This window comes from Aeromonas media (genome assembly GCF_020423125.1).
In the GTDB taxonomy this organism is placed as follows: domain Bacteria; phylum Pseudomonadota; class Gammaproteobacteria; order Enterobacterales; family Aeromonadaceae; genus Aeromonas; species Aeromonas media.
The window spans coordinates 1-57,671 of sequence record NZ_CP075564.1 but is presented as its reverse complement, the minus strand read 5'-3'; the positions used below and the strand labels follow the sequence as shown (position 1 = coordinate 57,671).

The 57,671-nt window shown below is 61.3% G+C and carries 49 protein-coding genes, 4 tRNA genes and 1 pseudogene (1 of these 54 running past the window's edge); 31 read left to right on the top strand and 23 right to left on the bottom strand.

All coding sequences use genetic code 11. From position 1 onward, the window contains the following. Positions 1-1,144, top strand: the 3' portion of a protein-coding gene (locus KI797_RS00270; RefSeq protein ID WP_226170934.1) for an MFS transporter. 77 nt of this gene lie to the left of the window's left edge; 1,144 of the gene's 1,221 nt are visible here — the last part of the coding sequence; its start codon lies off the left edge, out of view; its stop codon occupies positions 1,142-1,144. Positions 1,145-1,226: 82 nt separating this feature from the next. Here KI797_RS00270 and KI797_RS00265 read toward each other — a convergent pair whose 3' ends face one another. Together KI797_RS00265 and ftnA are read right to left on the bottom strand one after the other, a co-directional pair. After that, a complete protein-coding gene (locus KI797_RS00265) occupies positions 1,227-2,411 on the bottom strand; it encodes a BaiN/RdsA family NAD(P)/FAD-dependent oxidoreductase (protein WP_041206615.1) in 1,185 nt (394 codons plus the stop codon). Positions 2,412-2,565: 154 nt separating this feature from the next. Then, a complete protein-coding gene (ftnA, locus tag KI797_RS00260; RefSeq protein WP_005326403.1) occupies positions 2,566-3,090 on the bottom strand; it encodes a non-heme ferritin in 525 nt (174 codons plus the stop codon). A 209-nt stretch (positions 3,091-3,299) separates the two neighbouring features. Here ftnA and KI797_RS00255 point away from each other — a divergent pair, with 209 nt between their 5' ends. Beyond that, entirely contained in the window at positions 3,300-5,075 is a 1,776-nt protein-coding gene (locus KI797_RS00255) for a diguanylate cyclase domain-containing protein (RefSeq protein ID WP_319003266.1), read from the top strand. A gap of 143 nt (positions 5,076-5,218) precedes the next feature. Here the strand turns inward: KI797_RS00255 and fabV are convergent, their stop codons facing one another. Beyond that, positions 5,219-6,406 (bottom strand): enoyl-ACP reductase FabV, encoded by a 1,188-nt coding sequence (fabV, locus tag KI797_RS00250; RefSeq protein ID WP_226170932.1) that lies wholly within the window; start codon positions 6,404-6,406, stop codon positions 5,219-5,221. A 440-nt stretch (positions 6,407-6,846) separates the two neighbouring features. Here fabV and KI797_RS00245 point away from each other — a divergent pair, with 440 nt between their 5' ends. Both KI797_RS00245 and trpS read left to right on the top strand, forming a co-directional pair. Further along, on the top strand, positions 6,847-7,281 hold the full coding sequence (locus KI797_RS00245; protein ID WP_005326399.1) for a universal stress protein: 435 nt from the start codon (positions 6,847-6,849) through the stop codon (positions 7,279-7,281). A 193-nt stretch (positions 7,282-7,474) separates the two neighbouring features. Next, complete coding sequence (gene trpS, locus KI797_RS00240; protein ID WP_226170931.1) at positions 7,475-8,488, top strand: tryptophan--tRNA ligase; 1,014 nt, start codon at positions 7,475-7,477, stop codon at positions 8,486-8,488. Here the strand turns inward: trpS and KI797_RS00235 are convergent. Beyond that, positions 8,467-9,426, bottom strand: a complete 960-nt coding sequence (locus tag KI797_RS00235; RefSeq protein WP_171272919.1) for a LysR family transcriptional regulator — start codon at positions 9,424-9,426, stop codon at positions 8,467-8,469. The genes trpS and KI797_RS00235 overlap by 22 nt on opposite strands. 90 nt (positions 9,427-9,516) lie before the next feature. On the opposite strand from KI797_RS00235, the gene KI797_RS00230 reads away from it, so the two are divergent. After that, positions 9,517-10,416 (top strand): DMT family transporter, encoded by a 900-nt coding sequence (locus tag KI797_RS00230; protein ID WP_005326382.1) that lies wholly within the window; start codon positions 9,517-9,519, stop codon positions 10,414-10,416. Next, positions 10,401-10,562, top strand: coding sequence for a hypothetical protein (locus KI797_RS00225; RefSeq protein WP_005326376.1), 162 nt, complete (start codon positions 10,401-10,403; stop codon positions 10,560-10,562). The genes KI797_RS00230 and KI797_RS00225 overlap by 16 nt, the downstream gene beginning before the upstream one ends. A 112-nt stretch (positions 10,563-10,674) precedes the next feature. On the opposite strand, the gene KI797_RS00220 is transcribed toward KI797_RS00225, so the two are convergent. Continuing rightward, positions 10,675-11,151 carry a DUF6314 family protein gene (locus tag KI797_RS00220; RefSeq protein ID WP_226173206.1) on the bottom strand — a complete coding sequence of 159 codons (477 nt, stop codon included), beginning with the start codon at positions 11,149-11,151 and terminating at the stop codon, positions 10,675-10,677. A gap of 42 nt (positions 11,152-11,193) precedes the next feature. Here KI797_RS00220 and KI797_RS00215 point away from each other — a divergent pair, with 42 nt between their 5' ends. Beyond that, on the top strand, positions 11,194-12,051 hold the full coding sequence (locus KI797_RS00215; RefSeq protein ID WP_226170928.1) for a carboxylate/amino acid/amine transporter: 858 nt from the start codon (positions 11,194-11,196) through the stop codon (positions 12,049-12,051). Between the two features lie 75 nt (positions 12,052-12,126). Here the strand turns inward: KI797_RS00215 and KI797_RS00210 are convergent, their stop codons facing one another. Together KI797_RS00210 and KI797_RS00205 are read right to left on the bottom strand one after the other, a co-directional pair. Further along, on the bottom strand, positions 12,127-12,990 hold the full coding sequence (locus KI797_RS00210; protein WP_226170926.1) for a GGDEF domain-containing protein: 864 nt from the start codon (positions 12,988-12,990) through the stop codon (positions 12,127-12,129). A 131-nt stretch (positions 12,991-13,121) separates the two neighbouring features. Next, complete coding sequence (locus KI797_RS00205; RefSeq protein ID WP_226173204.1) at positions 13,122-13,826, bottom strand: 3-deoxy-D-manno-octulosonic acid kinase; 705 nt, start codon at positions 13,824-13,826, stop codon at positions 13,122-13,124. Positions 13,827-13,954: 128 nt separating this feature from the next. Here KI797_RS00205 and KI797_RS00200 point away from each other — a divergent pair, with 128 nt between their 5' ends. From KI797_RS00200 to KI797_RS00170, 7 genes are all read left to right on the top strand, one after another. Further along, positions 13,955-15,022 carry a glycosyltransferase family 9 protein gene (locus KI797_RS00200; protein WP_226173201.1) on the top strand — a complete coding sequence of 356 codons (1,068 nt, stop codon included), beginning with the start codon at positions 13,955-13,957 and terminating at the stop codon, positions 15,020-15,022. Between the two features lie 300 nt (positions 15,023-15,322). Next, complete coding sequence (gene gmk / locus KI797_RS00195) at positions 15,323-15,949, top strand: guanylate kinase (protein ID WP_005326356.1); 627 nt, start codon at positions 15,323-15,325, stop codon at positions 15,947-15,949. Positions 15,950-16,028: 79 nt separating this feature from the next. After that, positions 16,029-16,304, top strand: a complete 276-nt coding sequence (rpoZ, locus tag KI797_RS00190; protein ID WP_005307060.1) for a DNA-directed RNA polymerase subunit omega — start codon at positions 16,029-16,031, stop codon at positions 16,302-16,304. Between the two features lie 135 nt (positions 16,305-16,439). Then, positions 16,440-18,557, top strand: coding sequence for a bifunctional GTP diphosphokinase/guanosine-3',5'-bis pyrophosphate 3'-pyrophosphohydrolase (gene spoT / locus KI797_RS00185; protein WP_005326354.1), 2,118 nt, complete (start codon positions 16,440-16,442; stop codon positions 18,555-18,557). A 107-nt stretch (positions 18,558-18,664) separates the two neighbouring features. After that, entirely contained in the window at positions 18,665-19,411 is a 747-nt protein-coding gene (trmH, locus tag KI797_RS00180) for a tRNA (guanosine(18)-2'-O)-methyltransferase TrmH (protein WP_226170924.1), read from the top strand. After that, on the top strand, positions 19,401-20,441 hold the full coding sequence (locus KI797_RS00175; protein ID WP_226170922.1) for an alpha/beta fold hydrolase: 1,041 nt from the start codon (positions 19,401-19,403) through the stop codon (positions 20,439-20,441). The genes trmH and KI797_RS00175 overlap by 11 nt, the downstream gene beginning before the upstream one ends. A gap of 195 nt (positions 20,442-20,636) precedes the next feature. After that, complete coding sequence (locus KI797_RS00170) at positions 20,637-21,440, top strand: Cof-type HAD-IIB family hydrolase (protein WP_182787096.1); 804 nt, start codon at positions 20,637-20,639, stop codon at positions 21,438-21,440. 62 nt (positions 21,441-21,502) lie between these two features. Here the strand turns inward: KI797_RS00170 and KI797_RS00165 are convergent, their stop codons facing one another. The 5 genes from KI797_RS00165 to KI797_RS00145 all read right to left on the bottom strand — a co-directional run bounded on the left by KI797_RS00165 (position 21,503) and on the right by KI797_RS00145 (position 22,622). Beyond that, positions 21,503-22,015 carry an RICIN domain-containing protein gene (locus KI797_RS00165; protein WP_226170919.1) on the bottom strand — a complete coding sequence of 171 codons (513 nt, stop codon included), beginning with the start codon at positions 22,013-22,015 and terminating at the stop codon, positions 21,503-21,505. Positions 22,016-22,179: 164 nt separating this feature from the next. Then, a tRNA-Pro gene (locus KI797_RS00160) sits at positions 22,180-22,256 on the bottom strand. A gap of 58 nt (positions 22,257-22,314) precedes the next feature. Continuing rightward, a tRNA-Leu gene (locus tag KI797_RS00155) sits at positions 22,315-22,400 on the bottom strand. 20 nt (positions 22,401-22,420) lie between these two features. Next, positions 22,421-22,496, bottom strand: a tRNA-His gene (locus KI797_RS00150). 49 nt (positions 22,497-22,545) lie between these two features. Then, positions 22,546-22,622 (bottom strand) — tRNA-Arg (locus KI797_RS00145). Between the two features lie 258 nt (positions 22,623-22,880). Here KI797_RS00145 and KI797_RS00140 point away from each other — a divergent pair. The 5 genes from KI797_RS00140 (at position 22,881) to gorA (ending at position 31,176) form a co-directional block, all read left to right on the top strand. Next, positions 22,881-23,471, top strand: coding sequence for a TetR/AcrR family transcriptional regulator (locus KI797_RS00140; RefSeq protein ID WP_043132702.1), 591 nt, complete (start codon positions 22,881-22,883; stop codon positions 23,469-23,471). Beyond that, a complete protein-coding gene (locus KI797_RS00135; RefSeq protein ID WP_005326342.1) occupies positions 23,468-24,574 on the top strand; it encodes an efflux RND transporter periplasmic adaptor subunit in 1,107 nt (368 codons plus the stop codon). The genes KI797_RS00140 and KI797_RS00135 overlap by 4 nt, the downstream gene beginning before the upstream one ends. Before the next feature lie 15 nt (positions 24,575-24,589). Continuing rightward, positions 24,590-27,670 (top strand): multidrug efflux RND transporter permease subunit, encoded by a 3,081-nt coding sequence (locus KI797_RS00130; protein ID WP_005326341.1) that lies wholly within the window; start codon positions 24,590-24,592, stop codon positions 27,668-27,670. A 121-nt stretch (positions 27,671-27,791) separates the two neighbouring features. Continuing rightward, positions 27,792-29,750 carry an ATP-binding protein gene (locus KI797_RS00125; RefSeq protein ID WP_005326340.1) on the top strand — a complete coding sequence of 653 codons (1,959 nt, stop codon included), beginning with the start codon at positions 27,792-27,794 and terminating at the stop codon, positions 29,748-29,750. 76 nt (positions 29,751-29,826) lie between these two features. Beyond that, positions 29,827-31,176: a glutathione-disulfide reductase gene (gorA, locus tag KI797_RS00120; protein WP_226170917.1), complete on the top strand. Its 1,350-nt coding sequence runs from the start codon at positions 29,827-29,829 to the stop codon at positions 31,174-31,176. A gap of 379 nt (positions 31,177-31,555) precedes the next feature. On the opposite strand, the gene KI797_RS00115 is transcribed toward gorA, so the two are convergent. The 3 genes from KI797_RS00115 to KI797_RS00105 are packed head-to-tail and all read right to left on the bottom strand — an operon-like array spanning position 31,556 to position 34,362. Next, positions 31,556-32,344 (bottom strand): SDR family NAD(P)-dependent oxidoreductase, encoded by a 789-nt coding sequence (locus KI797_RS00115; RefSeq protein WP_182787092.1) that lies wholly within the window; start codon positions 32,342-32,344, stop codon positions 31,556-31,558. 51 nt (positions 32,345-32,395) lie between these two features. Next, a complete protein-coding gene (locus tag KI797_RS00110; protein WP_226170914.1) occupies positions 32,396-33,400 on the bottom strand; it encodes an NADP-dependent oxidoreductase in 1,005 nt (334 codons plus the stop codon). A gap of 11 nt (positions 33,401-33,411) precedes the next feature. After that, positions 33,412-34,362, bottom strand: coding sequence for an alpha/beta fold hydrolase (locus KI797_RS00105; RefSeq protein WP_226170911.1), 951 nt, complete (start codon positions 34,360-34,362; stop codon positions 33,412-33,414). 109 nt (positions 34,363-34,471) lie between these two features. Between KI797_RS00105 and KI797_RS00100 the strand changes: the two genes are divergently transcribed. The 6 genes from KI797_RS00100 to KI797_RS00075 all read left to right on the top strand — a co-directional run bounded on the left by KI797_RS00100 (position 34,472) and on the right by KI797_RS00075 (position 43,295). Beyond that, entirely contained in the window at positions 34,472-34,909 is a 438-nt protein-coding gene (locus KI797_RS00100; protein ID WP_226170909.1) for a winged helix-turn-helix transcriptional regulator, read from the top strand. 329 nt (positions 34,910-35,238) lie between these two features. Beyond that, positions 35,239-36,918: a potassium-transporting ATPase subunit KdpA gene (kdpA, locus tag KI797_RS00095; protein ID WP_226170907.1), complete on the top strand. Its 1,680-nt coding sequence runs from the start codon at positions 35,239-35,241 to the stop codon at positions 36,916-36,918. A 67-nt stretch (positions 36,919-36,985) separates the two neighbouring features. Further along, positions 36,986-39,049 carry a potassium-transporting ATPase subunit KdpB gene (gene kdpB / locus KI797_RS00090; RefSeq protein WP_161506693.1) on the top strand — a complete coding sequence of 688 codons (2,064 nt, stop codon included), beginning with the start codon at positions 36,986-36,988 and terminating at the stop codon, positions 39,047-39,049. Between the two features lie 255 nt (positions 39,050-39,304). Continuing rightward, positions 39,305-39,820: a potassium-transporting ATPase subunit C gene (locus KI797_RS00085; protein WP_005326326.1), complete on the top strand. Its 516-nt coding sequence runs from the start codon at positions 39,305-39,307 to the stop codon at positions 39,818-39,820. A 136-nt stretch (positions 39,821-39,956) separates the two neighbouring features. After that, positions 39,957-42,545 (top strand): sensor histidine kinase, encoded by a 2,589-nt coding sequence (locus KI797_RS00080; protein ID WP_161506692.1) that lies wholly within the window; start codon positions 39,957-39,959, stop codon positions 42,543-42,545. 66 nt (positions 42,546-42,611) lie between these two features. Further along, a complete protein-coding gene (locus tag KI797_RS00075; RefSeq protein WP_226170905.1) occupies positions 42,612-43,295 on the top strand; it encodes a response regulator in 684 nt (227 codons plus the stop codon). A 4-nt stretch (positions 43,296-43,299) separates the two neighbouring features. On the opposite strand, the gene KI797_RS00070 is transcribed toward KI797_RS00075, so the two are convergent. Next, positions 43,300-44,427 (bottom strand): multidrug effflux MFS transporter, encoded by a 1,128-nt coding sequence (locus KI797_RS00070; RefSeq protein ID WP_043132721.1) that lies wholly within the window; start codon positions 44,425-44,427, stop codon positions 43,300-43,302. A 92-nt stretch (positions 44,428-44,519) separates the two neighbouring features. Between KI797_RS00070 and KI797_RS00065 the strand changes: the two genes are divergently transcribed. Continuing rightward, positions 44,520-45,308 carry an AraC family transcriptional regulator gene (locus KI797_RS00065; protein ID WP_139751709.1) on the top strand — a complete coding sequence of 263 codons (789 nt, stop codon included), beginning with the start codon at positions 44,520-44,522 and terminating at the stop codon, positions 45,306-45,308. On the opposite strand, the gene KI797_RS00060 is transcribed toward KI797_RS00065, so the two are convergent. Further along, positions 45,274-45,507 (bottom strand): hypothetical protein, encoded by a 234-nt coding sequence (locus KI797_RS00060; RefSeq protein WP_005326321.1) that lies wholly within the window; start codon positions 45,505-45,507, stop codon positions 45,274-45,276. The genes KI797_RS00065 and KI797_RS00060 overlap by 35 nt on opposite strands. Positions 45,508-45,789: 282 nt before the next feature. On the opposite strand from KI797_RS00060, the gene KI797_RS00055 reads away from it, so the two are divergent. Then, positions 45,790-47,043, top strand: a complete 1,254-nt coding sequence (locus tag KI797_RS00055; RefSeq protein WP_043132726.1) for a valine--pyruvate transaminase — start codon at positions 45,790-45,792, stop codon at positions 47,041-47,043. Between the two features lie 83 nt (positions 47,044-47,126). Here KI797_RS00055 and KI797_RS00050 read toward each other — a convergent pair whose 3' ends face one another. Beyond that, positions 47,127-47,567 (bottom strand): Hsp20 family protein, encoded by a 441-nt coding sequence (locus KI797_RS00050; protein WP_043132728.1) that lies wholly within the window; start codon positions 47,565-47,567, stop codon positions 47,127-47,129. A gap of 92 nt (positions 47,568-47,659) precedes the next feature. Continuing rightward, positions 47,660-48,073 carry an Hsp20 family protein gene (locus KI797_RS00045; RefSeq protein ID WP_025325189.1) on the bottom strand — a complete coding sequence of 138 codons (414 nt, stop codon included), beginning with the start codon at positions 48,071-48,073 and terminating at the stop codon, positions 47,660-47,662. 268 nt (positions 48,074-48,341) lie between these two features. Between KI797_RS00045 and KI797_RS00040 the strand changes: the two genes are divergently transcribed. The 4 genes and pseudogenes from KI797_RS00040 to KI797_RS00025 all read left to right on the top strand — a co-directional run bounded on the left by KI797_RS00040 (position 48,342) and on the right by KI797_RS00025 (position 51,381). Then, positions 48,342-49,112: an MBL fold metallo-hydrolase gene (locus KI797_RS00040; protein ID WP_226170904.1), complete on the top strand. Its 771-nt coding sequence runs from the start codon at positions 48,342-48,344 to the stop codon at positions 49,110-49,112. 93 nt (positions 49,113-49,205) lie between these two features. Beyond that, positions 49,206-50,165 carry a helix-turn-helix domain-containing protein gene (locus tag KI797_RS00035; protein WP_226173198.1) on the top strand — a complete coding sequence of 320 codons (960 nt, stop codon included), beginning with the start codon at positions 49,206-49,208 and terminating at the stop codon, positions 50,163-50,165. Positions 50,166-50,230: 65 nt separating this feature from the next. After that, positions 50,231-50,934 (top strand): annotated as a pseudogene (locus KI797_RS00030) (helix-turn-helix transcriptional regulator). A gap of 69 nt (positions 50,935-51,003) precedes the next feature. Next, a complete protein-coding gene (locus tag KI797_RS00025) occupies positions 51,004-51,381 on the top strand; it encodes a VOC family protein (RefSeq protein ID WP_226173195.1) in 378 nt (125 codons plus the stop codon). Between the two features lie 118 nt (positions 51,382-51,499). On the opposite strand, the gene gyrB is transcribed toward KI797_RS00025, so the two are convergent. From gyrB to dnaA, 4 genes are all read right to left on the bottom strand, one after another. After that, entirely contained in the window at positions 51,500-53,911 is a 2,412-nt protein-coding gene (gyrB, locus tag KI797_RS00020; RefSeq protein ID WP_005326310.1) for a DNA topoisomerase (ATP-hydrolyzing) subunit B, read from the bottom strand. After that, complete coding sequence (gene recF / locus KI797_RS00015) at positions 53,908-55,011, bottom strand: DNA replication/repair protein RecF (protein WP_005326309.1); 1,104 nt, start codon at positions 55,009-55,011, stop codon at positions 53,908-53,910. The genes gyrB and recF overlap by 4 nt, the downstream gene beginning before the upstream one ends. Positions 55,012-55,013: 2 nt before the next feature. Continuing rightward, positions 55,014-56,117, bottom strand: a complete 1,104-nt coding sequence (gene dnaN, locus KI797_RS00010) for a DNA polymerase III subunit beta (protein WP_005326306.1) — start codon at positions 56,115-56,117, stop codon at positions 55,014-55,016. 83 nt (positions 56,118-56,200) lie between these two features. Beyond that, a complete protein-coding gene (gene dnaA / locus KI797_RS00005; protein ID WP_041206622.1) occupies positions 56,201-57,571 on the bottom strand; it encodes a chromosomal replication initiator protein DnaA in 1,371 nt (456 codons plus the stop codon). Positions 57,572-57,671: the final 100 nt, after the last annotated feature.

Genomic DNA, 57,671 nt, shown 5'->3' with positions numbered 1-57,671 from the left:
GGTGATTGCCGCCATCAGCTTCTCGCACCTGTTGAACGACATGATGCAGTCGGTGCTGCTGGCCATCTATCCGTTGTTGAAGCTGGGGCTCGATCTGTCGTTCACCCAGATAGGGCTCATCACCCTTACCTACCAGTTCACGGGCTCGTTGTTGCAGCCGCTGATCGGCCTCTACACCGACCGCAGACCCATGCCGTATTCGCTGCCCCTCGGCATGGGCTTCACCCTGATCGGCTTGCTCTCCCTGTCACAGGCGGGCAGCTTTGGCGCCGTGCTGCTGTCGGCCATGCTGATCGGCATGGGTTCGTCCGTCTTCCACCCGGAATCCTCCCGGGTCGCCCGCATGGCGGCTGGCAACCAGCCGGGTCTGGCCCAATCCCTGTTCCAGATCGGCGGCAACCTCGGCTCGGCCATAGGCCCGCTGCTCGCCGCGCTCATCATAGTGCCGCAGGGACAAGGCAGCGCCGCCTGGTTCTCGCTGTTCGCCTTGGTGGGTGTCATGGTGCTCTGCCTGGTCGGGCGCTGGTCCAGCCATCACGGGGCCAACTTCCACAAGCGGATGAAGGTCCATGCTGGCAGTGGCCTGAGCCGCCGCCAGGTCGGCTGGTCGCTGGCCATCCTCGGTCTGTTGATGTTCTCCAAGTTCTTCTACATGACCAGCCTGAGCAGCTATTACACCTTCTATCTGATGGACAAGTTCAGCCTGTCGCTGGATAGCGCCCAGTTCCATCTGTTTACGTTCCTGTTTGCCGTCGCGGCTGGCACCGTGCTCGGCGGGCCGGTCGGTGACCGCATCGGCCGCAAACGGGTGATCTGGATCTCCATCCTGGGCGTCGCCCCCTTCACCCTGCTGCTGCCCCACGTCGACCTGTTCTGGACTTCGGTGCTCTCGGTGATCATCGGCCTCGTCCTGGCGTCGGCCTTCTCAGCCATCCTGGTCTACGCCCAGGAGCTGGTGCCCGGCAAGGTCGGCACCATCTCCGGCCTCTTCTTCGGCTTCGCCTTCGGCATGGGGGGCATAGGCGCCGCCCTGCTGGGTCAGCTGGCCGATGCGACCAACATAGAGACCGTGTACCAGCTCTGCGCCTACCTGCCGCTCATCGGCCTGCTGACCGCGTTCTTGCCAACCCTTAGAAAGGGATAGTGGGCCGCCCCGCGAGGGATACCGCCTATAAAAAACGCGGCCTGAGCAGGCCGCGTCTGAAGTTGATGAAGGCAAGGGTAGGTCAGCAGTACTGGCCAGCTACCCAGCCGGAAGACCAGGCCCATTGGAAGTTGTAGCCACCAAGCCAGCCGGTCACGTCCACCACCTCGCCGACGAAGTAGAGACCGGGCACCTTGCGCGCCTCCATGGTCTTGGAGGAGAGCTCGTTGGTATCTACCCCCCCCAGGGTCACCTCGGCGGTGCGATAGCCTTCGGTGCCGTTCGGCAGTATCTGCCAATCCCCCAGCAGGGTGGCCACCGCGTCCAGCTCCCGCTCGTTGTACTGGCGCATCGGCTTGCTGACCAGCTGGCCCAGCTCCACCAGCTTGTCGACGAAGCGCTTGGGCAGCTCGCGCCCCAGCACCGTCTTCAGCTCCTGAGCAGGGTGCGCCTGGGCCCAGGCCTTGAGGGCCGCCGGTATATCCAGCTCGGGCAGCAGGTTGATGTGGATCTTCTCCCCCGCCAGCCAGAAGGAGGAGATCTGCAGGATGGCGGGGCCCGAGAGGCCGCGGTGGGTGAACAGCATGGCCTCCTTGAAGCGGGTGCCATCCTCGGCGGTCACCGCCACCGGCAGGCTGACCCCGGCGAGATCGGCGAAGGCTTCTTTCTGTTCCTGATGCAGGGTGAAGGGCACCAGACCGGCGCGGGTGGGCAGCACTGTGAGGCCGAACTGCTCCGCCAGCTTGAAACCGTAGGGAGTGGCGCCGAGCTTGGGCATGGAGAGGCCGCCGGTGGCTACCACCAGGGAGTGGCAACGGATCTCGCCCTTGCTGGTGTCGAGCAGGAAGCCGTCATCCGTCTTGTTGACGGAGAGGATCTCGGTCTGGCACTGCAGGGTCACCCCGGCCCAGTCACACTCGGTGAGCAGCACCTCGACTATCTCCTTGGCGTTCTCGTCACAGAACAGCTGGCCCAGGGTCTTCTCGTGATAATTCACCCCATGCCTGTCCACCAGATCGATGAAGTCCTGCTGGGTGTAGCGCGCCAGCGCCGACTTGCAGAAGTGCGGATTGCCCGAGAGGAAGGCGTGGGGACCAGCCTGATGGTTGGTGAAGTTGCAACGACCGCCGCCGCTGATGAGGATCTTGCGCCCCGGTTTCTTGGCGTTGTCCAGCAGCAGCACGGATCGCCCCCGATAACCGGCCTGGGCCGCACACATCAAGCCGGCCGCCCCGGCTCCGATCACCACCACATCCACCTGCTTCATCGTCACTCACCCATTAAAAGAAAAACGGCCCCTGCCAAGGGACCGTCATCGCATCCGGCAGAAACCACAGCGGCGGTTTCATGGCTGCATCAATCGAAAACGGCCCACGAGGGGGGCCGTATTGTACTGGCTGAACACTAAGTGTCCACGACTATCAGGCGTTGCCGTCCATGATGCTGGCAGGGGCGCCCTTGGCCAGCTCGGCCAGCTCCTTGTCGATGAAGTAGAGACCCTTGCCATCCTCGCCCACCAGCGACAGACGATCGACGATGCTCTTGAACAGCTTCTCCTCTTCGTGCTGCTCGGCCACGTACCACTGCAGGAAGTTGAAGGTGGAGTAGTCCTGGGTGGTGAATGCCACATGGGCCAGGCCGTTGATGCACTTGGTGATGTGGAACTCGTGCTCCAGGGTGGTGCGGAAGATGTCCCCCAGCGAGTTGAACTCGTGGGGAGGCGCATCGATGGCACCCAGCAGCGGCATGCCACCGGTTTCGCTCACGTAGGTGAACAGGCGCTCCATGTGCTGGCGCTCCTCGGCGGCGTGCTTGCGCAGGAAGGTAGCGGCCCCTTCGAAGCCCTTGTCCTCGCACCAGGCGCTCATCTGCAGGTAGAGATTGGAGGAATAGAATTCAAGATTAATCTGCTCGTTCAACTTCTCGATCATGGCTTTGGCCAACATGATGATTCTCCACTGTGATTTGGTCACGATTGTCGCCACTGTTGCAGTCTGACGCAACCAGATACGACGGCCAGCACTCGCAGTTGTGACCCGGACGCATCTCATCCTGTCACCCATACGGTTATAGAGAAGCAAAGAAACATGGTGTAGGTAGCGTCAGCCATTATGATGGCGCCAGTGGTCGGGGAAAGGATTCAATGAAATTCATTATGGCACTGGCGCTGCTCTGGATAACCCAGTTGCATGCCACTCCCTCCTTGCTGGAAGAGGCAGAATTGCAGGCGGCGCGCGATCCCGTCGGCTACCTGCAACGCCTCGACGCCAGCCCGCAGCAAAACATGGAGCTGTTCTACGCCAGAGCCCTGGCCCAGGCCGCGCTGGGCCGTTACCAGCAGGCCCTGCTGGACAACGCCCGCGCCCGCGGGCTGGCCAGTGCCCAGCAGGAGCTCCGGCGCCTGCTCGACTTCAGATTGCAGCAGATTGCCCTGACCCTGGATACCGAGGCCCCCGAGCAGGCCCTCCACCTGCTGACCCAGCTCAGGCCGGCCGTCCTGGGCCATGCCCAGCAGGAGTCCGAATGGCGTGCCCTCAATGGCCTCGCACTCTACCGTACCCAGCAGCTGAAGGAGGCGATCGCCGAGCTCAAGACCGCCTTCCAGCTCAAGCAGAAAGGGCCAAGAAGCGCCCTCGCCACCCTGCAGCGTGCCCGCCTGCTGATGACCCTTGGCAACCTCTATGCCGATCTCAGCCTCCACCGGGAGGCCGAGAGCTACTATCAGGATGCCCTCGGGCAGATGGTGCGACTGAACGAGCCCAACAGCCAGGTCATCATCCGTGCCAACATGGCGCGGCTCTACATCGACATGGCACGCCCCGATCGGGCGCGCGAGCTGCTCGATGCCCTGCTGGCCACCCCGGGGCTGTCACCGCACTATCGTGCCATCGTGCTCGGCTATCAGGCCATGGTGTTCAATGCACAGCGAGACTGGCACTCGGCCTGGCAGAGTCTGGAAGAGGCGCAGGCCATTTATGAGGGGCTGGGTTACCCTCAGGCGGCCTCCCGGCTGACCGAGATCCGTGCCAGAACGCTGCAGGGACGGGGGGAGACCCAGCTGGCCTTGCAACTGCTGACGACCCAGCCAGGCCCGGTCAGCATAGAGGGCAAGGCGATGCAGGCCAGACTGCTGGCCGATCTGGGGCGCTACTCCGAGGCCTACGGGGTCATGACCCGCTACATGCAGCACTACAAACAGCACTTCAACCAGACCCTGAGCCAGCATGCCGCCGCCTTCCAGGTCGAGATGGACCTGGCCCGCAGCGAGGCCAGCAACCTCGCCTTGCAGCAGGAGAACGAGAACAAGCGCCAGCAACTGTTGTATCAACAGAGCGCCCGTTACTACCAGATGATGCTGGTCATCCTGCTGATCGGTGCCCTGATCCTGCTCGGACTCACCACCCACAGGCTGCACCGCAGCTCGCGCCACCTCTACAAGCTCGCCACCTTCGATCAGCTGACCGGGCTGCCGAATCGGCGCGCCCTGCTGGAGCGGCTGGAACAGCAGTGGCAGCTGGATGCGCCGCTGACCCTGCTCATCATCGACATCGACCATTTCAAGCAGATCAACGACCGCCACGGCCACCAGACCGGCGACCAGGCCATCCGGCAACTGGCCCGGGAACTGAAGAACTGGGCACCGGATCTGCAACAGGTCGGGCGCTGGGGAGGAGAGGAGTTTCTGGTGGCCATGGCGCAGGATGGCATCACCTGCTGGCGGCTGGCCGAGCAGTTGAGAAACCGGATCGCCTACCTGGCCGCCCCTCACATGACCATCAGCATTGGGGTGGCAGAGCGATCACCGGACGACGACAGCCTCAGCCAGCTGATCCACAGGGCCGACATGGCCATGTACCAGGCCAAGCGTCAGGGACGCAACCAGACCATACTGGCACCGACCCCCAACCAGCCCGTCAGCAACGTCGCCTGAGGCCGGGGCGGGAAGCCATCGTGACTGCTTGATGATCGTGCATCAGACAACAGATGCCAGGGGCGCAACCAGACCATGCTGGCGCCAGGCCCCAACCAACCCGCCGAACTCACCTGCCATGTTGCCTGAGGCAGGTAACTGACTCAGGGCAGCAGCTCGGTCATGGAGGCGACATCCACCGGTGCCCCATAGTCGACGCCCGGCAGCTCGAAGCCGTTGAGCTGCATGAAGTCCTGGCGCAGCCCGGCGAAGTCCCCCAGGGCATGGAAGTTGTCCGGCGTCACCTTGGGCCAGAGCGCCGAGACGGCGGCCTGAATGGCCGGGTCGAGCTCATGGTCATCCATCCGGATCAGCCGGTTGCCGTCGGCCACCACCCCTTGCGGACCGTACATCTTGGTGGCAAACAGCCGCTGCATCTGCTCGATGCAACCCTCGTGCACGCCCCGCTCCTTCATCACCCCCATCAGCAGGCCGAGGTAGACTGGCAACACAGGAATATAGGCGCTCGCCTTGGTCACCAACGCCTTGCAGACCGACACCCAGGCGTGGCCGCCGAGCTCGGCCAGCTGCAGGTTGATGGTCTCTGCGGTGGCGTGCAGATGCTCCTTGGCGTAGCCAATGGTGCCATCCCGATAGAGGGGATAGGTGGATTCCGGGCCTATGTAGGAGTAGGCGACTGTCTGCACCCCTGGGGCCAGACAATCGGCCTGCTGCAACGCCTGCAGCCAGAGCTGCCAGTCTTCGCCCCCCATCACTGTGACGGTGTCGCGGATCTCCTCCGGAGTGGCAGGCGCCAGGGATTGCTGCACCAGGGTGTCCTGCTCCAGATCCAGCCCCCAGCCGCTGAAAGGCTGTCCGGTAGTCTTGAGCACGGAGCGTACCTGCCGGCCATCCGGCAGCACCCGGATGCCGCTGGCCAGGGAGTAGATCACCATATCCACCTGCCCCAGCTGCTGACGGATGGCGTCGATGGCCTGCTGACGCATGGCGTCCGAGAAGGCATCGCCGATCAGGTTGATGGCAATGCGCCCCTCCTGCTCCGCCGCCTGTCGAAACCAGATGTTGTTGTACCAGCCCGCGCTGCCGAGCCCCTTGTCGGAGGGTCCGCGTTCGAACGAGATGCCCAGAGTATCTGCGCCGGCGCCGAAGGTCAGCGCGATGCGCGACGCCAGCCCGAAGCCGGAGGAGGCACCCAGCACCAGCACCCGCCTGGGCCCGTTGAAGAGACCCGCCCCCTTGACGCTGGCGATCTGCTGCTGCACGGCGGCACGGCAACCGATGGGGTGGCAGTTGCGGGCGACGCAGCCCTGGATCTGGGGATGAATGATCATGAATGAATCTCCAAGGAATCGATGGAATACGAGGAGCGGCGGCCGCTAGCACATCGATCATCGCCAGCGTCTCCACGGGAATTGGCTAGAGCATAACCAAGAAGCCGGTGATTACCTTGATGTCGGGCGGCATATGGGCAAGAAAGGGGGCATAAAAACAAGAGGGAGCACAAGGCTCCCCAAAGCGTTATTCAGATGCTTTTTGTTGTGTTGTGTTCATTGCGAAGCACGGGCACATCCTATTCTTCTCCCTGGATCGGGGCAATAGACCGGTTGTGATCGGCTTCAAACTCCTGTTCAAAATATGTGCGACTCTGCCCCTGGGATGGCAACCGGGGCGTACGGGTTTTCCATGCAAATCCTGAAACTGTGGTGACATCGCCGTTTTAGTTTCAGCGGACATTGGTATAGTGAACCCAGGATCAGTGAGGAGAATTCCCATGAGTGGAACCTATTACAAGCACATACTGGCGGCGATCGACCTGTCGGAAGACAACCGCAAGGTGATCGACAAGGCGGTCGACCGGGCCCGTTCCAATGGCGCCAAGCTGTCGGTGATCCATGTGGACGTGGACCTCAAGGATCTCTACACCGAGATGATCGATATCGACATCGACAACGTGCAGGATCAGGTGATCGCCGAAGCGAAAGAGAAGCTCGAGACCTTCCTGGCCTCGGTGGACTACCCCATCGAGAAGAAGCTGGTGATCTGCGGCGATCTGAGCGAGCGAGTCAACCAGGCGGTCAAGGATTACCAGATAGACCTGCTGGTGTGCGGCCATCGCCAGAGTTTCTGGAGCCTGCTCACCTCCAGCGCCCGCCAGCTGATGAATACCGTGCCCTGCGATCTGCTGGTGGTGCCCTTGCAGAAGTGATTAAACAGGCGTAGCTTGTTTATCCATGAACATCACAGCTTTCAATCACAACAACTGGTGGTGCTGCTTATAAACAGGGCGGCACCGCTTTTCTATGTGAAATTCCCAGAAGAAAACACCGTGACCGCCGAGAGGCGGTCATTGTTTTCATCCCTTTGTCGCCTCCCGGCCCACCCCACCCGGAGAGAGTGACATGCAAGACCCCGTTATCCTGACCGGCGATCGCCCCACCGGTAAACTGCACATAGGCCACTACGTCGGATCCCTGCGCCAGCGCGTCGAGGCCCAGCACCATTACCGCCAGTTCGTGATGATCGCCGATCTGCAGGCGCTGACCGACAACGGCCACAACCCGGCCAAGGTGACCGACCACGTGCTGGAGGTGATGGCCGACTACCTGGCCGCCGGCCTGGATCCGGCCAAGACCACCTTCTGCCTGCAGAGCGCCCTGCCCGCCCTCGCCGAGCTCACCACCTATTACCTCAACCTGGTCAGCGTCGCCCGGCTGGAGCGCAACCCTACGGTGAAGGCCGAGATCCAGCAGAAAGGGTTCGAGCGCAGCCTGCCGGCCGGTTTTCTGGTCTATCCCGTCAGCCAGGCCGCCGACATCACCGCCTTTCGCGCCACCCATGTGCCGGTCGGCGAGGATCAGCTGCCCATGCTGGAGCAGACCAACGAGATAGTGCGCCGCTTCAACGCCCTGGTGGGCAAGGAAGTGCTGACCGAATGTCAGCCCATCCTGAGCGACACCGGCCGCCTGCCCGGCATCGACGGCAAGGCCAAGATGTCCAAGTCCCTCGGCAACACCATAGAGCTAGGCATGTCGAGCGATGAGGTGAAACAGGCGGTGTTTGCCATGTATACCGACCCCAACCACCTCAAGGTGAGCGATCCGGGCCTGGTCGAAGGGAATACTGTGTTCGCCTATCTGGATGCCTTCCACCCGGACAAGGCGCTGGTGGCCGAGATGAAGGCCCACTACCAGCGCGGCGGGCTCGGCGACATGCGCTGCAAGCAGGTGCTGAACGACTGCCTGCAGACCCTGCTCGCCCCCATGCGGGAGCGGCGTCAGGCGGCCATCGCCGACAAGGAGCAGCTGCTGCGCCTGTTGCAGCAGGGCACCTTGCAGGCACGCGCCCTCACCGACGAGGTGCTGGCAGAAGTCAAAAGCGCCATGGGGCTGGACTACTTCGCCGGGTTGCGCTGAGTCGGCGCCCCCAGCGCGTCTGCACCGTAGCGCTCGAAAGCGAGCCGGTGCAGCAGCCCCTTGAACCAGCCGATCGCCTCATCGTGGGCGCTGAGCGGGTGGCCCGCCATCAGATAGACGATGGGAATGGCGGGCTCCAGCTGATGCAGCCGCAACGGGTAGTAGCGGCAGAAGTGGCGCCCGATCATCTCGGGCACCACCACCAGATAGCGGCCGGTCGCCATCAGCTGCGGCACCGCCATAAAGCTCGGCAACCTGACCCCCAGCTCCCGCGCCACCCCGAAGCGGGCCAGCCAGAGATCCACCATGGCCTGGCTGTGCCCCCAGCTGGAGGTGTGGATGTGGGGGCGACTCACCAGCTCGTCCGGCCCCAGCTCATCGGGCAGCTCGCTGCCGAGCGGTGACAGGCAGACCAGGGGGTTGCTGAACCACTCCTCGCGCCACAAGCGAGGGGAGAGATGGTTGGCGCCCGCAAAACCGATCACCAGATCCAGCTCCCCCTTCTCCAGCTCCCGCTCGTAGTCGCTGTCCGCCAGCTCGCACACCTCCAGCCTGCAATGGGGCGCCTGCTGCACCATGCGCTCCACCAGGGTCGGCACCAGGCCGTGCTCCACCGAGCCCGGGGTGGCGATGCGAAACACCCGCTGGGCGCTGGCGGGATCGAATCCCTTGGCCTGGCGCAAGCCCTGCTCCAGCATGGCCAGCGCCTGGCGCACCGGCCCGGCCAGCGCCTTGGCTCGCTCGGTCGGCATCATCTCGCGCCGGCTCATGACAAACAGGGGGTCATCCAGCGCCGTACGCAACCGCCCCAGTGCATGGCTGACGGTGGACTGGGAGAGGTGCAGCCGCTCGGCGGCACGGGTGACATTGCGCTCCTGCATCAGCATGTCGAACACATTGAGCAGGTTGAGGTCGAGGCGGGAAAGGGGAAGTTCCATCGATATTGGCCATAGCTGAATGACGACAATTCATTTTTGGCATAGTAGCAGATTGCATAGAATGCGCGGGCGAATTACACGGAGATTAAAATGCGTAGCTATCTGTTGTTGCTGGCAATTGGCCTGTTGTGGGGCTCCCAGTTCATTTTCATGCATCAAGCCGTCACCGAACTGCCCCCCATCATGGTGGCGGCCGGTCGTGCCCTGTGCGGCAGCCTGACCCTGGGTCTGCTTTGCCTGTTCATGCGCCTCAAGAGCGAGCACACCCCCTGGCGCACCTATATGTTGATCGCCCTGCTCGATGCCACCATCCCCTTCATCATGGTGGCCTGGGGTCAGCAGTATGTGGACAGCGCCATCGCCGCCGTGGTCATGGGTTGTATCCCCTTTGTGACCATTCTGGCTGCGCCCCTGTTTATTTCTGGTGAAAGAATCACCAAGGGCGGTCTTCTCTCAGTGGCCATCGGCTTCGTCGGCGTGCTGGTGCTGTTCTGGCCGAAACTGGCCAACGGCATGAACGCCGGTCTGCTCGGTGCCATGGCCATACTGTTCGGCGCCAGCTGCTTCGCCATCGGCCTGCTGATGATCAAGCGCTTCGCCAAGGACCACCCCGTGGTGGTGGCCCGCAACATCCTGATCTCGTCAGCCATCCAGCTGCTGCTGGCCGCGCCCTTCGTCACCGATCTGAGCGCGCTCACCCTGCCAAGCCAGCAGGCCATCGGCGCCGTGACCGTGCTCGGGGTGTTCTGTACCGGTCTGGTCTACTTCCTCTACATGGCGCTGATCCAGAAGGCGGGCCCGACGTTCGCTTCCTTCAGCAACTACCTGGTGCCGCTGTTCGGCGTCATGCTGGGTGCCCTCTTCCTCGGCGAGCAGATCCAGTCCACCACGGGCGTGGCACTGGCGCTGATCCTGGGTTCGGTCGCCCTGAACCAGTGGGCCCAGCAGCGCCGCCAACAGCGGGAGGCTGCCCTATGTCAGGCATCCTGACCACACTCTGCGGCGGTCTGGTGCTGATAGCCGGCTGGCAATATCGCCACCGGCTGGCCGGACTGCTCGGCCTGCTGATGCTGACCCTGCCCTGGTTCTTCGACAGCAAGCTGCAGGCCATGCTGAGCTATGCCCTGAATGCCTGAATGCCTGAATGCCATCTCTAATGTGTGACGAGAGTATGTCTCTCCTGTTTTTGGGACCGTTTTAAAAAAACCTCCGATTTGTCCCCGCTACCGGCGCTCTGCGCCGGTTTTTTTATGCCGGTTTTCCGCCCTCCGACCAGTAGCGGTAGCTGAGCCGCTCGTTCTTGCGCGGCCCCGTGATCTGCCAGGCGAGCAGGAAGCCCTCGCCGGTTTCGGTCAGCCCGGCGCTGTAGTGATCCTGGCCGCACAGGTGCGCCTCGGCGGTGAGCCAGCGCCCGTCCCCCTGGGGCAGCAGCTCAAACAGCAGCACCGGCGTCTGGTGGCGCAGGTGGGAGAGGCTGATCCCCCGCTCGCCGCGCCGCCACCAGAAGCTGTTGTGCATGGCGAGCACCCGGCCATGGGGCGTGGTATAGCGCCCCTGCTCCGTAAACAGCCAGCCACCTTGATGATCGGTCACCCGCACCTCCCCCTCCCCACGGCCGTTCCAGTCGGTCGCGGAGCCCGCTCCGTTGCTCGCCTCGAAGGCAAAAGCGCCGATCTGTGGCAACTGTTCCCATAAACGCTGGATCGCGCTTTCCAACTCGGCCATCATAGCGCCCTCCAAATTGACAACTGACGACAATTCAATCACATGAACTACTTGATAGGGGTTACCCTGCTCTGGTCCTTCTCCTTCAGCCTGATCGGGGTCTACCTCGCCGGCCAGGTGGACGCCTACTTCTCCGTGCTGACCCGCATCGCCCTCGCCAGCCTGGTGTTCCTGCCCTTCCTGCGCCGCCGCTGGCTGCGCCCCGATCTGGTGGCCAAGCTGATGGCACTCGGCGCCATCCAGCTCGGCATCATGTATCTGTTCTATTACCACTCCTTCCTGCTGCTGACGGTGCCGGAAGTGCTGGTGTTCACCATCTTCACCCCCATCTACGTCACCCTGATCCACGATCTGCTGGAAGGGCGCTTCAAGCCGACCTACCTGTGGGGGGCGCTGCTGGCGGTGCTGGGGGCGGCCGTCATCCGCTTCGATGGCCTGACCGAGAGCTATGTGATGGGATTCCTGGTGGTGCAGGGAGCCAACCTCTGCTTCGCCCTGGGTCAGGTTGGCTACAAGGTGCTGCTGGCGCGAGAGGCGCAGCAACCGCCCCAGCTCGCGGTGTTCGGCTGCTTCTATCTGGGGGCCCTGGTGATCGCCCTGCCCGCCTGGTGGCTGCTGGGCCAACCACAATACCCGACGAGTGGATTGCAGTGGGGCATACTGCTCTGGCTGGGGGTGGGGGCATCCGGGCTCGGCTACTTCCTGTGGAACAAGGGGGCCACCCTGGTGAGCAGCGGCGTGCTGGCCATCATGAACAACGCCCTGATCCCCGCCGGTCTGCTGGTCAATCTGGTGCTCTGGGGCAAGGATACGGATCTGTTCAGGCTCAGCGTCGGTGCCCTGCTGATGCTGGCCTCCCTCTGGGTCTGCCAGCGTCAGCCGGCGCATAGCGCGGACTGACGAACCACCAGGCCTGCGGGTACAGGCCTCCTTTGACCCACAGGCGTCAGCGAGTGAGTGAGCGCTGACTAAAAATCAGCCAACCACAGTGTTGCGTTCCCGTCTGGCCTGGCCGTGGCAGGAGGCCAGCCGGGCCAGCAGGTGATCGAGCTGCTCGGCGTTCTGGCTCTGCACCAGACCTATGCTGACGGTCACCGGCCGCTCGGGCAACAGGCTGGCATCGGCGATCTCGAGACGCAGCCGTTCGGCAATCTCGAGGCCGCTCAGCCGATCGGTCTGGGAGAGCATCAGGATGAAACCGTCCTCGTCCCAGCGGGCGAAGGGATCTTCCCGCCGCAATTCGCGGCGCACAATACGGGCCAGCTTGGCCAGCATGGCGTCACAGGCGGCCTCGCCAAACAGCTGCAATATCTTGCTGCGGTGATCCACGGTGAACTGCAGCAGGCAGAAGCTGCCGCTCTCGCTGGCCAGTCGCTCGTCCAGCAGAGACTCGAAGTGGCTGCGGCTCTCGAGCCCGGTGAGGGGGTCGGTGTCGTGGCGATCGTCCAGCTGGGGAATGGCCGCGTCCAGATGGCGCACCACCCCCAGCAGCTGGCCCCGTTCGTCACGGCGCACCCGCTCTTCCAGCCGGATGTAGTGGCCCTGATGGTGCAGGATGCGGTACTCGAGCCGCAACCCGCTGCTGCGCCCCTCCCGGCATGCATCGATGGCCTCCACCAGACGAGGCCCGTCATCCGGGTGTACCCTATCCAGCCAGCCGAGGTCATCCAGCTCGTTCCCCGCCAGTCCCAGCAGTTGCAGGCAGGAGGGATCGCGCCTCAAGCCCTGTTCGGCCGACCAGGTCCAGATCCCGGCCTCCAGCATCGCCATGGCTGCTGCCATCAGCGTCACCTCAAGCGGGGTAATGACCTCAACCCCGGGAGTCTCATACCTTTCCATCACGCGCCTCGACACCGGATCTGACTATCTGCCCATTCAGCAGCACTCAATAAGTAACATTGGCGATTGCGCCGAGCAACAGCGTCAACCCGCTTTTCCCTAGTGCCCTTTTATCCGCACCCGCCACGCCCTCAGCCCTGATAGCCTTTCATCAGCTCTTGCCAGTTCTCCGGCACGAAATGGAAGCTGGTGTGCAATTGGGACTCCTTGCTGAAGGAGCGCTGCAACCGTTCCAGATTGGCCTGCTGCCAGCTGCCGGGGGAGCGGATAGCCCCCTTGTCAAAATCGATCACCCACACCTTGCCCTCCTTGTCGAGCAGCAGGTTGTGACTGTTGAGATCCGCATGATAGACCCCGGCCTCGTGCAGCCGACGCACCGTCTGACCCACCTTGTGCCACACCGCGTCGGCGAGGGGCCCCTGCTTGAGCAGGGCCACCAGATCCTTGGCACCGCGAATGCGCTCGATCAAGATGTCGGCGCGATAGAAGGGCCCCTGCTTGACCATGCGGGCCGCGAACGGTCGTGGCACCGGCAGCCCCTGCTCGCTCAACCGGGCCAGCAGACGGTATTCGGCCATGGCGCGGCTCGACTCCACCCCTTCGAACCAGAAGCGATCCCGCACCAGCTTGCCCACCATGCCGCCGCGATAGTAGTGGCGCAGCACCAGGTGGCGCGACTCGTCCTTCACGAACCAGGTCACCCCGCGACCGATGGCGGAGCCCACCACCTGCCGATGGGTCTGCCACCAGGCCGGATCGAACAACGCGGGGGAAGGGTCGCGGAAGGCGCCTTCGGCATACCAGCAGATCTGGTTGTGGGCGGTCTGTGTCAGCATCATGAGTATTCCGGTCGATAGTGGGGCGCAATGCACCCCGTCATGGGGACTGTGCCGGTCGGGCAGCTGGCGCAATTTTACAATCCACAAGGGAGTTTGCATAATGCCATCCATCCATTTTGCCATCGTTGCGCCACATCATGCCGCTGTTCCAAACGCCGCCCTCCTCTATCTGCATCCTGCGCCTCTCCGCCATCGGGGATTGCTGCCATGCGCTGGCGCTGGTGCGCGTCATCCAGCGGGAGTGGCCAGAGACTCGCATCACCTGGGTAACCGGCAAGATAGAGGCGACCCTGTTTGCCGATCTGCCCGGGGTGGAGGTGATACCCTTCGACAAGAGCAAGGGCTGGCGTGGCTACCGTGATCTCTGGCGCACCCTCAAGGGGCGCAAATTCGATGCCCTGCTCCACCTGCAGGCTGCCCTGCGTGCCAGCATCGCCACCCTGGGCATCAGAGCAAAGATCAAACTCGGGTTCGACAAGGCGCGGGCCAACGACGGCCAGTGGCTGTTCACCAACCATCAAGTGCCTTCCCCCGCCTCCCCCCATGTGCTGGATGGTTTCCTCGCCTTCGCCAAAGAGCTCGGCATCCGGGATCTGACCCCGGACTGGCAACTGCCCATCAGCGCCGAGCATCAGGCGTGGGCAAAGGAGAAGATTGGCGGCAAACCGACCCTGCTCATCTGCGCCGCCGCCAGCAAGGCGTTCAAGAACTGGACCGCCGAAGGCTATGCCGCTCTGGCGGATCACGCCGCCAGCAAGGGGTTTCAGGTCTATCTCTGCGGCGGGCCGGCCAGGCTGGAGCGGGATCTGGCTGCCGACATCCAGCGCCTGAGCCAGAGCAAGCCAGTGGATCTGGTGGGGCAGACCAACCTCAAGCAACTGCTGGCACTCATCAAGGAAGCCAGCCTGGTGCTGGCCCCCGATACCGGCCCCACCCACATGGCGACCCTGACGGGCACGCCGGTGATCGGCCTTTACGCCCATCACAACCCGGATCGCACCGGCCCCTATCTGTGCCGCGCACATGCGGTCAGCGTCTACCAGGAGTTGATCGAGCAAGAGACAGGCAAGCCACTGGCGGCACTCGACTGGCGTACCCGTCTCAAGGATCCGGACGCCATGCGCAAGATAACCAGCGAACGTGTCATCGCCGCCTTCGATAGGCTCTGTGCCGAGCGCCAGCTGCCGGGCTGAGGGGCAACTCGGAAATTCCGAGCCCTGAGGCAGGGATAATCTGATGGCCCGAGCCGGGTGCCGGGGGCAAAATAGCGGCCGATGTGGGTAACGCTCCCGCAGCAAGCAACGAATACTTTGATCGGCTGGAATATGATTCCGGCCGTTTTTTTATCCGCCCCCATCTGCTAATATTCGCCGCCTTTACAACCCCCTGACTCAAGAATTTCCCGCGTTTTGCGAGCGACTGTCTCCCTTTCGGGCACATGACGGCAGCCTCTGCTACAACCAAAACACGGGTCATCGCTTAAAGGTACAGACATGGCGCAACAAGGCACTCTCTATATCATCTCCTCCCCGAGCGGGGCCGGTAAGTCCAGCCTGCTCAATGCCTTGCTGACCCAGCACAACGACGCCGGCAAGATGCAGCTCTCCGTCTCCCACACCACCCGCGCCACCCGCCCCGGCGAAGAGCACGGTGTGCACTACCACTTCGTGCAGGTGGAAGAGTTCAAGGCGTTGATCGAGCGCGGCGATTTTCTGGAGTGGGCAGAGGTGTTCGGCAACTACTACGGCACCTCCCGCGCCGCCATCGAGGCCTGTCTGGCCCAAGGCATCGATGTCTTCCTCGACATCGACTGGCAAGGCGCCCGTCAGATCCGCGAGCAGATGCCGACCAAGTCTATCTTCATCCTGCCCCCGAGCCGGGAAGAGCTGGAACGCCGCCTGATCGGCCGCGGCCAGGACAGCAGCGATGTGATCGCCGGCCGGATGGCGAAAGCCATTGCCGAAATGGTGCACTACGACGAGTATGACTATGTCATTATCAATGAAGACTTTGAGCAGGCACTGTTCCAGCTCAGGGCCATCATAGAGTGCCAGCGGCTGGAATTGCGCCAGCAACAGCAGGCCCAACAAAACTTGCTGCAACAGCTACTGGCAGAATAGGCCAAAAACAAGTAAACTTTTGCGTCATTTTTAAACACTGCTTTTTCAAACACAGAAAGCCCAAACACTGGAGTCCTGCATGGCACGCGTTACTGTAGAAGATGCTGTAAAACAGGTAGGTAACCGTTTTGACCTGGTGCTGGTCGCCGCACGCCGCGCCCGTCAAATCGCGGTACAAGGCAAAGATCCCCTGGTCGACGAAGAGAACGACAAGCCGACCGTGATCGCCCTGCGCGAGATCGAACTGGGTCTGGTCAACAACCAGGTGATGGATACCCAGGACCGCTACGAGCAGCAAGAGCAGGAAGCCGCCGAGCTGGCTGCCGTTGCTGCCATCGCCGAAGGCCGCGGTTAAGTCAGTCATTTCTCATGGTCGGCACCCGCCCGGGCGCCGACTGTTCTTCCCATTTACAACCGCTCGAAAACCTCGCAAACTCGAGGGCATACCCTCAATTCTACGGATTGTCGTTTCACCGCTGCGGGGACTGTCTTGTATTTATTTGAAAACCTTAAAGAAATAGCCAGTTCCTACCTGCCTTCCGAGCAGGTTGAGAAGCTCAGGCAAGCCTATGTGGTGGCCCGTGACGCTCACCAGGGACAGATGCGTTCCAGCGGCGAGCCTTATATCACCCACCCGGTTGCGGTTGCTCGCATTCTTGGCGACATGCGACTCGATCACGAAACCCTGATGGCCGCCGTGCTGCACGATGTCATCGAAGATACCCCGGTCACCAAAGACGATCTCGCCGAGCTGTTCGGCAACGCCGTTGCAGAGCTGGTCTCCGGCGTCTCCAAGCTCGACAAGCTGAAGTTCCGCGATCGCAAGGAAGCCCAGGCCGAAAACTTCCGCAAGATGGTGATGGCCATGACCCAGGACATCCGGGTCATCCTGATCAAGCTCGCCGACCGCACCCACAACATGCGCACGCTCGGCTCATTGCGGCCGGACAAGCGTCGCCGCATCGCCCGGGAAACCCTCGAGATCTTCGCCCCCATCGCCAACCGCCTCGGTATTCATACCATGAAGAACGAGCTGGAAGAGCTGGGCTTCGAGGCGCTCTATCCGATGCGATCCCGCGTGCTGCGCGAATCGGTGCGCCGCGCCCGCGGCAACCGCCGCGAGATCATCGACTCCATCCAGAGCGAGATTGAGGGTCGCCTGCGCGAGGCCGGCATAGATGCCCAGGTCAGCGGCCGTGAGAAGAACCTGTTCTCCATCTACAACAAGATGGAGAAGAAAGAACTGCAATTCCACGAAGTGATGGATATCTATGCTTTCAGAGTGAGAGTGAAGGACATAGATACCTGTTACCGGGTGTTGGGGCAGATGCACAGCCTCTACAAACCGCGTCCTGGTCGCTTCAAGGACTACATCGCCATCCCCAAGAGCAACGGCTACCAGTCTTTGCACACCTCATTGGTGGGGCCGCACGGGGTGCCGGTGGAGGTGCAGATCCGTACCGAGTTCATGGATCAGATGGCCGACAAGGGTGTCGCCGCCCACTGGGCCTACAAGCAGGATGGTGACAGCTCGGGCACCACGGCCCAGATCCGCGCCCAGCGCTGGATGCAGAGCCTGCTGGAGTTGCAACAGAGCGCCGGCAGCTCCTTTGAATTCATCGAAGGGGTCAAGACCGACCTCTTCCCCGACGAGATCTACGTGTTCACCCCGGAGGGCCGCATCATGGAGCTGCCCGCCGGCGCCACCCCGGTGGACTTCGCCTACACGGTGCACACCGACATCGGTCACGCCTGCGTCGGCTCCCGGGTCGACCGCCACCCCTATCCGCTCAGCAGCCCGCTGCATTCGGGTCAGACGGTGGAGATCATCACGGCGCCGGGCGCCCGCCCCAACGCAGCCTGGCTCAACTTCGTGGTGACCACCAAGGCACGCTCCAAGATCCGCCAGTTCCTCAAGAACCTGCGCACCGAAGAGTCGGTGGTGCTGGGTCGTCGTCTGCTCAACCATGCACTGGGCGCCAAGAACATCGAAGACATTCCCGAGCCGCGCATCAAGCAGGTGCTGGCCGACACCAAGCACGAGAACCTGCAGGGCCTGCTGGCCGACGTCGGACTGGGCAATGCCATGAGCGTCATGGTGGCGCGCCGCATGCTGGGTGACGAGCTGCCCCCGGAAGAACAGCCGAAATCCAGCAGCAAGAAGATGCCCATCAAGGGGGCCGACGGCATGCTGGTCACCTTCGCGAACTGCTGTCGTCCGATCCCCGGGGATGCCATCATCGCCCACATCAGCCCGGGCAAGGGACTGGTCATTCACCAGGAGTCCTGCCGCAACATCAAGGGTTACAGCCGCGAACCGGACAAGTACCTGCCGGTGCAGTGGGAAGTGGACAAGGAGCAGGAACAGGAATTCCGTACCGGCATCAGCATCGAGATCGTCAACCACCAGGGTGCCCTGGCGGAGCTGGCCAACGTGATTGCTGCCACCGGCGCCAACATCCACGCCATCAGCACAGAAGAGAAGGATGGCCGGGTCTATCTGGTCACCCTGCTCATCACCACCAAGAGTCGTATCCACCTTGCCAACATCATGCGCAAGATCCGGGTGATGCCCAATGTGCTCAGGGTGAGCCGACAGAAAAACTGAACACAGGCGGCGCAAGCCGCCTGCTGCTTTTCAAGAGACACTCATGGCCCCATGCAGCAGGCCACCAGCCTTGTTGCGTGCACCAGCCTCACGACATAGAAACCGATATGACTCCTGAACGCTTTAAACGGATCTCCGACATGCTGGCACAGCGCCAACTCGATTTGACCGTCTGCATGGAAGAGGTGCATAAACCTCACAACCTGGCCGCCATCGTGCGCACCGCCGATGCCATCGGCATTCACCGGGTCCACGCCGTCTGGCCCAAGACCTGGATCCACAAGCGCAAGGGCACCGCCCGCGGCAGCCAGAACTGGGTCGACGTCAAGCTGCACCCGGACATCGGCAGTGCCGTGGCCGAACTGAAAGACTCCGGCATGCAGATCCTGGCGACTCACCTCTCGGAGAGCTCGGTGGACTTTCGCACCATCGACTACACCAAGCCGACCGCCATCCTGGTGGGCCAGGAGAAGCACGGCATAGGGGAAGAGGCGCTAGCCCTGGCCGATCACCATATCGTCATTCCCATGGTGGGCATGGTGCAGTCCCTCAACGTCTCGGTGGCCGCCGCCGCCATACTGTACGAAGCCCAGCGCCAGCGCGAGCTGGCCGGCTGCTATCAGCGCGGCTGCCCGCTCGACCTGGAGGAGCAGAACAGCATACTGTTCGAGGGGGGGTATCCCATCTATGCCCAGCTCTGCAAAGAGAAAGATATGCCCTATCCCCAGCTCGGCCCGGCCGGCGAGATCCAGGCGGACGAGGCCTGGTGGCAACGGATGCAGCTGACCCGCAAGGGCTGGGCCGCACAACAGGACGATCCCCTGGATATGGAGTATCCAACCGATGAAGTTTAACGCTCTGCCCCTGCTGGCCCTGACCCTGTTTTCTGCCGGAGCCCTTGCCGTGACCAATCCCTATCAGCTGACCACGGAAGCCGACGTCCCCGCCCTCCATCAACAGACGCTGCCGGATTTCTGGCGCGACCATGCCGCCCCGGGGGAGTTCAAGGGCAAGGACGGGGTGACCATCCGCTATGCCGCCCTGCGCCAGGCCAAGGTGGACAGAGCCATCCTCCTCGTCAACGGCCGGGTCGAGAGCTACCTCAAGTATCAGGAGCTGGCCTGGGATCTGTGGCGTCAGGGCTACAGCCTCTATCTGATCGACCACCGCGGCCAGGGGTTGTCGGATCGCCTGCTGGCCGACAAGGAGAAGGGCTATGTCGCCGACTTCGACGACTATGTGCTGGATCTGAAGCAGTTCCATGACGAGGTCATACTGGCGGACAAACCCGCCAAGCTGTTCCTGCTGGCCCACTCCATGGGCGGCGCCATCTCGGCGCGCTATTTGGAGCGCTGGCCAGATGATGTCGAGGCGGCCGTGCTCTCCTCCCCCATGATGGGCATCAACCTCGGCGGCCTGCCCAAGTGGCTGGCCCAGGGGCTGGCGGCCACCATGGATACGGTCGGCAGCTGGTGGGGCGAGCCCCCCTATGGCCCGGGCCAGACCGGCTATGTCTCCCATGAATTTGCCGACAACGGCCTGAGCCACAGCAAGTCCCGCTACCAGGCATTCCGCCAGCTCTATGAGCAGCATCCGCAGATCAAGCTGGGTGGGGTGACGGCCCACTGGATCCGCGAGGGCATCAAGGCCGGGGATGCCGCCATCGCGGAGGCAGACAGGATCAAGACGCCACTGCTGCTGATCCAGGCCGGGGAAGACGGCATTGTCGATAACCAGGCCCAGGACAGCTTCTGTGACCGGCTCCAATGTGAAGGGGGCAAGCCGCTGCGGATCGAGGGGGCATGGCACGAGCTGTTCATCGAGGCCGATGCCCAGCGCCTGCCAGCCCTGACCGCGACCCTGGACTTCTTCGCCCGCTTCTAGTGGCCAGTTGCATGACTTGCCAGGGGCGTGGCCAGCGTCCTGCGTCCAGTATGGCGTCACTTGCCATCCAGGCGCAGTCTGCACCGGCACGGCATCAGACCCCAGGACTGGTTATTTTTTGGATCCCTAAATAAATGGGGTCACACCGGACGCTGGGGTACACTGCCCCGGCGTTCCACTGATGCCGAGGTAATGATGTTCAAGGTAGTTGTGTCCGATCTCGATGGTACCCTGCTCAACGGGCAGCACCAGATCTCCCCCCGCACCCGGGATACCCTGCACCGTCTGGTGGATCAGGGGATCAAGTTCGTGGTGGCCACCGGCCGTCACCATGTGGATGTACGCAGCATCCGCGATGCGCTGGGGCTGGATATCTACCTCATCACCTCCAACGGCGCCGTGGTGCACGACAAGCAGGACTCTCTCGTCTTCAACCAGGCACTGCCGAGCACGGTGGCGGCCGAGCTGATCGCGCTGGAGCGTGACCCCTCCATCCACATCAACGTCTACTACGGCGACGAGTGGCTGGTGGAAGAGGAGATGCCCTGGCTGCTGCAGTTCCATCACGACTCCGGCTTCAGCTATCGCCTGACCGATCTCGCCAGCCACCCGCTGGACAAGATCAACAAGGTCTTCTACATCGGCGAACACGAGAAACTGCTGCAGATAGAGGCAGAGCTAAACCAGCGTTATGGTGATCGGATCAACGTCACCTTCTCCCTGCCGGATTGCCTCGAAGTGATGCACGCCGGGGTACACAAGGGCAATGCCGTGCGTGCCGTGCTGGAGCAGCATGGGCTTGAGATGTCCCAGGCGGTCGCCTTCGGGGATGGAATGAATGACTTCGAGATGCTGAGCATGGTGGGCCGCGGTGTGGTGATGGGCAACGCCCATGATCGCCTCAAGCTTGCCCTGCCGAACCATGATCAAACCCTGAGCTCGGACGAGGATGGCGTCGCCGTTTATCTGGAGCGACTATTCGCCCCCATTGTCGCCTGATCTCCTCGCCATGAGTGCAAAAGGGTGGTCTATAGACCACCCTTCTTACATTCTTGGTATCCTCACCATATCGAGCTGGGGGGCATCAGACGCTCCAGCAGGCTGCCGGTTGGCGTCCAGGTAAAGCTCTGATTGGCGCCACCGTAGCACTCGGCCAGCCGCAACGGCACGGCGGATCTGTGGCGACGACCGGCCACATCCAGGCACAGTGACACCTGTCGGTTGAACAGACGATCCCCCTGCCACTGCCATTGGTGGCTGTCATTCTCGCACCCTCCCACGACAAGGCCGTCTGTGCCCGTGGCGATCAGGCAGCCCTGCGCCAGCAGCAAGGCTCCCGCATCCCAGATAAACAGCTGGTTGGGCCCCTGATCGCAAGGCTGGGTGAGCAGGTGGCCCTGCTCGTTCAGGGCCACGCAGAAGCCACCGTCGGTCACCAGGGTGGCCGGGGGAATCGGTGTTGAGCTGGAGGCGGCCTCCAGCAGCAGGTTCTCTGGTCTCGGCGGCAAGGCACAACCGCCGAGCAGCAGTGCCATCAGGGCGAGCAATCGGATATGAAAGGGCATGAGATGCATAGGCCTGTATCTGGGTGGGTCGCGGGTGCCCACTATTCTCGTGGCTCCCGGCCAAGCATAACGAACCCATGGCGAACAGGCGCCTGCAGAAATGTAAGCAGAGGTGACAAAGACATAGATACGCAGAAAAGCAAAAACCCCGCCGAAGCGGGGTTTTCATAATGTGGTCGGTGATAAAGGATTCGAACCTTTGACCCTCTGGTCCCAAACCAGATGCGCTACCGGGCTGCGCTAATCACCGATGGATATTTCCAAAATACAAAGATGACCATCTGGTCATCCTCGTCATACAGCAAGTATGGTGCGAAGAGAGGGACTCGAACCCTCACACCCGGGGGGCACTAACACCTGAAGCTAGCGCGTCTACCAATTCCGCCACCTTCGCATACCTGACAAGCTGTAAAATGGGGTGGCTGATGGGGCTCGAACCCACGACAACCGGAATCACAATCCGGGACTCTACCAACTGAGCTACAGCCACCACAGCTGTTTTGTTCCACAACAACGCCCGCTTAACCGGCGCACGTTTATGGTGCGCCCGACAGGATTCGAACCTGTGACCTCTGCCTCCGGAGGGCAGCGCTCTATCCAGCTGAGCTACGGGCGCTACGCTGTCGAACGGGGCGCATTATTGATGATGGCGCCCACCTTGTCTACTCTTTTTTTGTCACAAGGAATCAAGCGATTGTTTTTCAATCTCTTTGTGCAGTTTTATACCTATTCTTCACGCTTTCGAGCCAAATCATCTTCACGTGACCCGCTTGTGCATACTCAACTTGCAGTAAACTGACTGGCATCCCTTGACTTGTCCTCTCCTACACCTAGAATGAATGAACGTTCATTCAGTCACCGAAATCTGATCACCATGGATAAGAAAGAACGCATCTTCGAGGCGGCTCACGAGATCCTCGGCGAGCAGGGCTTCTACGGCCTCTCCATCGCCATGGTTGCCAAGAAAGCCAGGGTCGCGGCCGGGACCATCTATCGCTACTTCAGCGACAAGGATGATCTTGTCCGCCAACTCTACCTGCACACCATTCTCAAGTGTCATCCCCAGATCATGGAGGGGGTGCAAATAGAGGAGGTGTCATATCGTCAGTATCGACGCCTCTGGCTCAATATCGACGCCATCTTCACCAACTATCCCAACGCACTCAAGTGCAAATTGCAGTACGAAAGTTCTCCATTGGGGGCTGAATTGGAGCGGGATCCGGTCATAATGGCGACGTGGGCGCCACTTGAGCGCTTCTTCGAGCAGGGACGCCAGCAGGGATTGTTCATTGATCTCCCCGTCCTGGTGCTACAGGCATTGAGTCTGGATTGCGTGGCCAACCTGGCACAGCAACGCCGGGTTCACGATTTTGTATTGACGCAAGAACAGCTGGAGACGGTCATCCGAGCCAGCTGGAATGCTATTTTAAACCCTAATCATTCCATCACAGGAGCCTGTTCATGAAAAAGTGGATGGCCATCATGTTGCTGATAGCACTCGCCCTGTTCGGCAGTGTCATCGGCTTCAATATGTTCAAACAGAAGAAGATTGCAGAGTTCATGGCCAATCGACCCGAGCCAGAGTTCCCGGTGACCGCCATGGTGACCAAGGCGCAAGACTGGGTCCCCACCATAGAAGCGATCGGCTTCATCGAGCCGAACCAGGGGGTCACCCTCTCCAGTGAGCTGGCAGGCACCATCGACAAGATCAGCTTCGAATCCGGGGCACAGGTCAAGGCGGATCAACTGCTGCTGAGCCTGGATTCCAGCGTGGAAAAAGCCAACCTGAACTCCTCCCAGGCCAGACTGCCTGCGGCTCGAGCCAAGTTCCAACGCTATCAGAACCTGTACCAGAAAAACTCCATCTCCCGCGATCAACTGGATGATGCCGAAGCGAGCTACCGCTCCCTGGAAGCGGACATCGAGAGCCTGAAGGGCACCATTAACCGCCGCGAAGTCCGCGCCCCCTTCGGTGGCGTCGTGGGTCTGCGCAACGTCTTCCTCGGCCAGTATCTGGAACCCGGCACCGAGATCGTGCGGTTGGAAGACACCAGCGTGATGCGCCTGCGCTTCACCGTGCCCCAGACCGACATCTCCAAGATTTCCCTCGGCCAGACCATCAAGATCAACGTGGATGCCTATCCCCAGACCCAGTTTGACGGTCAGATCACCGCCATCGAGCCAGCGGTCAACTACCAGAGCGGCCTGATCCAGGTACAGGCCAACATCCCGAACAACGGCGGCCAACTGCGCTCCGGCATGTTCGCCCGTGCCAGCATCATTCTGCCCACGGTGAAAGACCAGATAGTGATCCCGCAGTCTGCCATCTCCTTCACCCTGTATGGGGAGAACGTCTATGTCATCCATGAGGCAGACGGCGTGAAACGCGCCAAGCAGGTGGTAGTCAAGGCGGGCGAGCGTCGCGGCAATGATGTCCATGTGTTGTCCGGCATCAAGGCTGGCGATCAAATCGTGCTGTCGGGCCAGGTTCGCCTGAGCAACGATACCAAGGTGCACGTGGTCGACAACGATGCCCTTGCCGTTCCGGCACAAACCCCGATGCTGTAAGCGCGGAGATCTGCGATGCGATTTACTGACATATTCATAAAACGGCCGGTGCTGGCGATCTCGCTCAGCTTCCTGATAGCCCTGCTGGGCTTCCAGGCCATCTTCAAGATGCAGGTGCGGGAATACCCCGAGGTGATCAACACCGTCATCACGGTCAACACCAGCTACTATGGCGCCAGCTCGGATCTGATCCAGGGCTTCATCACCCAGCCGCTGGAGCAGGCGGTCGCGCAAGCCGACAACATCGACTTCATGACCTCCTCCAGCCAGCTGGGCAGCTCCACGGTGACGGCCTACATGAAGCTGAACACCGACCCCAACGCCGCGCTGTCCGACATCCTGGCCAAGGTCAACTCGGTGAGATCCCAGTTGCCCAAAGAGGCGGAAGACCCTTCGGTCACCTCCTCCACGGGTTCCACCACGGCGGTACTCTACATGGGCTTCACCAGCCCTGAGCTGAACTCCAGCCAGATCACCGACTACCTGGAGCGGGTCATCAAGCCCCAGCTGTTCACCGTGGGCGGGGTGTCCAAGGTGGACCTCTACGGCGGGGTCGAGTTTGCCCTGCGGGTATGGCTGGATCCGGCCAAGATGGCCGCCTTCGATCTGACCGCCAGCGACGTGATGACGGTGCTCAACAGCAACAACTATCAGTCCGCCACCGGTCAGGCCACCGGCTATTTCACCCTGTTCAACGGCAATGCCGAGACCCAGGTCAGCAATACCGATGAACTCAAGCGCCTGGTCGTAGCGACCCGAGATGGCAAGGTGATCCGCCTCTCCGACATCGCCAAAGTGTCGCTGGAGAAGAGCCACGACATCTATCGCGCCAGCGCCAACGGCCGTGAGGCCGTGGTGCTTGCCATCAATGCCGCGCCGACCGCCAACCCCATCAACATCGCCCACGATGTGCTGGAGCTGCTGCCCAGCCTGAAGAGCAACATGCCGAGCACCATGCAGGTCAACATCCTGTATGACTCCACCATCGCCATCAACGAGTCCATCCACGAGGTCATCAAGACCATACTGGAGGCGGCCGCCATCGTACTGGTGGTGATCACCCTGTTCCTCGGCTCCTTCCGGGCCGTCATCATCCCTATCATCACCATACCGCTGAGCCTCATCGGCGTGGTGATGATGATGGACATGTTCGGTTTCTCCATCAACCTGATGACCCTGCTGGCCATGGTGCTCGCCATCGGCCTGGTGGTGGATGACGCCATCGTGGTGCTGGAGAACGTCGACCGCCACATCAAGGAGGGGGAAGAGCCGTTCCGGGCCGCCATCATAGGTACTCGTGAAATCGCCGTGCCGGTCATCGCCATGACGGTGACCCTGGCTGCGGTGTACGCGCCCATCGCCCTGATGGGGGGCATCACCGGCTCCCTGTTCAAGGAGTTCGCGCTGACCCTGGCGGGGGCGGTGTTCGTCTCCGGCATCATCGCCCTGACCCTGTCACCCATGATGTGCGCCAAGATGCTCAGGGCCAACGAGACCCCGAGCAAGTTCGAGAGCACGGTACATCACCTGCTGGATCGGATGACGGCCCGCTACGACAGCATGCTGCATGCCGTGATGCAAAAGCGCATCGTGGTCATCCTGTTCGCCGTCATCGTGTTCGGCAGCCTGCCGCTGCTGTTCAAGTTCATCCCGAGCGAGCTGGCCCCGTCCGAGGACAAGGGGGTCATGGCCGTGCTGGGGACGGCACCGTCCAATGCCAACCTGGACTACATCGAAAACACCATGGCGGACGTGAACAAGGTCCTGGATGACCAGCCAGAAATCGCCTACTCCCAGGTCTTCTCCGGGGTGTTCAACGCCAACCAGGCCTTCGGCATCGCCTCCATGGTGCCCTGGAGCCAGCGTGAGGCGAGCCAGAAAGAGGTGCTGGATCGAGTGGCCGGTCTGGTGAAGGACATCCCCGGGATGGCCATCACCACCTTCCAGTTCCCCGAACTGCCGGGGGCCTCCAGCGGCCTGCCCATCCAGTTCGTCATCACCACCCCGAACAGCTTCGAAAGCCTGTTCCTGATCGCGGGTGAGATGCTGGCGGCGACCCAGGCCAACGGCCAGTTCGTCTATTCGGATCTCGATCTGAACTACGACTCGGCCACCATGAAGATCAGCATCGACAAGGACAAGGCGGGTGCCTACGGCATCACCATGCAGGACATCGGGACCACCATGGGCACCATGATGGCAGACGGCTACGTCAACCGGATCGATCTGGATGGCCGCTCCTACGAGGTGATCCCGCAGGTGGAACGCAAGTATCGCCTCAACCCCGAGTCCATCAAGGGTTATTACGTGCGCGCCGCCGACGGCAAGTCGATCCCGCTGGGCAGTCTGATCAAGATTGAAGTGGTTGGCGAGCCCCGCGCCCTGCCCCACTTCAACCAGCTGAACTCCGCCACCATAGGCGCCGTACCGGCACCGGGTGTGGCCATGGGGGATGCGATCAACTGGTTCAAGGCCACCGCCGAAGAGAAGCTGCCGCAAGGCTATCGCTACGACTTCATGGGGGAAGCCCGCCAGTTCGTGACCGAAGGCAACGCCCTGTACGCCACCTTCGCACTGGCGCTGGCCATCATCTTCCTGGTGCTGGCCATCCAGTTCGAGTCGGTACGTGATCCTCTGGTCATCATGGTGTCGGTGCCGCTGGCCATCAGCGGGGCGCTGATTGCCCTGGCATGGGGCATGGCCACCATGAACATCTACTCCCAGGTGGGCCTCATCACGCTCGTTGGTCTAATCACCAAGCACGGTATTCTGATCTGCGAGGTGGCGAAGGAGGAGCAGCTGCTGCACGGCATGAACCGGATGCAGGCCGTGATGCAGGCCGCCAAGGTGCGTCTGCGTCCCATCCTGATGACCACGGCGGCCATGATCGCCGGTCTGATCCCGCTGCTCTATGCGGCAGGTGCGGGCGCGGCCCAGCGCTTCAGCATCGGCATCGTGATCGTGGCGGGTCTGGCCATCGGCACCCTGTTCACCCTGTTCGTGCTGCCGGTGATCTACACCTTCCTGGCCTCTGAACACAAACCGCTGCCGGAATTCGACGAGTCCATTCCGGCCAAGGCAAAGGGAAGTCATTGATCCTCAGCCGACACCAACAAGGCCCCGAAAGGGGCCTTGTTTTTATCCATTTCATGACCCACGACATGAGTCCATGAAGCAGTTAAACTAAGCCGTTCGCAATCCAGACCGCAAGGATGCCATGTCAGGAATCTTCTCCAAGGCCTTCGGCCTTAACGGACTCTCTTATCGTCTGCTTTCCTACATTCTGATCTGCAGTACCGTGCTGGCGCTGGTCATCACGGTGCTGCAGCTCGCCTGGGACTACAACAAGGACGTGACCGTCATCGAGGCCAGCATCGACCAGATCGAGGCCTCCTTCCTGCAACCCATCTCCGCCAGTCTGTGGAACCTGGATGAGGAGCAGGTCAAGGTGCAGATCGAAGGCATCATGAACCTGCCCAATATGCAGTTCGTCATGGTCAAGGAGATGCTGGGCAACTCGGAAGTGCCGCTGCTGACCCAGGGTGTGGAGCAGGCGCAATACGACATCTCCCGCGAATTCAGCCTCACCTATCAGGGGGAAGTGGTCGGCAAGCTGTTCGTCGCCGCCACCCTGGAGCAGGTCTACCAGCGACTGATCGAGAAGTCGGTGCTGATCCTGGTCAGCCAGACCATCAAGACCCTGGTTGTCTCGCTCTGCATCCTGGTCATCATCTATTACCTGGTGATCCGTCATATCAACCGCATCGTCAGCTACGCCCAGAAATTGAGCCTGGATCGGCTGGCGGTGGAACTGACGCTGGAGGGGCGCCCCCTGCCCCGCAAGCATCCGGACGAGTTCGATGCGCTGGCCGCCACCCTCAACCAGATGCGTACCCGCCTGAACGACGAGTTCACGGCCCGCCATCAGGCGGCGGATCAACTCCAGCAGGAGCGGGACTTCTCCGCCACCCTGATCAACTCGGCCAACATGGTCATCTGCTGCATGGAACCGGATCTCAACATCGCCAGCATCAACCCGGCCGCCATCCTGCTCACCGGTTACCATCATGAGGAGTTGCTCCAGCACAACTGGCTGGATCTCTTCGTCAGCCAGGAGCAGAGGGCCGAGCTGGCAGCCATCCTGTCGGACCAGGGCTCTCTCGATGACAGGGAGATCATCATGCATGACCAGCAGGGCCACGAGCTCGTCCTGCAGTGGACCTTCGCCCCCTTCTACGAGGGACCCAATCTCAAGTATCTGATTGGTTTCGGTTATGACATCACCCGTCTGAAGAAGGTGGAGCGGGAGATCACCCTGTTCAACGAACAGCTGGAAGGCAAGGTGGTGGAGCGTACTCGCAGCCTGAGCGATGCCAACGACCAGCTGGGCAAGGCCTATGACGACCTGAAACAGGCGCAGCAGACCCTGGTGGAGTCGGAGAAGATGGCCTCCCTCGGTTCCCTGGTGGCCGGCGTGGCCCACGAGATCAACACTCCCATCGGCATCAGCGTGACCGCCTCCTCCTATCTGCAGGAGCAGGTGGCCGACTTCAAGCAGCACCTCGAAGCCAAGCAGTTGTCACGCTCCTATCTCAACGAGTTCACCCAGAATCTCGACGAGTCGATGCAATTGCTGCAGGGCAACCTGAGGCGAGCCTCCGAGCTCATCGCCAGCTTCAAGCAGGTGGCGGTGGATCAGTCGTCCGAGGCGCGCTACAACTTCAGCCTCGCCGACAATCTGCATCAGGTGGTGGTCTCCCTCGGCTACAAGCTGAAGAAGGCCCAGTGCGAAGTCGACATTCAATGCGATCCCAAGCTGGCCATCTACTCCTTCCCCGGCAGCTTCACCCAGATCTATTCCAATCTGATCCTCAACTCCATCCATCACGGTTTCGACGGCTGGGACAGGCCCAAGAAGATCACCATCAGGGTGGAGCAGCAGGGTGACGAGCTGGTCATCGATTACAGTGACAACGGCCGCGGCATCCCCCCGGAAATACTGCCGCGCATCTTCGATCCCTTCGTCACTTCCAAGCGGGGCCAGGGGGGCAGCGGGCTCGGCACCCACATCATCTACAACCTGGTGGTGCAGTTGCTCCGTGGCCGCATCCATTGCGCCAGCGAACCGGGCCAGGGAGCCCAGTTCCATATTCGCCTGCCCATCCAGCAGAACTGAGCGTCGGCTCTTGTGAGCCGGCCACTTTGTCCCCATCATGCTGTGATTGCATTCTTAACGAGCGGAGAACCTCGCAATGGCACAGCATTTTGACTATATCGCCATCGGCGGCGGCAGCGGCGGCATCGCCTCGGCCAACCGGGCTGCCATGTATGGCAAGAAAGTCGCCCTGATTGAAGCCAAAGAGCTGGGGGGTACCTGTGTCAACGTCGGCTGCGTGCCGAAGAAGGCCATGTGGTATGCCGGCCAGATCGCCGATGCCCTGAGGTATGGATCCGACTACGGCTTCGATACCACCCTCAATCACTTCAGCTGGGCCAGGCTGGTCGAGTCCCGTCAGGCCTACATCGGCCGCATCCACAAGTCCTATGAGAACGTGCTGGGCAAGAACCAGATCACCGTCATCAAGGGCTTTGCCCGTTTCGTCAGCAGCAACACCATCGAGGTTGATGGCGAGCAGTACAGCGCCGATCACATACTGATCGCCACCGGCGGCCGCCCCGAGGTTCCGACCATACCAGGTGCTGAATTCGGCATCGACTCCGACGGCTTCTTCGAGCTGCAAGCCCAACCCAAGCGGGTCGCCGTGGTCGGCGCCGGCTATATCGCCGTGGAGATCGCCGGCGTGATGCAGGCACTCGGCTCCGAGACCCACCTGGTGGTGCGCAAGCATGCGCCGCTGCGCAACTTCGATCCCATGATCCACGAGACCCTGGTGGAGATCATGGCCCAGGAAGGGCCCAGGCTGCACACCCACGCCGTGCCCAAGGCCGTGGTCAAGAACGCCGACGAAAGCCTGACCCTGCAACTGGAAGATGGCCGCCATCTCACGGTGGACTGCCTGATCTGGGCCATCGGCCGCATGCCCGCCACCGACAACCTCAATCTGGCCGCCACCGGCATCACCCTGGACGAGCAGGGCTTCATCCCGACCGACAAGTTCCAGAACACCGCCGTCGCCAACCTCTATGCGGTGGGTGACAACACGGGGCGCATCCAGCTCACCCCGGTGGCCGTCGCGGCCGGTCGTCGCCTCTCCGAGCGGCTGTTCAACAACAAGCCCAACGAGCACCTCAACTACGATCTGGTACCGACCGTGGTGTTCAGCCACCCGCCCATCGGCACCATAGGGCTGACCGAGCCGGAAGCCATCGCCGAATATGGCGAGAGCCAGGTGAAGGTCTACCGCAGCCAGTTCACCGCCATGTATTCGGCCCTGACCCAGCATCGCCAGCCCACCCGGATGAAGCTGGTCTGTGTCGGGCCGGAGGAGAAGGTGGTCGGCCTGCACGGCATCGGTTTTGCGATGGACGAGATACTGCAAGGTTTCGGCGTCGCCATGAAGATGGGCGCCACCAAGGCGGACTTTGACAACTGCGTTGCTATCCATCCGACCAGTGCGGAAGAGTTTGTGACAATGCGATAAGCACGTTTGAAGCTGGCCTGTCACTATCTGGCCAGCTTCAACAACTGCGTTCCCACGCCTCATCCCACCAGCGCGGAAGAATTTGTCACCATGCGATAAGGCGATAAGCACGTCGAAGCCGGTCTGATCACCATCAGGCCGGCTTCGACAACTGAGTGCCGCTTTCCTTCCCTCCTCCCGACTGCATGAAAGAGTGGGCCACCACACGCCAACTACTTCCAGTAGCAGCGCTATCACCACACGGCGAGATTCGACCTCGGTCTGCGCATCAGTACCGCCATCACACTGCGGTTCTTCCACTGTGGGCTGTCAGGTTGGATGGAATGACGAGCGGATCTCCTCGCATTGCATCCAAGTCCAATCTGGCGGATTGAGGTGTTCAGGCTTGCGGCTGATATCGTTCGGCCGCATGAGCTTGGCGAAGATCCGACATCAGCCCTTGACGTGCATCATCCAGAGCGGTCCAGCGTTCGGCGACATGAAGTGGCGGAATCGTCACCAGCTCGCGGCGATCGAACCCGACCAATGCGGCATCAACCAGCTCGCCCACTTCCATCACCTCGGGGAGAGTGTTGACATCCACACCTGCATGCGCCCAGATTTCGGTGCGGGTTGTGGCCGGCAACACGGCTTGCACGTAGACCCCTTTGGGTGACAGTTCATGAGCCAGCCCCTGCGACAAAAACAGCACGTAGGCTTTGGTCGCACCGTAGAGAGAGATACCGAACTCGGGCGAAAATCCCACCACAGAACCAATGTTGACGATGCTCCCCGTGCCGGATTGCGCAAGGCGCGGTGCGATCGCTGCGGCGAGCCGCGTCAATGCGGTTATGTTCAGTGCGATCTGGGATTCGATGGCCTCGGGAGATTGCTCCAGAAAATGCCCGGATTGCGGCATACCGGCATTGTTAATGAGGATGCCGATACGTGCGTCATGCCGCAGGCGAGTTTCCAGTGCCGGCAGCTCTGCCGAATTGGTCAGGTCAGCCTGCAGCACCTCAACGGCTATCTGGTGTTGCTCACGCAGGCGCATGGCCAGCGCATCCAGGCGCGACTTGTTGCGCGCAACAAGAACAAGATCGTGGCCACGGCGAGCAAAACGTTCGGCATAGGTGGCACCGATACCGCTGGAGGCGCCGGTGATAAAGACTGTCGGTAGTGTGGTCATGTTATTTCCTTGATATGGATGGCGTGGGTGAACGAGCCAATGCGGCCGTGATCACGGCTTGATGCTGACGACGACCTTGCCCCTGGCGTGGCCCTTGGCAAGATACTCCAGCGCTTCTTTGGCCTGGTCGAACGGGAATACCTTGTCGATGACCGGCTTGATGCGTTGAGCGTCGAGCAGTTCGCCGATTTCGGTGAGTTGGTCGCCATCGGGACGCACAAACAGGAACGAGTAGGCGACGTTCCGCTTGTTTGCCCGCGACCTGATTTTTCGGCTCATCAGCCCGAACAGGAGGCGGAGCAATACGTTCAGCCCCCGGGCACGCGCGAAGGCAGCATCCAGCGGGCCGGTGAGGGAGATAATCTTGCTTCCCGGTTTGAGGATATCGATGGCTTTTTCGATCGCATCTTCCCTGACTGTCCCCAGCACGGTGTCGTAGCCGTGCAGTTGGTGCTCGAATGCCTGTTGCTTGTAATCGACCACCTCATCGGCCCCCAGCTCGCGCACCAGCTCGATGTTACCGGTGCTGACGGTGGTGCCCACCTTGGCCCCCAGCAGCTTGGCAAGCTGGATAGCAAAGGTGCCGATGCCACCGGATCCGGCAGGGATAAACACCTTTTGGCCAGCCTGCAGATTGGCGCGCTCCTTCAGTGCTTGCCATGAGGTGAGTCCGACCATCGGGATCGAGGCAGCTTGCACGAAGTCCAGATTGGCAGGTTTCAACGCCGCAGCGCGCTCAGGCACCACCGCAAATTCGGCCAGCGATCCGCTACCGTGATCGAAAATACTGGCGAAGACGGCATCGCCCGGCTTGAAACGGGTCACCTGACTGCCAACCTCGGTCACGACACCGGCCAGATCGCTGCCCAATGTGGCGGGAAGCTGAAAATGAAGCACCGGTTTGAACATGCCGGTCGGAATCATGTTGTCGATCGGGTTCAGGCCGGCGGCATAAACCTGAACCAGCATTTCGTCCGCCTTCAGTGCAGGACGGGGGAGATCCGTGATCCCAATCTCCGGCGACTTGCCGTAACGTTTGAATGTGAGTGCTTTCATGATTCGGTCATTCATCCTTGGCTGTGCATCGGGGTCAGGTCTGCGTCATCCGCGAGGAAGGCCAGCACCTCGGGCACAAAGGCACGATAGTGCTGAAAAATGCCACCGTGCCCCGAGTCGGGGTAAATCGTCAGTCGGGCATTCGGCAGCCGGCGAGCCATGTCCGCTGACAGTCGGCTATCGACCATCAGGTCATGGTCACCATTGGCCACGAACACCGGTTGCGTGATGACCGAAAGATCATCCGGCGCACTCAATCCCGCACTCCGGATCGCCTTGAGCTGGGCATATCTGGCCTGCAGGGAGATGGGCTGGTCACGGTCAGTCGTGCGCGCTTTCAGACGAGAGAAATACTCTTTTGCCGCACGCTTGCCATCCGGGGTGCGGGGAAAAAACAGGAAGTGCCGCGGATCCTTCAGCGTCAATGCCGCTTTGAGGTAGGCGGTGGCGGCAATCTTGTTGATCTCGTCGATACCGCCACCTCCCCGCGGCCCGGTTCCGGCAAGCACAATCCGGCGCACCAGATCCGGCGCCTGCAAAGCCACCATTTGCGCCACACCACCACCTAACGAAAACCCGAGCAGATCGACCTGCGACAATCCCATGGCGCGAATAAAGGCGATGGCATCACGTCCCATCTCCTCAATGGTATGTGGCACCGATCCCCCCGAGGCGCCGACTCCGCGATTATCGAAAGCGATAACCCGGCGTTTCGCCGCGATGCCATCGATAACACCGGGATCCCAGTCATCGAGTACCGCCATCAGATGGTGCAAAAAGATCACCGGCACACCGGTGTCGGGGCCCAGCGCCCGATAGGCAAAAGATGTTCCGTTCACATCAAGGGTGCGGGTCGGCACATCTTTCCAATGCATATGCCCTGTCTGACGTAGTGTGGTCACCGGGCGGTGACCGGCAGATCTCCCGGTTATCGAGGCGATCCCCATCTTCTTTGTAACCATGTCCGAGATCTCCGTGTTGGGTGGATTGTTTGTGGTTGCAGTGTTACTATCAAATTGATATCAACTTACTATCAATTCACAACCAAGTCACTATCAAAACAGTATGAACATGAAAAAAAGTTACGATACCCCATGCCCAATCGCGCGCAGCATGGCGATTGCTGGTGATGCATGGAGCATATTGATCCTGCGCGATGCCCATGCCGGTCTCACTCGCTTTGACCAATTCCGGAAAAGTCTGGGGATAGCACCCACGATGTTGACCCGCAGACTGGCGACGTTGACCGAAGAGGGTTTGCTGGAAAAAAGGCTGTATTCTGAACATCCACCCCGTGAGGAGTATCTGCTGACCGCTGCCGGTCGCGATTTTCTACCGATACTCTTCATGATTGGTGAGTGGGGTCGCCAATATCGGGGCGACGACAACATGATCCGTTTCTTCGATATGGAGGCCGGCACAGAAATCAAGGCCATCGTGGTCGATGAAGTGACCGGGGCAAAGATTGGGACCCGCCCGCTGCGCGTGGTGATGCCTGATGAAAACTGACCGATGATTTGACACTCGCATCGTCTTTCACCCAAACCCGGCTCAGGCTGGGTTTTTTTGATCCCTCCTCGCCATTTCTCTCGCAAAACCGCCGTTCTTTACGCCGATTTTACGTTCCCCAAATGCCCCTTTATGGCGCCTTTACGGCCGTTTTACATACCCTTTCAGCGTCAATGACACCAACGGAGTCGATATGGATTTGCATCGACTCTCGGCGCTAATAATCTCAACGGAGTCGTTATGAATTGGCTATATCTGCTGCTGGTCCTTGCCCTGATGGGTTACCTGATGCGCGCACTCACGCGTAGTCACGAGTGAGGAACTAGAACATGTGGCAAGAAATAATCTATCCGGTGGCCTTCGTGCTGCTGGTCCTGCTGCCGGCACCCCTGCTCGGCAGCTATATGTATCGTGTGTTCGAGGGCAAGAGCCGCTGGCTCGCGCCGGTCGAGCGCGCCACCCTGGCCTGCTGTGGCACGGACGGACGGGAGCAGGACTGGAAGTCCTACGCCCTCAGCCTGCTGGCCTTCAACGGCGCCGGATTCGGTCTGCTGTTCCTGATCCTGATGGCCCAGGGCCTGCTGCCCCTCAACCCGCAACAGCTGCCGGGCCTGAACTGGCAACTCGCCTTCAACACCGCGGTCAGCTTCATGACCAACACCAACTGGCAAGCCTATTCCGGTGAGGCCAGCCTCTCCTACTTCAGCCAGATGGTGGGACTCACTACCCAGAACTTCGTCTCGGCCGCCACCGGTGCCACTGTCGCTATCGCACTGTTTCGCGGCCTCTCCCGCCAGCAGACCATACACCTTGGCAACTTCTGGCAGGATCTGGTGCGCTTCTGCCTCTATGTGCTGCTGCCCATGGCGTTGCTCATGGCGCTGCTGCTGGTGTCGCAAGGGGTTCCCCAGAGTCTGTCGGCCTATCTGCCGTTCCACGCCCTGGAAGGTCAGGAGCAGTTGTTGCCGCTCGGCCCTGCCGCCTCGCAGATCGCCATCAAGCAACTCGGCTCCAACGGCGGCGGTTTCTTCGGCGTCAACTCGGCCCACCCGTTCGAGAACCCGACCGCCCTCTCCAACTGGCTGGAGATGGTCGCCCTGCTGACCATTCCCGCCGCCCTGGTCTGTACCCTGGGCCGTTACGTGAAGGATACCGGCCACGGCCGCGCCATCCTCACCGCCATGACGCTGCTGTTCGTGCTGGGGCTCGGTCTGTCCGTCTATCAGGAACTGCAACCGGATCCGGCGCTCGCCCAGCTCACCACCCAGGCAGGCAACTGGGAAGGCAAGGAGAGCCGTTTCGGCCCTGTACTCTCCAGCATCTGGGAAGTGGCGACCACATCGGCCTCTAACGGCTCTGTAAACGCCATGCACGACAGCTTCACCCCGCTGGGTGGCATGGTCGGCATGATCAACATGCTGCTCGGTGAGGTCATCTTCGGCGGCGTGGGTGCCGGTATCTACGGCATGATGCTATTCGTGCTGTTGACCGTGTTCCTGTGCGGCCTGATGGTTGGACGCACCCCGACCTATCTCGGCAAGCGTCTCGGGATCACCGAGATGAAATGGGTAGTCGCCAGCATGCTGGTGATGCCGGTCGGGGTTCTGGTGATCGGCGGGGTAACGCTGCTGATGCCGGATGCCACCACCATCATGGGTCACGACGGTCCTCACGGTCTGTCACGCCTCATCTATGCCTACGCCTCGGCCGCCGGCAACAACGGCTCGGCCTTCGGGGGCTTCGCCGCCGCAGACAACTGGCAGTGCGTCGCCATCGGTCTGGCCATGCTGCTCGGTCGCTTCGGCTACATCATTCCGGTACTGGCCATCGCCGGTCAGCTCTCGCGCGCCTCCCAACAGGATGCCGGCGAGGGTGACTTCCCCATCCGCGGTCCGCTGTTCATCACCTTGCTGATCATCACAGTGCTGCTGATAGGCGGTCTCTCCTTCCTGCCGGTACTGGCGCTGGGCCCCGTCGCCGAGCATCTCCTGATACTGGGAGCGCTCTGATGACCCTGTTCATGTCAGTCACTTTACCGATGCCAATGGTCGAACATCTGATGCTGGGAGCATTCAAATGAGCAAGTCCATCTCCATCCCTGCCCGTACCGAGAAGGTGAAGGGCAAGGGCAAGAAACAGACCTCACAAGTCGTGCAGGCCATGATCGAAGCCTTCTATCGCTTCAACCCCAGGGCGCTGTTTGGCAGCCCCATACTGTTCACCCTCTGGCTGGCTGCCGTGATGGCGACCCTGGAGTCCCTGCTGGGTCAACCCCTGTCGGGAGTCACCCCCAGCCTGGCCTGGCAGCTGACGGCCTGGTTGTGGCTGACCCTGTGGTTTGCCAACTTCGCCGAGACCCTGGCAGAAGGCCGCGGCAAGGCGCGGGCCGACAGCCTGAAGGCGGGCATGAGCCAGCTTCAGGCACGCAAGGTGCGGGATCCGAAAGATGGCCAGGGCGAGTGGATCCCGGCCACCAGCCTGCAAAAAGGGGATCTGGTGCTGGTGCGCAGCGGCGAGATGATCCCGGCCGACGGTGAGGTCGTTGCCGGTATCGCCTCCGTCAACGAGGCCGCCATCACGGGGGAATCCGCCCCCGTCATCCGCGAGTCCGGTACCGACCGCAGCGGCGTGACCGGCAACACCACTGTGGTCTCCGACGAGATCTGGGTCCGCGTGACCAACAATCCCGGGGAGAGCACGCTCGACAGAATGATAGCGCTGGTCGAGGGGGCCAAGCGCCAGAAGACGCCCAACGAGATGGCGCTCGATGCCCTGCTGGTGGGTCTGACCCTGATCTTCCTGCTGGTGGTCGCCACCCTGCCCTGGTTCCTCGACTACAACGGCACCCAGGTACCGCGCCTCTACCTGCTGGCCCTCTTCATCACCCTGATCCCAACCACCATAGGGGGCCTGCTCTCCGCCATCGGCATCGCCGGCATGGACCGGCTGGTAAAGCTGAACGTGATCGCCAAGTCAGGTCGTGCCGTGGAGGCCGCCGGTGACGTGCGCACCCTGCTGCTCGACAAGACAGGCACCATCACCTTCGGCAACCGCATGGCTGACGAACTGATCCCGGCCCCCGGTGTCGATCCCTCCCTGCTGGCCCAGGCCGCCATGCTGGCCTCCCTCGGCGACAACACGCCCGAGGGCAAGTCCATCCTGACCCTGGCCGGCAAGAGCATGGCCAAGCCGAGCCAGCTCGAGAGCGACAAGGTGATCCCCTTCAGCGCCGAGACCCGTCTGAGCGGTCTGGATCGCAACGGTCATCAATATCGCAAGGGGGCCGTGGATGCGGTGCTCAACTACCTCTCCCTCGATCGCAAGGGAGTGCCCGAGCTCATTCTGAAGTCGGTCGACAACATCGCCCGTCAGGGCGGCACCCCGCTGCTGGTCTGTACCCATGAGCAGTTGCTGGGGGTGGTGTACCTCAAGGACATCATCAAGCCAGGCATCAAGGCCCGCTTCCAGATCCTGCGCCACATGGGGATCCGCACAGTGATGATCACCGGGGACAACCCGCTGACCGCCGCCGCCATTGCCGCCGAAGCCGGGGTGGATGACTTCATCGCCGAGGCGACCCCGGAGAAGAAGCTGGCCTACATCCGCCAGGAGCAGGCCGATGGCCGCATGGTCGCCATGTGCGGTGACGGTGCCAACGACGCACCGGCACTGGCCCAGGCGGACGTGGGTCTGGCCATGAACGAAGGCACCCAGGCCGCCAAGGAGGCGGGCAACCTGGTGGATCTGGACTCCAACCCCACCAAGCTGCTGGACGTGGTGCTGGTGGGCAAGCAGTTGCTGGTCACCCGGGGCGCCCTGACCACCTTCTCCATCGCCAACGACGTGGCCAAGTATTTCGCCATACTGCCGGCCCTCTTCATCGCCGCCTACCCGCAGCTGGGGGCGCTGAACCTGATGCAACTCGGCAGTCCAGAGAGCGCCATCCTGTCGGCCATCATCTTCAACGCCCTGATCATAGTGGCGCTGGTGCCGCTGGCGCTGCGGGGGGTCAACGTGAAGGGCTCCGCCGCCAGCCTGCTGCGCCGCAACCTGCTGATCTATGGGCTCGGTGGCCTGATCGTGCCTTTCATTGGAATCAAGCTGATCGACCTGGTCATCACAGGCCTGGGTCTGGTGTGATGAAAACGCCGCACGATGGTATCCACAGCCAGATCGTGCCCCCATACATGGGCATCAAGCTGATCGACCTGGTCATCACCGGCCTGGGGCTGGTGTGATGAAAACGCCGCACGATGGTATCCACAGCCAGATCGTGCCCCCATACATGGGCATCAAGTTGACCGATCTGGTCATCACCGGCCTGGGTCTGGTGTAACCACATAACGGGTGCAAGCCTGGCCTGCACCCCATCAATCTGTTTGGAGCGAGAGAATCATGATAGCAATCAGAACCCTGCTGACCCTGACCCTGCTGCTGGGTGTCGGCTACCCCCTGGCCGTCACCGGGCTGGCCCAGCTGTTTTTCCCCTGGCAGGCCAACGGCAGCCAGCTGACCGATGCCAAGCAGCAGCTGGTCGGCAGCGCCCTGCTGGCGCAGAAATTCGAGCGGGCGGAGTACTTCCACTCCCGCCCCTCCGCCAGCGACTTCACCACCATAGGCAGCGGCGCCAGCAACCTGGGGGTGAGCTCCCCCCTGCGCAGCGAATTTGCCAAGGCCCAGGGTAACTACCAGTCCCCCGCCATGCTGACCCGCTCAGGTTCGGGCCTGGATCCCCACCTGCCCCTGGATGCCGTGCTGGCCCAGGTGGATCGCGTCGCCAAGCAACGCGGGCTGGATCCCGCTTCCCTGACGGAGCAGGTCAAGTCGTCGACACAAGCTGGTATCCTTGGCCCTCAGGTGGTCAACATCCTCCAGTTGAATCTGTTGCTCGATCAGCACAAGGACGCATGATGGCGCGCCTGGCTGGCCCGAGTTGGAGGGCGACCCAGATTTTCGAACCGAGCCGGCAGTTGCTCCATAAGGATGATGATGCGTGACGTGGTAAAAGCGGGTGCCTTGCTGGCAGGCATGAAGCAGGAGTACATGGATGCGTGATGAGGCTCGGGCCGACGCCTTGCTGGCAAGCCTGGAACAGGAACACAAGGGCAAGCTGAAGGTCTTCCTCGGCGCCGCCCCCGGCGTAGGCAAGACCTACGCCATGTTGCAGGCGGTGCGGGAACAGGCCAGGGAAGGAGTCGACATTCTCATCGGCGTGGTCGAGACCCACGGGCGCCAGGAGACCCTGGCGCTGCTCGACAAGCTCGCCATCCAGCCACGCAAACTGCATCACCACCGCCAGCAACGACTGGAGGAGATGGACCTGGATGGCTTGCTCGAACGCAAGCCCGCCATCGTAGTGGTGGATGAGCTGGCCCACACCAATGCTCCCGGCAGCCGCCACGAGAAACGCTGGCAGGATGTGGAGGAGTTGCTCGGCGCCGGCATCGATGTCTACTCCACCCTCAATGTTCAGCACCTGGAAAGCCTCAACGATCTGGTGTGGCAACTGACCGGGGTCAGGGTCAAGGAGACCCTGCCCGACCAGGTACTACTGGAGGCGGACAGCATAGTCCTCATAGACCTGCCCCCCAAGGAGCTGCTCGGCCGGCTCAAGGAGGGCAAGGTCTATGTGCCCCATCAGGCCAAGGCCGCCCTGCAATCCTTCTTCTCCCTCAACAACCTGACCGCCCTGCGCGAGCTGGCGATGCAGACTGCCGCCAGCCACGTGGAAGGGGATTTGCAACTGCAGTGGCAGGCGGCGGGCAAGACCACGCTACCGCTGCGGGGCAAGTTGATGGTCTGCCTCGGGGATCAGCACGGCGCCGCCCTGGTCCGTTACGGCCACCGCTTCGCCCAGCGTCGCCAGCTGCCCTGGCTGGTGGTACACATCGACAGCAAGGGGCAGCGTTCCCCTGAGCTGGAGCAGGCGCTGGCGCTGGCCTCCCAGCTGGGTGCCAGGGTGCTGACGCTCTCCAGCCCGGCGGTCGCCGATGCCCTGCTGGAGACAGCCGAACAGCAGCAGGTCTCACAACTGTTGCTTGGCAAGCCCCACAGCCCGCCTTGGCGCCTCTCCCTGGTGCAACACCTGCTGAAACAGGCTCAGGGATTCGAGATCACACTGGTGGACACCGGGAAGCGCAAACCCAGCCTGAAGCTGCACCCTGCAGGCCCCAGGGAGATCCGCCAAAGCCTGCTGGCCCTGCTGATCATGGGAACGACCTCGGCCATCGCCTGGGGGTTCTCTCACTGGCTACCCTCCGCCTCCCTGCCACTGCTGTTCGTGCTGGGGGTGCTCGCCACTGCCCTCTCCACCAGCCTGGTGCCCGCCATCCTGGCGGCCGTGCTGGGGTTCGTCGGCCACAACCTGCTGTTCACCGCCCCCTACTTCTCCCTGAGCGTCGCCAACCACAGCGACCTGCTCAATCTGTTCGTGCTGCTCATCGTCGGCATGACGGCCGGGCGGCTCGCCTCCCGCCAGCGCCAGCAACTGGTGGGCTTGCGCGAGACCCAGCAGCTTGGCAACGCCCTGCTCTCTCTCAGCCAGGGATTGGCCACCGCCAGCAGCCCGGTGGAGGTGCTCAGGCAGGGTACCCAGGCCATCTCCCTAGCCCTGGGGCAGCCCGTGTTTGCCCTGGATGAGGAGTACCAATACAGGGCCGGAGACGAGGTACGGGGACCTGGCCAGACCGACAAGGCCGCCATCGACTGGTGCCTGGCCCAGAAGCAGAGCGCGGGGGCTCACACCGCCACCCTCAATGCGGCCGAGGCCCAGTACCACCACCTCACCGATGAACTGGTACTGGGGATCCGGCTGGCCAGCCCGCTCGCTTCCTCCGCCGAACACCAGTTGCAGGCGCTGCTCACCGACATCCGCGCCGCCCTCGCGCGGATCGATCTCAACGAGCGGTTGGCCGACAGCCAGTTGCAGGCGGAGACGGATCGGATGCGCGCCGCCCTGCTCTCCTCGGTCTCCCACGATCTGAAGACACCGCTCGCCACCATCATGGGGGCCGGCAGCACACTACTGGAATACGGTGACCGGATCAGTGCCGAGGATCGCAACGAGCTGCTCCACTCGGTGCAGGAGGAGGCGCGCCGCCTGCACAGCTATGTGCAGAACCTGCTGGACATGACCCGTATCGGCTCCCCGGACTTCCAGCTGAAGCGGGAGTGGGTCGACCTCGCCGACCTAGTGGAGAGTGCCCGCAAGCGGCTGGACTCCTCCTGGCGCCAGCACAGGCTGCTGATCCACTTCGATCAGCAGATCCCCCAGCTCTATGTGCACGGTGCCCTGATCGAGCAGGTGCTGGTCAACATCCTCGACAACGCCTCCCGCTACTCGCCAGCCGGCACCCCCATCGAGTTCAAGGTGATGCTGGCGGACCCGGACCTCATCATCGACATCATCGACATCGGGGTTGGCATCGCGGAGTCGGATCGGGACAAGATCTTCAACCTCTTCTACACCCAGCCGGTGGGGGATTGCGGCAGTCGCGGCACCGGACTTGGACTCGCCATTTCCCGCGCCATGATAGAGGCCCACGGTGGTCGCATCTGGGCATTCTCCGGCCCCAACGGCAACGGTACCTGCATGCGCATCTCTCTGCCGCTCTCCCTCAACGCACCTGAGGTATGATGTGCACATTCCGGGCTCCTGGGGTCAGCCATCCCCAGCCCCCCAACACTCGCCTCTGGAGGCTAGATGGCCCATATCCTGGTCATAGATGATGAAGCGGCCATTCGCCGCTTTCTGCGGATCAGCCTGGTCGCCGAAGGGCACCAGGTGAGCGAGGCGGTGGGCGTCAACGAAGGGCTGGCGCAGTACCGCCACCTCAACCCCGATCTGGTGATCCTGGATCTCGGCCTGCCGGACGGGGACGGCATCCAGATCTTGCAGGCCATCCGCGAACATCACCCCAACCCAGTGCTGGTGCTGTCGGCTCGGGATTCGGAACAGGAGAAGGTACGGCTGCTGGATGCGGGGGCCAACGACTACATGAGCAAGCCGTTCGGCATCAGGGAGATGATGGCCCGCATCCGCGCCTTGCTGCGCCAGCGAGCCGGGGTCAGCAGCGGCGAATGCCGCCACTTCCCGCAATGTGGTCTGAGCCTGGATACCGGCAGTCACAAGGTGACCATGAAGGATGAAGAGATTTCCCTGTCTCGCAAGGAGTTCGCCCTGCTGCAGGCCCTGGTGTGTCACCCCGGCAAGCTGGTGATGCAGACCCAGCTGCTCAACGACATCTGGGGGCCAAGCCACAAGGAAGATACCCACTATCTGCGCATCGTCATTGCCAGCCTGCGCAAGAAGCTGGGGGATAACCCCCAGCAACCCAGTCTGATCGAAACAGAACCCGGCATCGGCTACCGTTTTATCGGTAGCTGATGTTTCACGTGGAACGCCGTCCGCTGCACAGTACGGCCACCAGACCACAGCCAAGGATCAGCAGACCCAGATCCTGCAAGCCGGCCGCCAACGCCAACCCCAGGCTGAGCAGCAGGTAGTAGGCCAGTCCGAACAGGGCACCGGCGCTGCCTGCCACCTCCCGATAAGCCAGCAAGGCCTGACTCAATACGTTGGGGATAGCGATACCGTAGGCCACCACAACGCCCATCATGGGCAGCAGGAACCAGAGCGAACTCTGACTCGCCCACACTGCAGCACCCGCTCCCAGTGCCAGCGATGCGGCCAACTGGATGAGTGAGGCCGGTTGCCACCCTTTGCCCAGCAGGCGCTTGTTCAGCAGGCTGCCGAGCAGGGTCGCCAACGCCAGTACGGCACCGGAATAACCAAACTCGCTGGCACTCCACCCCTGCTCAGCGAACAGAAAGGGCGCCAGGCTGTAGTAACCGAACAGCATGGTATTGAACAGGGCGACCAGCAGGGCGCTGCGCCAGAGTCCACCATCCCGAGCCATCCGGCACGCCAGTGGCCAAAGGGCAATACTGGTCGTGGTTTCTGGACGGGTTTCCGGCAACCGCCAGCTGGCGATCAATCCCAGCACCAGGGCCAGCACCATCAGGCCGCTGAAGACCCCCAGATAACCAAACTGCTCGGCCAGCAGACCACCACTCACCAGCCCCAGCACGGGGCTGATGGACAGGGCCGCCCCCATCACAGAGAAGACCTTGGCCAAATCACTGCCCTGGTAGCTGTCACGCAGCATGGTCTGGGTCACGACCGATCCCACGGCGGCACCAAAGGCCGAGATGATCCTGGCCAGCAGCAAGGTTTCAAATTCGGTCGCCAGCAACGCCAGCAAGGTACCGAGTCCATAGGTCAACAGACCGGCCAGCATGGCCGGGCGCCGCCCGATCAAATCACAGAGCCTGCCCCAGCAGACCACACCCACGGCAAACGCCAGAAAATAGACCGACAGGGTCTGGGATGCCTGCCCGTCGCTCACCCTGAACTGGGTAGCGATCTGGGTCAGCGCCGGGCTGTAGATGGTCTCCACTATCTGGGGGAACATCATCAATCCCACCACCAGCCAGAGCGGTGGCAACTTGTTGTTCATGACAAACCTCCTTCACAAGAGGTCGTCATTCTAGAGAGATGCCGATTGTCTGATTACAATAAGCAGGACTATATACATCAAGAATCGGACACATGGCCTTTATTCTTCCCGATCACCCTTTCGACCCCGACCGCCTGAATGGCGGCGTGATCGGCATTGCCTCCGCACTGGGTTGGCATGATTCCGGCCAACATGTGCATCAATGCCACCAGCTGCTGTTTGCCCAGGCCGGGTGCATGACGATAGAGCTGGGCAACCAGGTCTATCTGTTGCCACCCAGCCGGGCGGCCTGGCTGCCGGCTGGTGTGCCCCATCAGGTTTTGATGCGCGGTGTGGTGGCCTATCGCTCCCTTTACTTCGCGCCACAGCCAGAGCTGCCAGCCAGTGTGCAGGTGGTGGCAGTCAATCCACTGCTGCGGGAAATCATTGAACGAATGGCGCTCTGGCCATGGAATAAGCCTGAAGCGGAACAGCGCCTGACATTGGCGCTGTTCATGGAGGAGCTGGCGCAAGCACCGCGGGAAACCTGGCAACTGCCACTACCAACGGATGCGCGACTGGGGGCTTGGCTACAGGAGATAAAGCGGGGCAACATCCTGCCCGAGCGGCTCAACCGGCTGGCCGAGCGGGTGGGTGCCAGTGACAAGACCATAGGCCGCATCTTCATGAAGGAGACCGGCATGAACTATCAGGCCTGGCGCCAGCAGTGGCGATTGTTGCGCGCCATGGAGCTGCTGGCCGAGGCCGTGCCCATCAGCCGGATTGCCACTGCGCTGGAGTTTTCCAGCGACAGCGCCTTCATCAGCTTCTTCAAGCAACACACGGGGCAAACTCCCCTGCGTTACCTCAACTCTCGGGGTGAGTCGCATCAGCCGAGCTAGCTTCTACCACCAGGGTATCCAGTGCCAGTGGCTTCAAGTTGCTGAGGGCATCCAGCACCACAGCCCGGGATGCCTGCTGCTGCTGGGCCAGCATCTCCTGCCCCAGTTTGGCGGTATCCAGCTCAGGTCTGAGGTTTTCAATTGCCATGACATTCAGGCTCAGGGTGCTCATTATCAGAGTGGCGATCAGGGTCTTCATCTGGCTTGCTCCGGTATGATTGAGATGACCAGAGAGTTATTCCAATAGTCGTGCCAATTATGTAAGCAATTGATTATGTTTAAGTAAAATAATTTTTGATGCCATTTCAGGCATTACTGACCATCCTATTGGTTATTTTGAAACCCATAAGTGGTTATTTTTACCACATCCATTTTCCGAAGCCCGTTCCACGTGGAACGTCCCATGATTTTGATCGACACCCGCTTTTAAACTGAGCTATGGTGCTAGCTCCCCCGTAACTGACTCTGGATCTGTCACCGAATGGAATTCTCCTTGTTCGGCGAGAAGTTCACTCGCCACGCCGGCATTACCCAACTCATGGATGACCTCAATCAGGGGCTGCTCAATCCGGACGCCATCATGCTGGGAGGCGGCAATCCGGCCCCCATCCCCGCCATGCTGGAACGCTTTCAGACCGAGGCCAAGCAGCTGCTTGACAATGGCGAGCTGATCAAGGCCATGGCCAACTACGATGGCCCGCAAGGCAAGGACAGGTTCACCAAGGCGCTGGCCGCCCTGCTCAAGAGAGAGCTGGGCTGGGACATCTCGGCCCGCAACATAGCCCTGACCAACGGCAGCCAGAATGCCTTCTTCTATCTGTTCAACCTGCTGGCCGGCGAGTTCGCCGATGGCCGCAAGAAGAAGGTGCTCTTCCCCCTGGCCCCCGAATACATCGGCTATGCGGACTCGGCCCTGGCGGAGGATCACTTCGTCGCCTACAAGCCCACCATAGAGAAGCTGGCCGACGGCCAGTTCAAATACCATGTGGATTTCGAGAGCCTGGAGGTGGGCGACGACATCGGAGTGATATGTGTCTCCCGTCCGACCAACCCCACAGGCAACGTGCTGACCGATGAAGAGATTGAGCATCTGGATCAGATCGCCCGCGACAAGGGGATCCCGCTGCTGCTCGACAACGCTTACGGCGTGCCCTTCCCTGGCATCATCTTCAGCGAGGCCAAGCCGTTCTGGAATGCCAACACCATCCTCTGCATGAGCCTCTCCAAGCTGGGCCTGCCGGGCACCCGCTGCGGCATCGTCATCGCCGACGAGAAGATCATCCAGGCCATCACCAACCTGAGCGGCATCATCAACCTGGCGCCTGGCAGCCTGGGGCCCGCCATCACCATCCCCATGATAGAGAGCGGCGAGATCATCGCCCTGAGCGAGCAGGTGGTGAAACCCTTCTACAAGCAGAAGGCCGACTTCGCCGTGCAACTGCTGCGAGAAGCCATTCCCGATCCGCGCTTCCACATCCACAAGCCGGAAGGTGCCCTCTTCCTCTGGCTCTGGTTCGAAGGCCTGCCGATCCACTGCCAGGCGCTCTACGAGCGGCTGAAGGCGAAGAACCTGCTGATAGTGCCGGGTCACTACTTCTTCCCCGGAATCGACGACCCCGAGTGGCGCCACAGTCAGGAGTGCATTCGCCTCAACTACTCCCAGAGCGAGGAGCTGGTGCGGCGCGGCATCGCCATACTGGCAGACGAGATCAACGCCATTTACCGCGGCAGCTGACTCGCTTGCAGATAAAAGAAAGGCCTGCAATCGCAGGCCTTTCTCGTCTCTGGTGTCAGGCTCCCCGGCCTGACATTCCCGGCTTAGCTCGGCAGCGCCAGCTGATCGGGTTTGCCGATGGGGATGGCGCGGGGCTTGAGTGCCTCCGGCAATTCGCGGGCGAGATCTATGGTCAGCAGACCATGCTCCAGTCTGGCCCCCTTAACCTCCACGTGCTGGCTCAGCTTGAAGGCGAGCTCGAAGTCACGCTCGGCAATCCCCTGATGGAGGAATTGACGCTCACCGGCCGCAGCGGCCTTGCGCCCCTTCACCTTGAGGGTGCCGTTTTCGGTCTCCAGCTCCAGCTCGTCGCGCTCGAAGCCAGCCACGGCAACCGTGATGCGGTAGCCGTCATGCTCCCGCTTCTCGATGTTGTAAGGGGGATAGGCCGCCGCCTTCTGGTCGAACAGGCCTTCCAGCTCGCGTGCCATCCGCTCGAAGCCGACGGCATTGGAAGAGAGGTGAGAAAAATCGAGGTTACGCATAATCCTATCCTTCTAATAAGCAACAGGTTTGACTCTCCACAGGCCCGTCATCAGCACCCGGGAAATGTGAAAATCGCAGTGAGTTCAAGCTGTCAGCCGTTGATCTCGATCTTGCGGGGCTTCATCGCCTCGGGCACTTCACGGGCCAGATCGATGTGCAGCAGACCATTCTTGAGATCGGCCCCCTTCACCCGCACATAGTCGGCCAGCTGGAAGCGACGCTCGAAGCCGCGCTCGGCGATGCCCTGATAGAGATAGTGGCGCTCGGTGTCAGCCTGCTTGTTGCCTTTCACCGTCAGCAGATTTTCCTGGAAGCTCAGCTCCAGCTCTTCTTGGGTAAAGCCCGCCACCGCCATGCTGATGCGGTAGTCGTTGTCACCCAGCTGCTCGATGTTGTAGGGGGGATAACCGGCATTGCCATTGCTGGCTGCAGATTCGATGAGATTGGCCAGACGATCGAAACCAATGGCAGAACGATAGAGCGGAGAAAAGTCGATAGAACGCATAGTATTACCCTCTTGTGAGCGATAACGGATTGTTTGCCCTCCTGATGGACGGGCGCCTGGTCGAAACCTCTGTCGAGCGTTCCGGCCTTGTTACCTATATAGGGGCTCACTTTTTCCTTTCAAGGGATTTTTTTAAGATTTTTTACTTATGAGGCGCTCCATCCAGTTGGCCCGATAGTGATGATAATCGACCCGTGGGCCACTGATGGCAACGCGCTCCGTCCCCCATAATGGGTTGCATATACACCAGCCAATATGGAACCATCCCATGAAGATTACCCAGGTTCGCAACGCCACCCTGCTGCTCGACTATGCCGGCACCCGCTTTCTGATCGACCCCATGCTCTCGGCCAAGGGTGCCTTCCCCGGCTTTGAGGGCACCGCCAACAGCCAGCTGCGCAATCCACTGGTCGAGCTGCCGCTGCCGATCGATGAGCTTGTCGATGTGGATGCCGTTATTGTCACCCACGATCATCCTGACCACTGGGATGATTCCGCCAGAACGTTGGTCCCCAAGCATCTGCCGCTCTTTGTACAACATCAGAGAGATGCCGATGCCATTCGTGCCAGTGGCTTTGAGGATGTCCGCCTGCTGAGCGAGCAGGCCGAATTTGCCGGTATACACCTGCAGCAGACCGGTGGCCAGCACGGCAGCGATCAACTGATGGCGGTACTGGGCGAGCGCATGGGTGAAGTGTGCGGCGTGGTCTTCTCCCACCCAGATGAGCCGAGTCTCTATCTGGCCGGTGATACAGTCTGGAATGCTCAGGTGAAACAGGCCCTGCAACTGCACCAGCCCGAGGTGATCATCCTCAACTGCGGCGATGCCCAGGTAACGGGGCTCGGCTCCATCATCATGGGCAAGGAGGATGTCGCCGCCGTATATCAGGCTGCACCACAGGCCACCCTGATCGCCAGCCACATGGAGGCGGTCAACCACGCCGTGCTGTCACGCCAGGAGCTGCGCACCTATCTGACAGATCGAGGCATGACGGATCGGGTACGAGTGCCGGAGGATGGCGAGGCTCTCTCACTGTAACTGACAGGGCCATGCGAATATCGAGCATGGCCCTTAGGCTTTCGGCTGCAAACACTTATGATGATTGCTCTGCGCAGAGAGGATGCCAACGCCATGCTTTCCCCCATCGTTGCCGTGGTGACCTTCGATCACTTCAGCCCTTTTCACTGCGCAGTCCCCAGCCTCATTTTCGGCGATATCCTGCCGGGTCAGCCGCTGTTCGGGCTCAGGCTCTGCTGTGGTGACGCCAGCATCCACTCCCATTCGGCACAAGGCTTCACCATTCAGGCACCCTATGGGCTGGAGGGGCTGACCGAGGCGGACATCATCGTCATCCCCTTCTGGCACGATCCGGCAGTTCGGCCGCCCGTGGCGCTACTCGATGCCCTGATCGCCGCCAGAGCCAGAGGCGCCCAGCTGGTCGGACTCTGTCTCGGCACCTATGTACTGGCCTATGCCGGCCTGCTGGAGGGACGCAGGGCCTCGACCCATTGGGAGTACGAGCAAGACTTCATGAGCCGCTTTCCCGCCGTGCAACTCGATACCAATGCTCTCTATGTGGATGACGAGGGGTTGGTCACCTCGGCAGGCACCGCGGCCGGATTGGACTGCTGCCTCTATCTGGTGCGGCAGTACTACGGCTCGGCCATCGCCAACAAGGTGGCGCGGCGGCTGGTGATCCCGCCCTACCGGGAAGGAGGTCAGGCCCAGTTTATCGAGCAGCCGGTTCCCGCCTCCACCCGCGATACCAGGATGAACCAGTTGCTCGATCATCTGCGCGCTCATCTGGCCGAACCCCATACCCTGGATACTCTGGCGGCCCATACCCTGATGAGCCGGCGCACCTTTACCCGCCGCTTTCATCAGGCCACTGGTCTTTCGGTAGGTGAATGGCTGCTGGCGGAGCGGCTCAGGCGCAGTCAGGAGTTGCTGGAGGTGAGCGGTCATTCCATTGAGCGTATCGCTGAACTGATTGGCTTCAAGAGCGCCACCTCCCTGCGCAATCACTTCCGGGCACGTTTCGCCGTCTCTCCCAGCGAGTGGCGCCGAGCATTTGGCGGCAACAAGCCATGATGATGCACTTTGTACCCTTTCAACCCGCTATGGCAGGATAACCAAAAATCCCGAGGAGACATCCCATGTCCCGTTCCGAACGCCTGCAGGCCCTGCTCCAGCTACTACGCGGCCACCGCTACGCCATCACAGGCACAGAGCTGGCCAGCCGGCTTGGCATCAGTCTGCGCACCCTCTATCGGGACATCGCCACCCTGCAGGCGCAAGGCGCCCATATCGAGGGAGAGCGGGTATCGGCTATGTACTGCGCCCCGGCTTCATGCTGCCGCCGCTGATGTTCAGCGAGGAGGAATTGGATGCGCTGGTATTGGGGTCGCGCTGGGTGGTCGCCCACGGCGACAGCGCCTTGAGTGCATCGGCCAGCAGTGCGCTGGCCAAGATAGAAGCCGTGTTGCCCGCCGACTATCGCCAGCAACTGCAGACCAATGCCCTGCTGATCGGCACCTCTCGCGGCGACAGCCCCGTTGACGAGGCTCCACTGCGCAACGCCATCCGCCAGCAGCGCAAGGTAACCCTGAGCTATCGGGATCTCAAGGAGGAGAGTTCGGAGCGCACCGTATGGCCCTTTGCCCTCGGCTACTTCGAACAGGTGCGGGTACTTGTCGCCTGGTGCCAGCTGCGCCAGGGCTTTCGTCACTTTCGGGTAGATCGCATCACCTGGATGAAACAGGAAGAGAGCCGCTATCCCAAAAACAGAGAGAGCTTGCTGAAAGCGTGGCGCGCTACCCAGCAGATCCCGCAACCCAAATTCATTGCTGACAGAAACTGACAGCAGGTGACGCCATGCTGACGGGGTCGGCGCAGATGCGCCCTCCCCGAAACAAGGAGCGTCACCATGTTGTTAGTCCCGCCATTCACCATTCTCTATGTCGCCAATCCGGCGCGCAGCGCCCGCTTCTATCGCGAGCTATTCGGCCGCCCGCCGGTAGAGGAGTCCCCCACCTTTGCCATGTTCGTGTTCGAATCGGGAGCAAAACTGGCGCTCTGGTCCAGCGCCACCGTCGACCCCGCAGCTACCCAGAGTGCAGGGGCCATGGAGCTGGCCTTCCCGCTGCCCGACGAAACCAGTGTCGATACGGGCTTGGCCGAATGGCAGGCTCACGGCCTGACCATCATCCAGCAGCCGACCCGGATGGAGTTTGGCTATACCGGCATGGCGCTTGATCCCGATGGCCATCGCCTGCGCCTCTACTGCCTGGCACCAGGACTGGGCTGAGTCGGAATTATCAACACCAAGGTGGTTTCATGTTTCACGTGGAACGTGCTATTTCCCTCTCCCTGAAAACAAAAAAGCCGCTCACAAGGAGCGGCTTTTTACTGTCTGACCGAGTCGATTAGACGTCGAGGTTGGCCACGCGCAAGGCGTTGGTCTCGATAAAGTCACGACGGGGTTCGACCGCATCGCCCATCAGGGTGGAGAAGAGCTGGTCAGCACCGACGGCGTCGTCTATGGTGACGCGCAGCATGCGACGGGCTTCCGGATCCATGGTGGTTTCCCACAGCTGATCCGGGTTCATCTCGCCCAGCCCTTTATAGCGCTGGATGTAGATGCCACGCTTGCCTTCGCCCATCAGCCAGTCGACCGCTTCCACGAAGTTGGCCACCGGCTTCACCTTCTCGCCACGCTTGATGAAACCGCCATCCTCGATCAGGTTGGCGATCTCCTTGCCCAGGGAGACCAGCTGACGGTATTCACCGGATTGCAGGAAGTCGTAGCTGAGCGGGTATTCGCGGTCGACACCGTGCTGACGTACCACGGCGTGGGGCACGAACAGGCTGCGCTCTTCGTCACGACGAACCTGGATCTGGTACTGGATGCCGTGGTTGCTCTCGTTGAGTACGGCTTCCATCCCCTGACACCAGGCCAGCAGATCGCTCTCGCTGGCCAGCAGGGTCTCGTTCAACTCAGGCTGATAGATCAGCTGGGTCAGCACAGCATCCGGGGCGCGGCGGGACATGCGGGTGATCAGGTGAGAGACGGCACGGTGCTGGTTGACCAGACGCTCCAGCGCCTCGCCACCGATAGCCGGGGCAGACTCGTTGACGTGCAGGGTAGCACCGTCCAACGCCATGGAGGTCTGGTACTGCAGCAGCGCATCTTCGTCTTTCAGATACTGCTCCTGCTTGCCCTTCTTGACCTTGTAGAGCGGCGGCTGGGCGATGAAGACGTAGCCACGCTCGATGATCTCCGGCATCTGACGGTAGAAGAAGGTCAGCAGCAGGGTACGGATGTGCGCACCATCGACGTCCGCATCCGTCATGATGATGATGTTGTGGTAGCGCAGCTTGTCCGGGTTGTACTCGTCGCGACCGATACCGCAGCCCAGTGCCGTGATCAGGGTGCCTACCTCTTGCGAGGAGATCATCTTGTCGAAACGGGCCTTCTCCACGTTCAGGATCTTGCCCTTGAGCGGCAGGATAGCCTGGTTCTTGCGGTTGCGACCCTGCTTGGCGGAGCCGCCAGCAGAGTCCCCTTCCACTATGTAGAGTTCGGAGAGGGCCGGATCTTTCTCCTGGCAGTCAGCCAGCTTGCCGGGCAGACCGGCGATGTCCAGCGCACCCTTGCGGCGAGTCAGTTCCCGGGCCTTGCGGGCCGCTTCACGGGCACGGGCCGCATCGATGATCTTGTTGACCACGATCTTGGCGTCGCCCGGGTTTTCCAGCAGGAAGTCCGCCAACTTCTCGCCCATTGCCTGTTCAACGGCAGTCTTCACTTCGGAAGAAACCAGTTTGTCCTTGGTCTGGGAGGAGAACTTGGGATCAGGCACCTTGACGGAGATGACCGCAATCAGGCCTTCACGGACGTCGTCGCCACTGGCGGCAGACTTGGCCTTCTTGCTGTAGTCCTCTTTATCCATGTAGGAGTTGAGGGTACGGGTCAGCGCGGTACGGAAGCCCACCAGGTGAGTGCCCCCATCCCGCTGCGGGATGTTGTTGGTGAAGCAGTAGACCCCTTCCTGATAGGCGTCGTTCCACTGCATCGCCACTTCAACGCCGATGCCATCCTGCTCGGTGGTGAAGTGAAACACCTTGGGATGGATCGGGGTCTTGTTCTGGTTCAGGTATTCAACGAACGCCTTGATGCCACCCTCGTAGCAGAAATGCGCCTCGCGGCCATCACGCTCGTCCAGCAGGCGGATGGAGACACCGGAGTTCAGGAAAGAGAGCTCACGCAGGCGCTTGGCCAGGATCTCGTAGTGATACAGGGTATCGGTAAAGATGGTCGGGCTCGGCCAGAAGCGCACTTCGGTGCCGGTGCCGGTGCTGTCGCCAATCTGCTTGAGCGGCGCCTGCGGCTCACCCAGGTGATAGGTCTGCTCGTAGACGTGGCCGTTGCGACGTATGGTCAGCAGCAGCTTGTCAGAGAGGGCGTTCACCACTGAGACACCCACGCCGTGCAGGCCGCCGGATACCTTGTAGGAGTTGTCATCGAATTTGCCGCCGGCGTGAAGCACCGTCATGATGACTTCGGCGGCGGAGCGGCCCTCCTCCTCGTGCATGTCGACCGGGATGCCCCGGCCATTGTCACGCACGGAGACGGAACCGTCGGAATGGATCTTGACCTGAATATCGGAGCAGTAGCCAGCCAGAGCCTCGTCAATGGAGTTATCGACGACCTCGAACACCATGTGGTGCAGGCCCGAGCCATCATCCGTATCGCCGATATACATCCCCGGGCGCTTGCGGACCGCATCCAGGCCCTTCAGCACCTTGATATTCGAGGAGTCGTAAGTATTTTCACTCATAGCTTACTCTCTGCCTTCTCTAACGTTTCGGAGATCTTGCCTTGTTCCACGTGGAACAGCTTGCAGTCACTCGCATCCATCATGTCTGCGAGCTGACCGGTATCGATGGCGGTGATAAACACCTGGGACGCGCACTGCTTCAGCCTTGCGGCCAGCAGGCGACGTTTGTCGACATCCAGTTCAGAGGCAAAATCGTCAATTAAAAAAATACAGCCACGGCTGCTATGTTGATTCAAATAGAGCCCTTGAGCCAGTCGCATGGCACAGACCAGCAACTTCAACTGACCCCTGGACAAAATATCCTGAGCGGGCACCCCGTTCGCCTTGAGCCGCACATCCGCCTTCTGCGGACCGACCCCAGTGTACCCCAGCGAACGATCCCGCTCGAACCCCGCCTCCAGCAAGTCGCCGAGGGGAGTCTCTCTCTCCCAGCCCCGATAGAAACCGAGGCTGATGTCGAATTCCGGCAAAAAATCCGCCGTCATCTCCTTGATCAGGGGGGTAATGGCCTGACAATAACTGGCGCGAAACTCCGCCAGTTCACCCCCGAGCCGCACCAGCTCCTGATCCCAGAACGCCAGCTGGCGATACTGGCTGCTCTGGCGCAGCAGCGCATTGCGCTGTTTCAGCAGACGCCGCACCCGTCCCCACAGGGAGAAGAAGGTCGGCTCCTGATGGAAGACGCCCCAGTCCAGCCAGGCCCGGCGAGCCTGGGGCCCGCCGGTCAGCAGGTTGAAGCCATCGGGGTGGATCAACTGCACCGGCAACAGCTCTGCCAGATCGGCCAATCGCTGGGCCTGGGCCCCGGCGATCTTGAGCTGGGTCTCGCCCCCCTTGTCCTTGGCAAGCCCGATGGGCACCTGACGCCCTTCCAGCTCGCACTGGGCAAACAGGGTAAACGCCCTCTCCCCCTGGCGGATAACCCGCCCGGTCAGGTGAGTACGAAAAGAACGACCGAGACCGAGGTAATGGATGGCTTCCAGCACGCTGGTCTTGCCGCTGCCATTGCACCCGACCAGGATATTGAGGCCGGGGGACAGCGCGAGACTGGCGTGCTGGATGTTGCGAAAGTCGCTGAGCTGGAGTTTGACCAGGGACACGACTAGATCCGCATCGGCATCACCACATACTGGGCATCTTGGCTGTCAAAATCCTCAATAATGGCACTGCTGATGGAATCACTCAGGCTGATCCGGATTTGGTCACATTTTAACGTATTCAGCACGTCCAGCACATAGGAGACGTTGAAGCCGATCTCCATCTCGCCAGCGGCATATTGTACGTCAAGCAACTCCTCGGCTTCTTCCTGTTCCGGGTTGTTGGCGGTGATGCGCAGCAGGTTTTCCTGCAGATTGAGACGCACCCCACGGAATTTCTCGTTGGAGAGGATGGCGGCACGGGCGAAGGCCTGGCGCAGATCCTCACGACCGGCGATCAGGGCCTTGTCGCTCCCCCGGGGAATGACACGACGCCAGTCAGGGAAGCGGCCATCCACCAGCTTGGAGGTGAAGATGAAGCCATCCAGGGCGGCACGCAGGTTGCTGCGACCGACCTGCAAGCGCACCGGCTTGTCTTCCGCCTCCAGGAGGCGCACCAGCTCCAGCACACCCTTGCGGGGCAGGATGACCTGATGATCGGGCAGCGATTCCCCGACCACTTCACGGCGGCAGGTGGCCAGGCGGTGACCGTCGGTGGCGACGGTGCGCAGGCCATGGCCTTCGCTCTCGAACAGCATGCCGTTCAGGTAGTAACGCACATCCTGGCTGGCCATGGAGAACTGGGTCGCATCGATCAGTTTCTTCAGCTCCAGCTGGCTGATGTCGAACTCGAGCACGGATTCCCAGTCCTCGATGTTCGGGTACTCGGTCGCCGGCAGGGTCGAGAGATTGAAGCGGGAGCGGCCGGAACGGATTATCAACCGCTCGCCTTCGGTGTTGAGACGGATATCCGCCCCTTCCGGCAGGCCGCGGCAGATATCCAGCAACTTGCGGGCCGGCACTGTGGTACGCCCATCCTGGCTGTCGCTGCTGAGATAGACCTGGCCTATCATCTCCACCTCGAGATCTGTCCCGGTCAGCGACAGCAGGCCATTGCTGACATCGAGCAGGACGTTGCCGAGGATGGGCAGGGTCGGCCGGCCACCCAGGGCACCGGACACCAGTTGCAGAGGACGTAACAGGGCCTCACGGCTAATTTCGAGCTGCATCTGTGCTCTCCGTTGTGATTAGGAGGAAAATTTTTGGATCAGGTTGGAATATTCGAGCCCCATCTGTCCACTCCGTTCCGTTATCAGGACGAAAGGGTACGGATCAGGTTGGAATAGTCTTCCTTGATGTCGTGACTCTCCTCCTTCAGCTGCTCGATCTTGCGGCAGGCATGAAGAACGGTCGTGTGGTCACGGCCACCAAAGGCATCCCCTATCTCCGGCAAACTGTGGTTGGTCAGCTCCTTGGCCAGGGCCATCGCCAGCTGACGCGGGCGGGCAACGGAACGGGAACGACGCTTGGACAGCAGATCCGCCAGCTTGATCTTGTAGTACTCCGCCACCGTCTTCTGGATGTTGTCGATGGTGACCAGCTTCTCCTGCAAGGCCAGCAGGTCGCGCAGCGCCTCGCGCACGAAGTCGATGTTGATGGCACGGCCGGTGAAGTTGGCGTTGGCGATTACCCGGTTGAGGGCGCCTTCCAGTTCACGGACGTTGGAGCGCAGCCGCTTGGCGATGAAGAAGGCCACTTCGTCCGGCAGATGGATCTGGTTCTCGTCCGCCTTGCGCATCAGGATGGCGACGCGGGTCTCCAGCTCGGGCGGTTCGATCGCCACCGTCAGGCCCCAGCCGAAGCGGGACTTGAGGCGATCCTCGACACCGTTGATCTCCTTCGGATAACGATCCGAGGTCAGGATGATCTGCTGGTTACCTTCGAGCAGGGCGTTGAAGGTATGGAAGAACTCCTCCTGGGAGCGCTCCTTGTTGGCGAAGAACTGGATGTCATCGATGAGCAGGGCATCGACGCTACGGTAATAACGCTTGAACTCTTCAATGGCGTTATTCTGCAGCGCCTTCACCATGTCCTGCACGAACCGTTCGGAGTGCATGTAGATGACTTTGGCGTCTTTCTTGCGTTCCTTGATGGCGTTGCCAACGGCGTGCAGCAAGTGGGTCTTGCCCAGACCGGTGCCCCCATAGAGGAACAGCGGGTTGTAAGCGCCACCCGGATTGTCGGCCACCTGACGGGCCGCCGCTCGGGCCAACTGGTTGGACTTACCTTCGACGAAATTCTCGAAGGTGTAGTTCACGTTGGTGTTGCTCTTGTGGTTCGGCTCGGGCTTGGTTTCAGCCTTGCTTTCCCAGCTCTTGTGAGAGTTATTCACAGGATCGACACCGCGCGCCGGCGCTCTTGCGACCGCGACGGGATGGGGACGATTACCGATGTCAAAACGCAGGGTGGGAGCATCGGCTCCGCACAGCTCGTTGATGATGCCATTGACCCGGAGCAGGTACTTGTCGCGTACCCAGTCCAGAACGAAGCGATTCGGTGCATACAGGGTCAGAGTATTGTCACTCAACTCCGCTTGAAGCGGCCGGATCCACATGCTGAATTCTGCCGAGGGCAACTCATCTTGCAGCCGGTTAAGGCACTGCTGCCATAGCGAAGCAGTCACTCTAGACTCCCGTCAATTGATTAAGTAAAGACCGGCTATTCTACGTTTTTAGTGGCTGGATCTCCAGTTGCCGCCGCACGGATCCAGCAAATAAGATCCT

Bases quoted from the DNA above. Each gene is read 5' to 3' on its own strand.
- KI797_RS00220 (WP_226173206.1), bottom strand. From the start codon at position 11,151: ATGGCCGAGTTGGAAAGCGCGATCCAGCGTTTATGGGAACAGTTGCCA.
- rpoZ (WP_005307060.1), top strand. From the start codon at position 16,029: ATGGCACGCGTTACTGTAGAAGATGCTGTAAAACAGGTAGGTAACCGT.
- gmk (WP_005326356.1), top strand. From the start codon at position 15,323: ATGGCGCAACAAGGCACTCTCTATATCATCTCCTCCCCGAGCGGGGCC.
- KI797_RS00080 (WP_161506692.1), top strand. From the start codon at position 39,957: ATGCGTGATGAGGCTCGGGCCGACGCCTTGCTGGCAAGCCTGGAACAG.
- KI797_RS00235 (WP_171272919.1), bottom strand. From the start codon at position 9,426: ATGGAACTTCCCCTTTCCCGCCTCGACCTCAACCTGCTCAATGTGTTC.
- KI797_RS00170 (WP_182787096.1), top strand. From the start codon at position 20,637: ATGTTCAAGGTAGTTGTGTCCGATCTCGATGGTACCCTGCTCAACGGG.
- KI797_RS00045 (WP_025325189.1), bottom strand. From the start codon at position 48,073: ATGCGTTCTATCGACTTTTCTCCGCTCTATCGTTCTGCCATTGGTTTC.
- KI797_RS00130 (WP_005326341.1), top strand. From the start codon at position 24,590: ATGCGATTTACTGACATATTCATAAAACGGCCGGTGCTGGCGATCTCG.
- KI797_RS00085 (WP_005326326.1), top strand. From the start codon at position 39,305: ATGATAGCAATCAGAACCCTGCTGACCCTGACCCTGCTGCTGGGTGTC.
- KI797_RS00100 (WP_226170909.1), top strand. From the start codon at position 34,472: ATGAAAAAAAGTTACGATACCCCATGCCCAATCGCGCGCAGCATGGCG.
- KI797_RS00035 (WP_226173198.1), top strand. From the start codon at position 49,206: ATGCTTTCCCCCATCGTTGCCGTGGTGACCTTCGATCACTTCAGCCCT.
- KI797_RS00115 (WP_182787092.1), bottom strand. From the start codon at position 32,344: ATGACCACACTACCGACAGTCTTTATCACCGGCGCCTCCAGCGGTATC.
- ftnA (WP_005326403.1), bottom strand. From the start codon at position 3,090: ATGTTGGCCAAAGCCATGATCGAGAAGTTGAACGAGCAGATTAATCTT.
- KI797_RS00050 (WP_043132728.1), bottom strand. From the start codon at position 47,567: ATGCGTAACCTCGATTTTTCTCACCTCTCTTCCAATGCCGTCGGCTTC.
- kdpB (WP_161506693.1), top strand. From the start codon at position 36,986: ATGAGCAAGTCCATCTCCATCCCTGCCCGTACCGAGAAGGTGAAGGGC.
- KI797_RS00070 (WP_043132721.1), bottom strand. From the start codon at position 44,427: ATGAACAACAAGTTGCCACCGCTCTGGCTGGTGGTGGGATTGATGATG.
- KI797_RS00205 (WP_226173204.1), bottom strand. From the start codon at position 13,826: ATGCTGACACAGACCGCCCACAACCAGATCTGCTGGTATGCCGAAGGC.
- KI797_RS00055 (WP_043132726.1), top strand. From the start codon at position 45,790: ATGGAATTCTCCTTGTTCGGCGAGAAGTTCACTCGCCACGCCGGCATT.
- KI797_RS00210 (WP_226170926.1), bottom strand. From the start codon at position 12,990: ATGGAAAGGTATGAGACTCCCGGGGTTGAGGTCATTACCCCGCTTGAG.
- KI797_RS00265 (WP_041206615.1), bottom strand. From the start codon at position 2,411: ATGAAGCAGGTGGATGTGGTGGTGATCGGAGCCGGGGCGGCCGGCTTG.
- KI797_RS00040 (WP_226170904.1), top strand. From the start codon at position 48,342: ATGAAGATTACCCAGGTTCGCAACGCCACCCTGCTGCTCGACTATGCC.
- KI797_RS00075 (WP_226170905.1), top strand. From the start codon at position 42,612: ATGGCCCATATCCTGGTCATAGATGATGAAGCGGCCATTCGCCGCTTT.
- KI797_RS00245 (WP_005326399.1), top strand. From the start codon at position 6,847: ATGAGTGGAACCTATTACAAGCACATACTGGCGGCGATCGACCTGTCG.
- gyrB (WP_005326310.1), bottom strand. From the start codon at position 53,911: ATGAGTGAAAATACTTACGACTCCTCGAATATCAAGGTGCTGAAGGGC.
- KI797_RS00125 (WP_005326340.1), top strand. From the start codon at position 27,792: ATGTCAGGAATCTTCTCCAAGGCCTTCGGCCTTAACGGACTCTCTTAT.
- KI797_RS00225 (WP_005326376.1), top strand. From the start codon at position 10,401: ATGTCAGGCATCCTGACCACACTCTGCGGCGGTCTGGTGCTGATAGCC.
- KI797_RS00230 (WP_005326382.1), top strand. From the start codon at position 9,517: ATGCGTAGCTATCTGTTGTTGCTGGCAATTGGCCTGTTGTGGGGCTCC.
- KI797_RS00215 (WP_226170928.1), top strand. From the start codon at position 11,194: ATGAACTACTTGATAGGGGTTACCCTGCTCTGGTCCTTCTCCTTCAGC.
- gorA (WP_226170917.1), top strand. From the start codon at position 29,827: ATGGCACAGCATTTTGACTATATCGCCATCGGCGGCGGCAGCGGCGGC.
- KI797_RS00110 (WP_226170914.1), bottom strand. From the start codon at position 33,400: ATGAAAGCACTCACATTCAAACGTTACGGCAAGTCGCCGGAGATTGGG.
- KI797_RS00255 (WP_319003266.1), top strand. From the start codon at position 3,300: ATGGCACTGGCGCTGCTCTGGATAACCCAGTTGCATGCCACTCCCTCC.
- dnaN (WP_005326306.1), bottom strand. From the start codon at position 56,117: ATGCAGCTCGAAATTAGCCGTGAGGCCCTGTTACGTCCTCTGCAACTG.
- KI797_RS00140 (WP_043132702.1), top strand. From the start codon at position 22,881: ATGGATAAGAAAGAACGCATCTTCGAGGCGGCTCACGAGATCCTCGGC.
- kdpA (WP_226170907.1), top strand. From the start codon at position 35,239: ATGTGGCAAGAAATAATCTATCCGGTGGCCTTCGTGCTGCTGGTCCTG.
- KI797_RS00065 (WP_139751709.1), top strand. From the start codon at position 44,520: ATGGCCTTTATTCTTCCCGATCACCCTTTCGACCCCGACCGCCTGAAT.
- trmH (WP_226170924.1), top strand. From the start codon at position 18,665: ATGACTCCTGAACGCTTTAAACGGATCTCCGACATGCTGGCACAGCGC.
- KI797_RS00060 (WP_005326321.1), bottom strand. From the start codon at position 45,507: ATGAAGACCCTGATCGCCACTCTGATAATGAGCACCCTGAGCCTGAAT.
- trpS (WP_226170931.1), top strand. From the start codon at position 7,475: ATGCAAGACCCCGTTATCCTGACCGGCGATCGCCCCACCGGTAAACTG.
- KI797_RS00105 (WP_226170911.1), bottom strand. From the start codon at position 34,362: ATGGTTACAAAGAAGATGGGGATCGCCTCGATAACCGGGAGATCTGCC.
- KI797_RS00175 (WP_226170922.1), top strand. From the start codon at position 19,401: ATGAAGTTTAACGCTCTGCCCCTGCTGGCCCTGACCCTGTTTTCTGCC.
- fabV (WP_226170932.1), bottom strand. From the start codon at position 6,406: ATGATCATTCATCCCCAGATCCAGGGCTGCGTCGCCCGCAACTGCCAC.
- KI797_RS00135 (WP_005326342.1), top strand. From the start codon at position 23,468: ATGAAAAAGTGGATGGCCATCATGTTGCTGATAGCACTCGCCCTGTTC.
- KI797_RS00165 (WP_226170919.1), bottom strand. From the start codon at position 22,015: ATGCATCTCATGCCCTTTCATATCCGATTGCTCGCCCTGATGGCACTG.